The organism is Cupriavidus sp. DF5525, from assembly GCF_040149425.2.
In the GTDB taxonomy this organism is placed as follows: Bacteria; Pseudomonadota; Gammaproteobacteria; order Burkholderiales; family Burkholderiaceae; genus Cupriavidus; species Cupriavidus pickettii_A.
On sequence record NZ_CP168265.1, the window covers coordinates 2,596,797 to 2,654,467 of the forward strand.

General features: G+C 65.6%; 46 protein-coding genes and 1 pseudogene (2 of these 47 cut by a window edge). 31 read left to right on the forward strand and 16 right to left on the reverse strand.

The genetic code is table 11. The features are described from left to right. From ABNX08_RS12135 to ABNX08_RS12145, 3 genes are all read right to left on the reverse strand, one after another. On the reverse strand, positions 1 to 552 hold the 5' portion of the coding sequence (locus ABNX08_RS12135; protein ID WP_022535490.1) for a hypothetical protein. 444 nt of this gene lie to the left of the window's left edge; the window shows 552 of its 996 coding nt (coding positions 1-552); its start codon is at positions 550 to 552; the stop codon falls past the left edge of the window. Positions 553 to 743: 191 nt separating this feature from the next. Then, positions 744 to 869 carry a hypothetical protein gene (locus tag ABNX08_RS12140; RefSeq protein ID WP_022535491.1) on the reverse strand — a complete coding sequence of 42 codons (126 nt, stop codon included), beginning with the start codon at positions 867 to 869 and terminating at the stop codon, positions 744 to 746. Beyond that, complete coding sequence (locus ABNX08_RS12145) at positions 866 to 1,825, reverse strand: LysR family transcriptional regulator (protein ID WP_022535492.1); 960 nt, start codon at positions 1,823 to 1,825, stop codon at positions 866 to 868. The genes ABNX08_RS12140 and ABNX08_RS12145 overlap by 4 nt, the downstream gene beginning before the upstream one ends. Positions 1,826 to 1,947: 122 nt before the next feature. On the opposite strand from ABNX08_RS12145, the gene ABNX08_RS12150 reads away from it, so the two are divergent. The 8 genes and pseudogenes from ABNX08_RS12150 to ABNX08_RS12185 all read left to right on the forward strand — a co-directional run bounded on the left by ABNX08_RS12150 (position 1,948) and on the right by ABNX08_RS12185 (position 9,729). Next, positions 1,948 to 3,177 carry an acyl-CoA dehydrogenase family protein gene (locus tag ABNX08_RS12150; protein ID WP_349606001.1) on the forward strand — a complete coding sequence of 410 codons (1,230 nt, stop codon included), beginning with the start codon at positions 1,948 to 1,950 and terminating at the stop codon, positions 3,175 to 3,177. After that, on the forward strand, positions 3,177 to 4,286 hold the full coding sequence (locus ABNX08_RS12155; RefSeq protein ID WP_022535494.1) for a nitronate monooxygenase family protein: 1,110 nt from the start codon (positions 3,177 to 3,179) through the stop codon (positions 4,284 to 4,286). The genes ABNX08_RS12150 and ABNX08_RS12155 overlap by 1 nt, the downstream gene beginning before the upstream one ends. A gap of 48 nt (positions 4,287 to 4,334) precedes the next feature. Beyond that, complete coding sequence (locus ABNX08_RS12160) at positions 4,335 to 5,333, forward strand: tripartite tricarboxylate transporter substrate binding protein (protein ID WP_041681074.1); 999 nt, start codon at positions 4,335 to 4,337, stop codon at positions 5,331 to 5,333. 26 nt (positions 5,334 to 5,359) lie between these two features. Continuing rightward, positions 5,360 to 6,589 (forward strand): CaiB/BaiF CoA-transferase family protein, encoded by a 1,230-nt coding sequence (locus ABNX08_RS12165; RefSeq protein ID WP_022535496.1) that lies wholly within the window; start codon positions 5,360 to 5,362, stop codon positions 6,587 to 6,589. A gap of 265 nt (positions 6,590 to 6,854) precedes the next feature. Then, a pseudogene (locus ABNX08_RS12170) lies at positions 6,855 to 6,959 on the forward strand (zinc-ribbon domain-containing protein); the annotation flags it as partial. Between the two features lie 672 nt (positions 6,960 to 7,631). Beyond that, positions 7,632 to 7,823 carry a hypothetical protein gene (locus tag ABNX08_RS12175; RefSeq protein WP_041681076.1) on the forward strand — a complete coding sequence of 64 codons (192 nt, stop codon included), beginning with the start codon at positions 7,632 to 7,634 and terminating at the stop codon, positions 7,821 to 7,823. A 14-nt stretch (positions 7,824 to 7,837) separates the two neighbouring features. Continuing rightward, the gene (locus ABNX08_RS12180) at positions 7,838 to 8,509 is read left to right on the forward strand and encodes a hypothetical protein (protein ID WP_022535498.1); all 672 of its coding nucleotides are present in this window, start codon (positions 7,838 to 7,840) and stop codon (positions 8,507 to 8,509) included. A 53-nt stretch (positions 8,510 to 8,562) separates the two neighbouring features. After that, positions 8,563 to 9,729 (forward strand): hypothetical protein, encoded by a 1,167-nt coding sequence (locus ABNX08_RS12185; protein ID WP_022535499.1) that lies wholly within the window; start codon positions 8,563 to 8,565, stop codon positions 9,727 to 9,729. A gap of 164 nt (positions 9,730 to 9,893) precedes the next feature. On the opposite strand, the gene ABNX08_RS12190 is transcribed toward ABNX08_RS12185, so the two are convergent. Beyond that, the gene (locus ABNX08_RS12190) at positions 9,894 to 11,846 is read right to left on the reverse strand and encodes a transcriptional regulator (protein WP_349605999.1); all 1,953 of its coding nucleotides are present in this window, start codon (positions 11,844 to 11,846) and stop codon (positions 9,894 to 9,896) included. A gap of 135 nt (positions 11,847 to 11,981) precedes the next feature. On the opposite strand from ABNX08_RS12190, the gene ABNX08_RS12195 reads away from it, so the two are divergent. Next, entirely contained in the window at positions 11,982 to 13,220 is a 1,239-nt protein-coding gene (locus ABNX08_RS12195) for an MFS transporter (protein ID WP_349605998.1), read from the forward strand. A gap of 10 nt (positions 13,221 to 13,230) precedes the next feature. Then, positions 13,231 to 14,130 carry an alpha/beta hydrolase gene (locus ABNX08_RS12200; RefSeq protein WP_349605997.1) on the forward strand — a complete coding sequence of 300 codons (900 nt, stop codon included), beginning with the start codon at positions 13,231 to 13,233 and terminating at the stop codon, positions 14,128 to 14,130. Between the two features lie 52 nt (positions 14,131 to 14,182). Here ABNX08_RS12200 and ABNX08_RS12205 read toward each other — a convergent pair whose 3' ends face one another. Beyond that, entirely contained in the window at positions 14,183 to 15,100 is a 918-nt protein-coding gene (locus ABNX08_RS12205; RefSeq protein WP_022535503.1) for an AraC family transcriptional regulator, read from the reverse strand. A gap of 173 nt (positions 15,101 to 15,273) precedes the next feature. Between ABNX08_RS12205 and ABNX08_RS12210 the strand changes: the two genes are divergently transcribed. From ABNX08_RS12210 to ABNX08_RS12220, 3 genes are read left to right on the forward strand one after another with little or no spacing between them, the layout of a single operon-like run. Next, positions 15,274 to 16,368 (forward strand): NADH:flavin oxidoreductase/NADH oxidase, encoded by a 1,095-nt coding sequence (locus ABNX08_RS12210; RefSeq protein ID WP_022535504.1) that lies wholly within the window; start codon positions 15,274 to 15,276, stop codon positions 16,366 to 16,368. Between the two features lie 58 nt (positions 16,369 to 16,426). Then, positions 16,427 to 16,900 (forward strand): (2Fe-2S)-binding protein, encoded by a 474-nt coding sequence (locus ABNX08_RS12215; protein WP_022535505.1) that lies wholly within the window; start codon positions 16,427 to 16,429, stop codon positions 16,898 to 16,900. A gap of 10 nt (positions 16,901 to 16,910) precedes the next feature. After that, positions 16,911 to 19,157: a xanthine dehydrogenase family protein molybdopterin-binding subunit gene (locus ABNX08_RS12220; RefSeq protein ID WP_022535506.1), complete on the forward strand. Its 2,247-nt coding sequence runs from the start codon at positions 16,911 to 16,913 to the stop codon at positions 19,155 to 19,157. Between the two features lie 57 nt (positions 19,158 to 19,214). Here the strand turns inward: ABNX08_RS12220 and ABNX08_RS12225 are convergent, their stop codons facing one another. Together ABNX08_RS12225 and ABNX08_RS12230 are read right to left on the reverse strand one after the other, a co-directional pair. Beyond that, a complete protein-coding gene (locus ABNX08_RS12225) occupies positions 19,215 to 19,925 on the reverse strand; it encodes a Crp/Fnr family transcriptional regulator (RefSeq protein ID WP_051369763.1) in 711 nt (236 codons plus the stop codon). A gap of 77 nt (positions 19,926 to 20,002) precedes the next feature. Then, positions 20,003 to 20,698 carry a TetR/AcrR family transcriptional regulator gene (locus ABNX08_RS12230; protein WP_022535508.1) on the reverse strand — a complete coding sequence of 232 codons (696 nt, stop codon included), beginning with the start codon at positions 20,696 to 20,698 and terminating at the stop codon, positions 20,003 to 20,005. A gap of 290 nt (positions 20,699 to 20,988) precedes the next feature. Here ABNX08_RS12230 and ABNX08_RS12235 point away from each other — a divergent pair, with 290 nt between their 5' ends. From ABNX08_RS12235 to ABNX08_RS12250, 4 genes are all read left to right on the forward strand, one after another. Further along, a complete protein-coding gene (locus tag ABNX08_RS12235) occupies positions 20,989 to 22,713 on the forward strand; it encodes an AMP-binding protein (protein ID WP_022535509.1) in 1,725 nt (574 codons plus the stop codon). Between the two features lie 71 nt (positions 22,714 to 22,784). Continuing rightward, positions 22,785 to 23,966, forward strand: a complete 1,182-nt coding sequence (locus tag ABNX08_RS12240) for an isovaleryl-CoA dehydrogenase (protein WP_022535510.1) — start codon at positions 22,785 to 22,787, stop codon at positions 23,964 to 23,966. Positions 23,967 to 24,043: 77 nt separating this feature from the next. After that, positions 24,044 to 25,651: a carboxyl transferase domain-containing protein gene (locus tag ABNX08_RS12245; protein ID WP_022535511.1), complete on the forward strand. Its 1,608-nt coding sequence runs from the start codon at positions 24,044 to 24,046 to the stop codon at positions 25,649 to 25,651. A gap of 18 nt (positions 25,652 to 25,669) precedes the next feature. Next, positions 25,670 to 27,685 carry an acetyl/propionyl/methylcrotonyl-CoA carboxylase subunit alpha gene (locus tag ABNX08_RS12250; protein ID WP_349607181.1) on the forward strand — a complete coding sequence of 672 codons (2,016 nt, stop codon included), beginning with the start codon at positions 25,670 to 25,672 and terminating at the stop codon, positions 27,683 to 27,685. Positions 27,686 to 28,155: 470 nt separating this feature from the next. Here ABNX08_RS12250 and ABNX08_RS12255 read toward each other — a convergent pair whose 3' ends face one another. The 3 genes from ABNX08_RS12255 to ABNX08_RS12265 form a co-directional block, all read right to left on the reverse strand. Then, complete coding sequence (locus ABNX08_RS12255) at positions 28,156 to 29,538, reverse strand: aromatic acid/H+ symport family MFS transporter (RefSeq protein WP_022535515.1); 1,383 nt, start codon at positions 29,536 to 29,538, stop codon at positions 28,156 to 28,158. A 225-nt stretch (positions 29,539 to 29,763) separates the two neighbouring features. Further along, positions 29,764 to 30,438 carry a glutathione S-transferase family protein gene (locus ABNX08_RS12260; protein WP_022535516.1) on the reverse strand — a complete coding sequence of 225 codons (675 nt, stop codon included), beginning with the start codon at positions 30,436 to 30,438 and terminating at the stop codon, positions 29,764 to 29,766. Beyond that, positions 30,435 to 31,385 carry a hydroxymethylglutaryl-CoA lyase gene (locus ABNX08_RS12265; protein WP_022535517.1) on the reverse strand — a complete coding sequence of 317 codons (951 nt, stop codon included), beginning with the start codon at positions 31,383 to 31,385 and terminating at the stop codon, positions 30,435 to 30,437. The genes ABNX08_RS12260 and ABNX08_RS12265 overlap by 4 nt, the downstream gene beginning before the upstream one ends. A gap of 113 nt (positions 31,386 to 31,498) precedes the next feature. Between ABNX08_RS12265 and ABNX08_RS12270 the strand changes: the two genes are divergently transcribed. Next, positions 31,499 to 32,512, forward strand: coding sequence for an AraC family transcriptional regulator (locus tag ABNX08_RS12270; protein WP_022535518.1), 1,014 nt, complete (start codon positions 31,499 to 31,501; stop codon positions 32,510 to 32,512). 209 nt (positions 32,513 to 32,721) lie between these two features. Further along, positions 32,722 to 34,197, forward strand: a complete 1,476-nt coding sequence (gene glnA / locus ABNX08_RS12275) for a type I glutamate--ammonia ligase (protein WP_022535519.1) — start codon at positions 32,722 to 32,724, stop codon at positions 34,195 to 34,197. Between the two features lie 635 nt (positions 34,198 to 34,832). Here the strand turns inward: glnA and ABNX08_RS12280 are convergent. Both ABNX08_RS12280 and ABNX08_RS12285 read right to left on the reverse strand, forming a co-directional pair. Beyond that, positions 34,833 to 35,804 (reverse strand): tripartite tricarboxylate transporter substrate binding protein, encoded by a 972-nt coding sequence (locus tag ABNX08_RS12280; protein WP_022535521.1) that lies wholly within the window; start codon positions 35,802 to 35,804, stop codon positions 34,833 to 34,835. 20 nt (positions 35,805 to 35,824) lie between these two features. Beyond that, positions 35,825 to 36,724 (reverse strand): pyridoxal-phosphate dependent enzyme, encoded by a 900-nt coding sequence (locus ABNX08_RS12285; protein WP_374063600.1) that lies wholly within the window; start codon positions 36,722 to 36,724, stop codon positions 35,825 to 35,827. 384 nt (positions 36,725 to 37,108) lie between these two features. On the opposite strand from ABNX08_RS12285, the gene ABNX08_RS12290 reads away from it, so the two are divergent. Next, entirely contained in the window at positions 37,109 to 38,008 is a 900-nt protein-coding gene (locus tag ABNX08_RS12290) for a LysR substrate-binding domain-containing protein (RefSeq protein ID WP_022535523.1), read from the forward strand. Positions 38,009 to 38,085: 77 nt separating this feature from the next. Continuing rightward, entirely contained in the window at positions 38,086 to 38,601 is a 516-nt protein-coding gene (locus tag ABNX08_RS12295; RefSeq protein WP_022535524.1) for a helix-turn-helix domain-containing protein, read from the forward strand. On the opposite strand, the gene ABNX08_RS12300 is transcribed toward ABNX08_RS12295, so the two are convergent. The 3 genes from ABNX08_RS12300 to ABNX08_RS12310 form a co-directional block, all read right to left on the reverse strand. Next, positions 38,565 to 39,059, reverse strand: coding sequence for an Lrp/AsnC family transcriptional regulator (locus ABNX08_RS12300; protein ID WP_013956719.1), 495 nt, complete (start codon positions 39,057 to 39,059; stop codon positions 38,565 to 38,567). The genes ABNX08_RS12295 and ABNX08_RS12300 overlap by 37 nt on opposite strands. Before the next feature lie 97 nt (positions 39,060 to 39,156). After that, entirely contained in the window at positions 39,157 to 40,095 is a 939-nt protein-coding gene (locus tag ABNX08_RS12305; RefSeq protein WP_349607180.1) for a glyoxylate/hydroxypyruvate reductase A, read from the reverse strand. A gap of 5 nt (positions 40,096 to 40,100) precedes the next feature. Beyond that, positions 40,101 to 40,922 carry a GNAT family N-acetyltransferase gene (locus ABNX08_RS12310; RefSeq protein ID WP_349607179.1) on the reverse strand — a complete coding sequence of 274 codons (822 nt, stop codon included), beginning with the start codon at positions 40,920 to 40,922 and terminating at the stop codon, positions 40,101 to 40,103. Positions 40,923 to 41,363: 441 nt separating this feature from the next. On the opposite strand from ABNX08_RS12310, the gene ABNX08_RS12315 reads away from it, so the two are divergent. From ABNX08_RS12315 to ABNX08_RS12350, 8 genes are all read left to right on the forward strand, one after another. Continuing rightward, the gene (locus tag ABNX08_RS12315) at positions 41,364 to 42,983 is read left to right on the forward strand and encodes an ABC transporter substrate-binding protein (protein ID WP_041681081.1); all 1,620 of its coding nucleotides are present in this window, start codon (positions 41,364 to 41,366) and stop codon (positions 42,981 to 42,983) included. A 14-nt stretch (positions 42,984 to 42,997) separates the two neighbouring features. After that, a complete protein-coding gene (locus ABNX08_RS12320; protein ID WP_022535528.1) occupies positions 42,998 to 43,954 on the forward strand; it encodes an ABC transporter permease in 957 nt (318 codons plus the stop codon). 31 nt (positions 43,955 to 43,985) lie between these two features. Then, positions 43,986 to 44,870, forward strand: coding sequence for an ABC transporter permease (locus tag ABNX08_RS12325; protein WP_041681494.1), 885 nt, complete (start codon positions 43,986 to 43,988; stop codon positions 44,868 to 44,870). Continuing rightward, a complete protein-coding gene (locus tag ABNX08_RS12330) occupies positions 44,871 to 46,514 on the forward strand; it encodes an ABC transporter ATP-binding protein (protein WP_022535530.1) in 1,644 nt (547 codons plus the stop codon). 25 nt (positions 46,515 to 46,539) lie between these two features. Next, entirely contained in the window at positions 46,540 to 48,021 is a 1,482-nt protein-coding gene (locus ABNX08_RS12335; protein ID WP_022535531.1) for an NAD-dependent succinate-semialdehyde dehydrogenase, read from the forward strand. A 429-nt stretch (positions 48,022 to 48,450) separates the two neighbouring features. Continuing rightward, a complete protein-coding gene (locus ABNX08_RS12340; protein ID WP_349608210.1) occupies positions 48,451 to 51,408 on the forward strand; it encodes an FAD-binding and (Fe-S)-binding domain-containing protein in 2,958 nt (985 codons plus the stop codon). Then, complete coding sequence (gene gabT / locus ABNX08_RS12345; RefSeq protein ID WP_349608208.1) at positions 51,405 to 52,697, forward strand: 4-aminobutyrate--2-oxoglutarate transaminase; 1,293 nt, start codon at positions 51,405 to 51,407, stop codon at positions 52,695 to 52,697. Before ABNX08_RS12340 ends, gabT begins: the two co-directional genes overlap by 4 nt. Positions 52,698 to 52,870: 173 nt before the next feature. Continuing rightward, a complete protein-coding gene (locus ABNX08_RS12350) occupies positions 52,871 to 53,671 on the forward strand; it encodes a transporter substrate-binding domain-containing protein (protein WP_022535534.1) in 801 nt (266 codons plus the stop codon). A 62-nt stretch (positions 53,672 to 53,733) separates the two neighbouring features. On the opposite strand, the gene ABNX08_RS12355 is transcribed toward ABNX08_RS12350, so the two are convergent. Then, on the reverse strand, positions 53,734 to 55,353 hold the full coding sequence (locus ABNX08_RS12355) for an ABC transporter substrate-binding protein (RefSeq protein WP_041681083.1): 1,620 nt from the start codon (positions 55,351 to 55,353) through the stop codon (positions 53,734 to 53,736). A 267-nt stretch (positions 55,354 to 55,620) separates the two neighbouring features. Here ABNX08_RS12355 and ABNX08_RS12360 point away from each other — a divergent pair, with 267 nt between their 5' ends. Further along, positions 55,621 to 56,508: a GNAT family N-acetyltransferase gene (locus tag ABNX08_RS12360; RefSeq protein WP_022535536.1), complete on the forward strand. Its 888-nt coding sequence runs from the start codon at positions 55,621 to 55,623 to the stop codon at positions 56,506 to 56,508. 181 nt (positions 56,509 to 56,689) lie between these two features. Next, a protein-coding gene (locus tag ABNX08_RS12365) for an aspartate aminotransferase family protein (protein WP_022535537.1) crosses the window boundary here: on the forward strand, positions 56,690 to 57,671 show its 5' portion. 422 nt of this gene lie beyond the right edge of the window; 982 of the gene's 1,404 nt are visible here — the first part of the coding sequence; its start codon is at positions 56,690 to 56,692; its stop codon lies off the right edge, out of view.

A 57,671-nucleotide genomic window follows, 5' to 3' on the forward strand; every position in this document is an offset into this window, starting at 1 on the left:
GGGTTCCGGGCTGTGCATGGCAAGCGACTCGGTCGACGCCGGCTGTTCTTGCGCGCTCTGCGTCGGCGCAGTCGACGGTGCCGGCTCATGCGTGGCCGGGCCTGACATAGCCGTGGCAGCCTGGGGTGGGGAGGCGGGCCGGGCCGGCGCGTTTCGCATCGAGTCCCGCTCCCGCCAGAACCTGGCGAACATGCCTTCCAGGCAGCGTACCGAGTCGCAGGCATCGCGCCGGGCACGCCAGGCCGTGATGTCCGAGTTTTGAATCCTACCCTTGCGCAGCATTCTCTGCTGCTCGGCGTAGATGCGCTCGTAGCGCTCTGACAGCCTGGTCGAATCGCAGATCAGGTGATGGCGCGCGCGCGGGCGGGGGTCGTCGGTCGCCAGCGTGCATCGCATCCCGACGCCGCGCGGGTCTTCGCAGCGGACCGAGGATCCGCCCGCAGGTGATTTACAGTCGATGTCGGAGGCCCGCGCACCGCTGACGCCGGACAGGCCCACTGCGAAGCCCACGGCAACAATCGTGGCCAGACGCCTTATGACCCTCTTCATCATGATTCCTCATCGAAGCGGCCCAAGGCTTTCAAGCTAGTCGATGTCGCGGCTTACCCCAAGTACCTGTTGTGGAGCGCGTGCGGTACGACACTTACCGCTGCATCGTCGGGCCAGAATGCGCCCTCTCCTTCTCCTGCCGGCGCGAGCTGGCAGATGTGCTGGGCAAGTCGATGTGATGTCCGACACGCTGCTCAAGGGACGATCACTTTCAGTGCAGCGGGTCCCTTGCCAGCCGTGCGCTGATCCAGCGCTTCATGCGGGCGCTGTTCGTTGCGGAAGCGCCGGAACGCATCCATGCGTCGTTGCTGCGCCGTCATCGTCTCCACTGGCCTTCGCGGATTAAAGCCTCGGCAATGCCGGGGATCATCTGCGCCACCTGCCTGGCGGCCGCCGTGAATGGGCGCTGACTGCTCGTGGCCAGCACGACGGTCTGCCGCAAGGCGCGGTCGGCCAGTGGCACGGCGTCGAACTCACCGGCCTCCAGTTCTGGTGCTACCGCGTGGTAAGGCAGCACGGAGAAAGCGGCATGGTCGAACATGATGCGCTTGATGACCACCGACGAGCTGGCCTCCATGCAGACGTTGAGCGCGATGCGGTGCGCGATGGCCATTTCGTCGAGGAGGTTGCGGATAGCGTTGGGGGGCACCGGCAGCACCAGCGGCAGGCCGCCGAGCTGGCGCAGCGGGATCGACGTCGGCCTGGCTCCCACTGCGCGCCAGTGGGCCTGCAATGCCTCGCGCCGGCCCACCAGCATCAGCGCCGTGTCCAGCAGGCGCCGGTAGCTGTTCCTGCCTTCGGCACGATAGCGGTTCAGCACGGCAAGATCGATGCCGCCCTGCGTCAGCTGTGTCTCGATCTCCCCGCTGTAGCCCTCCACGATGCGCAGCCGGACGGCCGGCAGGCGCTCCTGCACTGCTGCGTAGAGCCGGCTCGATAGCAGCGGCGCCACTGCCGGCACCAATCCGAGCGTGACCATTCCGCTTACCTTGCCCGCCTGGCCGCGTGCCGACTCGACCAGCTGCCGGGCGCCGGACAGCAGCGGCTCGGCGTCGGCCAGCACCTGCGCTGCCAGCGTGGTCGGCCGCACGCCGCGCCCCGTGCGATAGAACAGCGGCCCGCCAAACATCTTCTCCAGCTCGGCGACCTGCCGGCTGATGGCGGACTGCGCCAGCCCGAGCTGCGCCGCGGCCCCCGATACGCTGCCCGTGCGCGCCACGGCCACGAACGTGGCCAGCGCCTTGAACGTGAGGTCCTGCCCTGTTTCAGCCTGCATCGATCCGCTCCAGCTATCTTGTATCGAGAAATCTGCTTTCTCCTGTCGGCATTGATCGGAGAGTAGCGCCTCTTTATCGTTAGAGGCAAGCACACCGACCCACCTCGAGGAGACGACGACCCATGCCCCTATCTGCTGAACGCCATCCGCTGGCGCCGCTCGACGCGGCGGAGACCGGCACCCTGGCCCGAGTCCAGGCGCTGGTCCAGGAGACCATCGGCCCCAGGGCCAATGCGGTCAACCGCAATGACGAATTCGCGTGGGACACCTTCCGCGCGCTGGCCGGGAGCGGCGTCATCGCCACGGCGTTCCCCCGGGAGCTTGGCGGCACGGCTGCATCGATGCTGCTGCGTGTCAGGATCATCGAGGAGATCGCCCGTGTGTGCAGCACCGCGGCTTCGCTCGTCACGGGCACGGATCTGTCGTCGCGCCCGATTGTCGCGGGGGGATCGCCCGAACTGTGCGCGCAGACGGTCCCGCTGCTGGCCAGCGGCGAGAAGCAATCCGCCTTCGCGCTGACCGAACCCGGCGCGGGCTCGGACCTCGCGCGGCTGCGCACCGTCGCCAGCCGGCACCCTGGCGGCTATCGGCTGTCCGGCGAGAAGAAGTTCATTACCCGCGCCACGGTGGCCGACATGTTTGTCGTGGTGGCGTCACTCGCCGACGGACCTGGCGGCAGCAAGGGGCTGACGGCATTCCTCGTGCCGCGCGATGCCGAAGGGCTCAGCGTGTCGCCGGTCATCCCCAAGCTCGGCTGGCACGGCGTGCCGATCGCGGAAGTACGCCTGGACGATGTCTTCGTACCGCTGGCGGATCGCCTTGGCGAGGAGGGACAGGGCATGGCGCTGGCGCAGGACACGCTGGTGCGCGCCCGGATCGGCCATGCGGCCATTGCGCTGGGGCGGATGTCCGGGGCGCTGCAGATCGCGGCGCAGTACGCCGGGCACCGGCAGGTGTCCGGCAAGGCAGTCGGCGAGCACCAGGGCATCCAGTGGATGCTGGCCGACATGGCCGCGCGCATCGAGGCCGCACGCTGCCTGGTCTACAGCGCGGCGCAGCGCTACGACCGCAAGGACGCCGAGACTTCGATTCACGCATCGATCGCCAAGATGCACAGCACCGACCTGTGCATGCGCGTCGTGGTGGACTGCGCGCAGCTGCTCGGCGGCAACGGCTACCTGAATGCCTATCCGATCGAACGCTTCCTGCGCGATGCCAAGATGAACCAGATCGGCGAGGGAACCAGCGAGGTCCACAAGAACCTGATCGGCCGGCACGTGATGAAGACGGCGTCGGCGATGCCGCAGCACCCCTGCCTCGACCTTGAGCCGGACCTGTTCGGAGCGCACTGATGACCCAGACCCGCAACAATGCCCTGGCCAACGCGCTGTGCCGCCGCCTGGGCATCCGCTACCCGATCTTCGGGCTGGCACACAGCATCGAAGCTGCCGCGGCTATCTCCAATGCGGGCGGACTCGGCGTCTATGCCGCCGCGCGCGACGGCCCCGACGAACTCGCCCGGAAGCTGCGCGACCTGCGCGCGCTGTGCCCCGACGTCCCCGTCGGCGTGGACCTGCTGCTGCCGACCGCATTGCCGGGCGTCTCCACCCCCGATGACGTGGCGGCAGCCATTCCGGAGGGGCATCGCCGCTTTATCGATGGCCTGTTCGAGCGCTTCGCCGTGCCACCCGCCACGCAGGGCAACTTCTTCTCGCAATACGTGCGCTCGCAGGCGTTGTTCGAGGAGCAGGTCGTCGCCGTGGCGCAGAGCCAGATCGATGTCTTCGCGGCCGGGGTCGGCACGCCAGCCGGCACCATCGCGCAAGTGCGGCGCGCGGGCAAGACCACCATGGCGCTGGTCGGCGCCGTCAAGCATGCGCGCAAGGCCATCGAGGCCGGCGTCGACGTGCTGGTCGCGCAGGGCTATGACGCGGGCGGGCATACCGGGACGACCGGCACCTTCACGCTGGTACCGCAGATCATCGCGGCAGCCGGGGGGCGGCCGGTGCTTGCCGCCGGCGGCATCGGCGAAGGCAGCCAGATCGCCGCCGCACTGGCGATGGGCGCACAGGGCGCGTGGCTCGGCACGGTGTGGCTGGGCAGCACGGAGCACCGGCTGCCGGCCGCGCTGACCGAGCGGCTGCTGGCTGCCGGCAGCGAAGACACGGTCATCACGCGCGCGCACAGCGGCAAGCCGTGCCGCGTGGTGCGCAGCGCGTTCTCCGATGCGTGGGAAGCACCCGAGGCCCCCGAGCCGCTCGACATGCCCTACCAGCAGGCGCTGACCGGGCGGTTGCTGGCGGCCGTGGAAGAGCACGAGATCGCGCCGCTGATGTACGAGGCGGCGGGCCAGAGCGTCGCCTGGGTGCGGGAAGTCGAACCGGTGGCACGGATCATGGACCGGCTGGTACGGCAGACGCGCCAGTCCCTGGATGGCCTGCGCAGCTACCTGCCGGGCTGACCGGCAATACCCGACGGAAACAACGGGTTACCAGAACGAGGAGACAGCATGGATCGCCGAGCATTCGCAAGGACTGCGTTGCAAACCGCCCTGGCGCTGGCCGCGCCCGGCTGGCTGCCGGGGCTCGCCCGGGCCGCAACGGGCCCGGGCAATTTCCCCGACCGGCCGCTGCGCGCGGTGGTGCCTTACCCGGCGGGGGGCGTCGTCGACGTCACGCTGCGCGCGGCGCTCGACCGGATGTCGCTTGACTTGCCGCAGCGCGTGGTCGTGGAGAACCGGCCGGGTGCCGACGGCCGTATCGGCATCGAGTTCGCCAGCCGCGCACCGGCTGACGGGTACACGCTGCTCGGCGTGACCCCGGTGCTGGCGGTGGCCCAGACGCTCTATCCCGATTCCGGCATTCGTATCCAGAACTTCCGGGCCATCGGCGCAGTGGCGGCAGTGCCGTCGGTATTCGTGGTCCACAACGACGTGCCCGTGAAGACGCTGAAGGAATTCGCGGCATGGGGCAAGGCGCGGCCGGGTGCGGTGAACGTTCCGGTTCCGGGCGCTGGCAGCTCGCTGCATCTGGCGCAGGAGCTGTTCTTCGAATCCACCGGCGTGCGGGTGACCAACGTCGGCTACAAGGGCCAGCCGCCTTCGGTCTTGGATCTGGGGCGCGGGCAATTGCAGTTCGCGCTGGTGTCGCAAAACCTGGTGCTGCCGCTGATCCAGTCGAAGCGCGTGCGGCCGCTGGCGGTCAATGCCGCCAGGCGGACGCGTTCGCTGCCGGACATTCCGACCATCGCGGAAGCGGGCTACCCGGACGCCCTGGTGCAGTCGTGGTATGGCCTGGCGGTCCACGCGCGCACCGCGCCGGCCATCGTCGACTACCTCGGCGCTGCGCTGCAGGCGGCCATGGCCACCGCAGACGTGCGCAACAAGCTTGCGGCACTCGACGCGGAAATCCTCGCGCTCGACCCGAAGCAGTTCGACAGCCTTCTGCAGGCCGAAGCCACGCGCTGGGCAGCCCTGATCAAGGCACGGGAAATCAAGGTGGACGCATGAAGCCAGCTACGCATCCGGAAGCACGCATGACCGAAAACGCCGAGGGAGGCGCCAGGGGTAGCGCCAACGGCCCGCTCGCCGGCCTGCGCATCCTCGACATGGCCACGGTGCTGGCGGCGCCGCTGGCCAGCACGCTGTGCGCGGATATGGGCGCGGACGTCGTCAAACTCGAACTGCCCGACGGCAGCGACCCGCTGCGCGGCCTCGCTCCCGTCAAGGACGGCCTGCCGCTTTATTGGAAGGTGGCCAACCGCGGCAAGCGCGGCATCTCGCTCGACGTCCGGCAACCCCAGGGCCGCGAACTGTTTCTCAAGCTGCTGCCCGAATTCGACGTGCTGGTGGAGAACTTCCGCACGGGTACGCTGGACCGATGGGGCCTCGACGCCGACACCCTGCGCGCCGCGAACCCGCGCCTGATCATCCTGCGCCTCACGGGCTTCGGCCAGACCGGACCGTATGCGTCGCGCGCCGGCTTCGCGCGCGTGTTTGAAGCCATGAGCGGCTTCACCAACCTGGCCGGCGAGCCGGACGGCCCCCCGCTGCACATGAACTATCCGGCCGGAGACGTGATGGCCGGATTGTTCGGCGCCTTCGCCATCGCCACGGCGGCGGCCGAGCGTCGCCTGGATTCCGCCGCACCTGGCCGCGACATCGACTTGTCCGCGACCGAAGCGCTGTTCCGCCTGCTGGAGCCGCTCGCGGTGGAATACGAACAGCTCGGGCAGATCCGGCAGCGTGCGGGCAACCGGGCCACCTACACCGCGCCGTCGAACATGTATGCCACCGCGGACGGCCACTGGGTGTCGATGGTGGCTTCCTCCAACCCGATCTTCCGGCGTCTTTGCCTGGCGATCGGCAAGCCCGAACTGGCCGATGACCCGCGCTATGCCACCAACCCCGCGCGCGTCCGGCACCTCGAATCGCTGGATGCCGCGATCGGAAGCTGGTTCGCGGCCCACGACTACGACACGGTCGCTGCAGCACTGGAGGCGCAACAGATACCGTTCAGCAAGATCTTCACCATCCAGGACATCGTCAACGACCCGCACTTCCGTGCGCGCGAGGCGATCGTCCGCCTGCCCGACCCCGACCTGGGCTCCGTCCCGGCGCCGTGCCACGTGCCGCGCTTTTCCGGCTACGCGCCCGGCGCGCCACGAACCGGGCCGTCAGTCGGCGAGCATAACGAGGAGATCTATGCCAGGGTCGGCCTGACCCGACAAGACATGGCAACGCTGCGCGCGGATGGCGTTATCTGACATCGTTGCCGCTACAGCTAAAAAATCCCAGTCCCCTCCAATGTGGGGTTCAGCGCACACAACCGTCGTCCGTTAAAGCCCGGCAAGCCGAGCGTTCGAGGCAGGGCTCAAGTTGAGCCTGCCCCGGCCGGCCTCGCGATTTAGCAAAGAGTTTCGAATCGCGCGGGCCGTGACCATTTCCCTGCTGAGTCCCAACGAAAACACGATATCAGCCAATAGGAAACGAACGCCTGGAGAGATACCAATAGATTGCTAAGGGAATGGAATGACGAGTTGTACGAATTGCGGTGTCAGTACGCCAGCCGGCGCCCGCTTCTGCAAATCATGTGGAACACCAGTAAAAGTCCAGGCGGCGCCGGTAGCCGCATTGGGCTGCAGTGGCTGTGGCGCTGAACTGATCGCCGGGGCAAAGTTCTGCAGGAAGTGCGGAACGCGGCCGACGGATGCAAAAGCAGCGCAAGCGGAGGGTGCTTCGCTGCCTGCGGCTACGCCAGCGCCAGAGCGCCTGGCAACTGCCGAGGTAGTACTCGAGCCTGCGCAAGTGGAAGCGATCCCGATTCGCGACATAACACCAGAGGTCGCCCCGCCGGTAGCACTGCCGGCCGAAACTACCGTGGCCCGGGAAGCCGAGCCTGAGCACGTGCCTCGGCGCATCGCTCCCGAGCCCGCCCCGCGACAACCGTCGAATGCATTGATCGCCGCCGGCATCGCCGCCGCAGTCGCTGTTGGCGGAGGAGCCCTGTTCTGGTGGTATGGCGGCAAGCAGCCCAGCACGCCAGTCGATCAGGCGACGCAGGTGCAGGCTTCCCAGCCGACGTTGCCCACTGAAGCCACGGTGGCCACTCAACCGAGCGAACCTGCTCAGCCCATCCAGCCCCCCGAACCCCCGGCGCAGCCGGAGCCAGGCGTACCCGTGGCGTCTGCCCTACCGCCCGCACCAGCACCCGCGACGCAACCACCCCCGATCGCTGCCGCAGTGCCGGCCCTCCCCGCGCCCACAGCCCCGGTCAAACCCGCCAAGCCCGTAGTCCAGCCCGATCCCATGGAAGCAAAGATCGATGAGCTGTTGCGCAAAGCGAAAGTCCACGTCTCCAAAGGGCAGTTTGACAAAGCCATCGCTACGGCCGAAAGCGTCCTGGCAGTCGACGCCGGCAACCGCGCCGCAAGGTCTGTGATCAGCAACGCCAAAGCCAGGCAAATGGAAGCGCTCCGATCCAACACCTCTCTCGAATAACTACCAGCAATACCATGAAACTCCAGAAGACGATTCTTGTGGCGGCCCTTGGCACGCTACTGGCCAGCGGCTGTGCAACCCAGGGTGGCGAAGGCACCGTCGCCAGTGACACGGTCCTGCGCTGCGCGGCGCTCGGCACGGGTGGTGCCATTGTGGGCGCATTGATCGGCGGCACCAAGGGCGCCATTGGCGGTGCAGCTGCCGGCCTGGCTGCATGCTCGGTGATTGAGGTTGCCACGCGGCAGACCAAGACTGCGGCGGAGGTGGATCGCGAGTACAAGGTGAACAATCGCAATCGCCTGCCCCGCACTGCCGAGGTGAATGCGTACAACACCATTGTTACCCCCAGTGGTGCGGTGAAGGCTGGCGAAGCGATCAAGCTGCAATCGACGATCCGCGCCGTGTCTGGCACAAATGAACCGGTTCAGGAGGTGAAGGAGATCCTGACCGTTTACGCGCCGTCCGGGGAGGAGTTCAAGCGTGGCGAGAAGATCGTCAACGCGGCGTCGGGCAGCGGTGAGTATGACAACAGCTTCACGTTGAGGCTGCCGTCCGGCGCGCCGCAGGGCACCTATCGCCTGAAGAGCCAGGTGGTGCTGAATGGCAAGCCTGGCATTAGCCGGGAAAACCACCTGCAGCTGGCGCGGGTGGGAGACACGTTCACCGTTGCCATGCTGGACCACTGAGTCGATCACCGAAGCAACCGCAGAGCCAATAACAATACGGATAAACCAAGTTCATGACAACAAGCGAAAAAGCTGCAGCGGCGCCCTACGCCCTGCTTCGAGCGGCTGAGGCGATTACAAACTGGCGCGCATTGGCGATGTGCGGCATGGCGGGCGTGGCGACGCTGATTGCGGGCATGCTCACCAAGTACACGATTGCCCACAGCGTCTTCCTGGGGCTGGTGTTGGGATTGGTCACGCTGGGGGTGATGCTGGTGGGGTATTCCGCCGTGGGCATCACGCTGATGCGGCAGGCGCAGGGTCATACTATCGGCTTTGTCGATGCGGTGCTGCAGGCTGTGTTCACCGCGCACAGGTTCCTTGGCGTTGGCATCTTGCTGCTGCTGGGCTACCTGGCCGTGCTGCTCGCTGGACTGTTGATCTTCCTGCTGTGCAAGATCCCCGGGCTGGGGCCACTGCTGTACGCGTTCGCGTTTCCGGTGGTAGCGGTGGTCGTTGGCGTGACCTCCGCGGGACTGTGGTACGTGGGCTACCCGCTGGCCGCGCCGGCTATCTGGGAGGGCAACACGGCGGTGCAGACGGTGGCGCGCCTGATGCAGATCAGCCGCCACCGGCTGCTGCAGGTGATCGTGAACATGTTCCTGCTGCTGGTGCTGGTGGCTGTGCTGTCGATCGTGGTCTTTGGCATTCTGGCCTATGGGGCCATGATGGCGACGTCGCTGTCGAGCGCGGTTGGCGCCAGTCCGATGAGCACGCTGATGTCGATGTTCTCTGGCTTCCTGGGTCCGTTTGGTCGCAGCTACGGCGGCGGCTTTGGCCGTGGTGACATGGCAGCCTTGCAGGAAGGCATGGCCTACGCTTCGTCGTTTGGCTTTGGCGCGGGCTTGCTGTTGACAATTGCCTTGGTGATCCCGTTCCTCACCTTTATCAATGGTACTTGCCTGATCTATCTGCAGACCGTCAACGGTATGGACTTCTCGGACTCGGAAGCGATGCTGAAGGAGCGCATGGCACAAGCCAAGCGGCAGGCGGAACAAGCGCGTGATCGCGCCGTGGAGGGCATGCGTGAGACGAAGGCGTCGCCACAAGCCAGGCCCGCGGTGCAGGCTGCGCAAGTGGCTGCGCCTGCAACGGTGGCGTTGGCCTGCGGTAGCTGCCATGCACCCATGGCGGCCGATGACCTGTTCTGTGGCGACTGTGGGGCAAAACGGCCGGCCTGACGGCAAGGCTGCCTGTCAACTGGCAGGCGAGATGGCGAATGCAATGTCCGCCATCTCCCCACCGGAGCAACGCAACTTAGTGACAGAGAGTCCCCGAATCGATGGGCTCTTGACATCCTCCCTTGCGGCCGGCAACTTGCGCAGGCCCCGAACTTCCGTGCCGCTCACGCCATCCCAATGCGCCTGGCGCCTTCCCGGAATAGCGCTTCGCCTTCTGGATCGAAAGGGAAGGTCATCAGAAATTCGGCAAGGCTGTAGCCTGGGGCGATCTTGCGGATCGCAGCGGCCTGGGAACGCGCCTGGTCCAGCGAGTCAGCGAGCGCGAGCGTGCAGGCAGCAATCGCGTGGATGTGCGGAAAGACGTTGGGCCGCGCGGCTGCCTTGACGGCCCAGCCGGCCGCTTCCTCGAACCGCCCGAGACGGACCAGCGCCATCGCTCGGGTGGCGAGCATGCCAAAAAGCATGGGATCGAAAGGACTCAACTGGCGTGAGAGGTCCGAGGAAGCGATGGCAGCCTGCGGGTCGCCGGAAATCGAGCGGACGAATGACAGGTTGTAGTGACCCAACGCGAAGTTCGGGCTGAGATCGATGGACTGCTCAAGTTCGGCGACGGACTCTTCGGGGCGGCCCCGCAGCCAGAGCGCACGACCCATCGCCCAGTGCACCGCAGGGTCGCGGTCGTCGACCATGAGGCCCTGCGCCGCGGCGCCGTAGGCCTTGTCGATTTCCGGCCCGCGCTTCTCCCAATTCTGGAACGCGTCCTGGAAATGCGTGAAGGAGAGTCCGGCGTAGGCGCGCGAGAAGGTTGGGTCGAGCCGCAGCGCAGTCTGGAAGAAATGGCGGGCCCTCTCGTTGTCTTCCCTGCGATACCGGTACATATGCCACAGGCCGCAGTGGTAGGCCTCCCACGCATCGAGGGAACTCGGCGGCTTGAGAATGGCGCGGTTGCGCTCGAGGATCTCGATCTCGCTGGCGATGGAAGCGACGATCCGGTTGCCGACCTCCTCCAGCACGAGGAAAGCATCGTCCAGCTTATGGTGGAAGGTGTCCGCCCAGACGATCCGGGCGCTGCGCGTCTCGGCGAGTTCGACGGTCACCGTGAGGCGCCCGTTGCGCGTGCTCACCGATCCGCCCACGACGTAGTCGACATCCAGGGTCCGGCCTGCTTCTTCCGCGCCGACGTGCCGCTCATGCAGTGTGAACACCGTCCCTTGTGCGATGACAAACAGGCTGCGCAGTTTGGCGAGCCGCGTGATGACATCGTGCGCCAGCGCATCGGCCACGCCGCCGCGGGCCAGGGCCTCGGTGGAAGCATCGACAAACGGCATGACTGCGATGGAGCCGTGCCGGGGAATCGCTGCGGCGACCTTGGAGACCTGGGCGACCTCGGTGACCTCTGCGCGACCTTCGAACTCGACCACCGTCGCTGTCACGGCCGACCGCCAGGCGTTGCGGATCGGCCTGCTATCGAGGCCTTCGGCCTCGAACAGCCTGGCGGTCGTCGCCACATGCTCCTCCCCTTCGCGAATGCGGCCTTGCCGGGCGAGCGCGGCGAGAATGGTCGCGTGGACTTGCTGGTCGAATGGCGCGAGCTCGCGCCACTTGTCCAGATACTCAAACGTCTCTTCGCCGGCAGCGCGCTTCGCCAGATTCTCCAGCAGTGCGGTATGGCAAGCACGAAAGCGCCGGCGTTGCGCGGTGAGCCACGCGCTGAACTCCGGACAGCGGGCAAGTTCCAGACCGTCCAGGAAATCCCCTTCGAACAGCATCGCAATGCTTCTCTGCCGCTCCGGGCTCAGTGCCGTGACGCCTGCCTCGAGCGCATGAGCGATCTCGAGCGCATCGACGAAACCATCGGCGAGGTCGAGCCAGATCGTGTCTCCGCTGGTCTTAAGGCGCTGCCGTTCGCCCGAGTCAACGAGCCTCCTGATCCGGCTGAGGCACCAGCGCAACTCGCCGCGTGGATCGTTGGGCACCTCCCACAGCAATTCGCACAGATGGCTGCGCAAGACCGGGCGTGGCGCAAGCGCCAGATAGGCGAGGAGCGCGCGCACCTTCCTGGACGCCGGCAGCGAGAGGGCAACGCCATGCTGCCGGACGCGAAGCGGCCCAAGCATCTGAATCTGCACCGGAGGGAGGCCGTTTTCAGGCGGCCGATCTGATTCCACGGCAATTCCCACGCTGCCTACCACGCACGCGGCAAAAGATCGGGACCGGGACGACCTGGAACGGACGGAAAAGGAGAAGCAGTCATGGACACCATCGTGCACGTGCGCAGCCGCAGTCATCTGACCATCGCGCTCGCCGCGGGAGCGGTCTTCGCGCTTGGGCTCGGCCTGCGCCAGGCGCAGCCGCTCTTCATCAGCTTACTCAATTCCCATACCGGCGTCGGGTACGCCACGGTCAGCCTTGCCTTTGGCGTCTCACAGCTCATGTGGGGCGTGGCGCAGCCGGTGGCCGGCGCTGTCGCGGACCGCTGGGGACCGCGTCGGGTGATGATCGCAGGCGCGATCCTTTTTTCCGCCGCGATCGCAGCGACGCCGGTCTCGGACAATGCCTTCATGCTCATGCTGCTGATCGGCGTGGCGGGCGCCGCCGGCGCTGGCGCGATCGGCCCGGCAATGCTCATGTCGGCAGCGAATCGCCTGATCCCCGAGGCGAAGCGCGCGGTTGCGAGCGGCATCGTCAATGCGGGCGGCTCGGTCGGCCAGTTCACCATCCTGCCCCTCACCCAGTTGCTGATCGGGACCGCGGGCTGGCAGCAGGCAATGGTGCTCCTCGGCGTGGTGGGACTGGCCGCGGTCCCGGCAATCATGATCGTCACGCGCGCTGCGCCAGCGCCCTCTGTTCCGGGTGTGGCCGGCGGATGCACGATCGGCGTGGCATTGCGCCGGGCGCTGAACGATCCGGGCTTCCTCTTGCTCAACGCCGGCTTCTTCGCCTGCGGATTCCACGTCGCTTTTATCTCGACGCATCTGCCTGGCGTGGTGGCGCTTTGTGGAATGCCCGCCACAGTCAGCGCGTGGTCGCTGGCCATCATCGGGCTGTTCAACATCCTGGGGAGCCTGTCGATCGGCAAGGCCATCCAGACGGTCTCCATGAAACACGCGCTGGCTGCCCTCTACCTGGCGCGGGCGGTGCTGATCCTCGCGTTCTTCCTGGCCCCGAAGACACCGGTGGCCTTCGCCCTGTTCGCCGCCGGACTCGGCTTCACGTATCTCTCGACCGTCCCGCCGACCATCGGCCTGGTCGCAAACCTGCTGGGCGCCCGCTATCTCGCCACGCTCTTCGGCATCGTCATGCTCTCGCACCAGATCGGTGGATTCCTCGGCGCCTGGCTCGGCGGAAAGGCCTTCGAAGCAACCCGAAGCTATGACTGGATGTGGCTGGCAGACATCGCACTTTGTTTGTTTGCCGCCGCCCTTCACTTGCCGATCCGGGAGGTACGCCCCGTACCTGTCGTTGCCAGCCCAATACGCCAACCCACCTGAGGAGACAGCCATGCGTCCATTTCTCTCGACATCCTCGCTCCTGCCGCAGCAGACTCTGGATACTGCTGCCCGAGCGGAGAATACCGTGAATACCGCGCTGCCAACAGGCATGCCCCAGCATGAGCCCTTCTTTCGCGAGGCGGGGGCCGGACCCGGGGTTGTATGCATCCATTCGAATGCGAGCAACTCCGGGCAATGGCGTGCGCTGATGGAACACCTCGCACCGAAGTTCCACGTCCTTGCGCCGGATTCGTATGATTCCGGCAAGGGTCCACACTGGCCCTCGGAGCGGGTCATTTGCCTGCGAGACGAGGCGGCGCTCATCGAGCCGGTGGTCAGGAGGGCTGGCTCATCGCTGGCATTCGTGGGCCACTCATACGGAGCCGCCGTCGCACTCATCGCGGCCCTGGCGAATCCTGAGCGCGTGCGCGCGCTGGCCCTCTACGAGCCAACGCTGTTTGCCCTGCTCGATGCGGAGATGCCCGCGCCGAACGAGGCGGATGGCATCCGCAATACCGTCGCTGGCGCGGGCGCCGCCCTCGATGCAGGGAACCAGGACGCCGCCGCCGAGCGCTTTATCGACTATTGGATGGGAACCGGGGCCTGGAAGCAGACCCCCGAACAACGCAGGCTGCCAATTGCCGCATCGGTGAAGAATGTCCGCAGATGGGCCCATGCGCTGTTCACAGAGCCCACTCGCTTGCAGGCATTCCGTTCATTTGACGTCCCGGTGCTCTACCTGGTGGGCAAGCGCTCGACCCCGTCAGCGCATGGGGTGGCACGGCTGCTTACCGCAGCACTGCCCCGTGTTGAACTGGTGGAATTTGAGAATCTTGGCCACATGGGCCCCGTTACCCATCCTGGCACGGTCAATCAGGTGATCGGGGAATTTCTCGAACGCCACCCATAGCAAGGCGGGAATGCACCCTCCGTTGGGCAGTCCTCACAAAGAAGCTGCCCTTTCAGCCAACGCGCATCCGTTGGATATCCCGCAAGGGAGGAGCACCGAAAAGCCGGGCATATTCCCGGCTGAACTGTGATGCGCTTTCATACCCGACGCGCAGGCTTGCCGTTCCTGCGTCGAGGTTCTGGCTCAGCATCAACTGGCGTGCTTCCTGGAGGCGCAGCTGTTTCTGGTATTGCAGCGGGCTGGTCCCGGTAATCGCGCGAAAGTGCTGGCGGAATGTGGACGGGCTCATGTGTGCATTGGCTGCGAGTTCTTCCACCTGGAACGACTGTGCAAAATTCAGCTTGAGCCACGCCACTGCCCTGGCAATCTGCTCACTTGGCGAGCCAGTGGCCGCGAACTTTCGAAGTAGCGGTCCATAGGCCCCGGCCAGCAGGCGAATGGCGATTTCCTGCTGAATCAATGCAGCGACGTGAGGCATGAGTTCTGGCTCGTCGAGCAGTCGTACGAGCCGGATCAATGCGTCCAGGACAGGCGGCTCAAGCTCACTAACGGAAATTGCGAGATTAGGACTCTCCTTCCGGGGCGCCATCCCTTCCATTTCCGCGGCCAGTTCCATGACGATGCGCGGCTCAAGCGCCAGCATCAGGCCAAGGAACGGCTTGGCCGGCGTAGCGACCGTGACGTTCGACACGACAGGCACGTCGATTGTCGTCAGCAAGGATTGTCCGGCAGCGTAGTTGAACACCTCGTTGCCAAGCATGACCTGCTTGCCACCCTGGGCGACCACCCCTAACCCGAACCCGTAGATGCATGGCATCGGCGCTGCGCTGGCGCTCCTGCGGTGGACTGTCAGGCCCCGAATCCCGGTGAAATAGTCGCCGTCATTTTGGGCAATTCGGCCGATTGCCTCGGCGAGGGTGTCAATGGCCGCAGCCATGCCAGGATGTCCAGTCTTGTCACGCGCATTCATGCTGCTGCTCCGCCCTCCTTTGCTGCAGGAAGTCTAGCACCGGCCCGAAGCCAGGCGGGCGTGACGGGCATGAAATCGTCGGATCGGGCAAAAAGTGGGGCGGAATTGGCAAACAGTTTTCAGACACCCTGCCTCAAACTGGGCCCCGTCGCTACTCTCCACGGGCTTGCCGGATGTCGTCCCTCTTCTCCCCCTACGCATTGAAGGGAGTCACCCTTCGAAATCGCATCGTCGTCTCTCCCATGTGCCAGTACATGGCCGAGGTCGGGCATCTGAGCGACTGGCATCAGAGCCACTACGCTTCGCTGGCGCGCGGCGGCGCCGGACTCGTGATCGTTGAAGCGACCGCCGTGTCACCGGAGGGACGGATTACGCCCGGTGACGTGGGTCTCTGGAGTGATTCGCACATTGCAGGCCTTGCCGAGGTGGCGAAGGCCATCATGGACGCCGGCGCCGTAGCCGGCATCCAGATCGGTCACGCCGGCCGCAAGGCCGGCTGCACGCCCCCTTGGGAAGGCGGTGCCCCACTGGACAGGAACGATCCGCGTGCCTGGCAGCCGGTGGCGCCGAGCGCGCTGCCGTTCATGCCCGCGAACCTGCATATGCCGCGCGAGATGAGCCTGGAGGACATCCGGCGCACGCAACAGCATTTCATGGATGCCGCCGCTCGTGCCCTGCAGGCGGGATTCCAGTGGCTCGAGCTTCATTTTGCCCATGGCTTCCTCGCGCAGAATTTCCTGTCCGCTCTCACCAATGCGCGGGACGACCAGTACGGCGGCTCCCTCGAAAATCGCGCTCGCTTCCTGATCGAGACGGTGGCCGCCGTAAGAGAGGTATGGCCGAAAAGCCTGCCGCTGACGGCACGCCTGGGTGTCGTGGAATTCAACGGTCGGAAAGACGAGACACTCGCGGAGTCCGTTCAGGTCCTGAAATGGCTGAAGGATGCCGGCCTGGATCTCGTCGACGTCGGACTCGCGCTGTCCACTGCGGACGAACAAGTGCCATGGGGACCCAACTTCCTGGTTCCCTACGCGCGACAGATTCGCGCGCAAACCGGACTGCCGGTTGCAACCAGCTGGCAGATCACGAGTGCGTCAGAGGCGGACGCCCTGATTCGCGAGGGGCAGCTCGACCTCGCGCTGTTCGGCCGTACCTTGCTGGCGAATCCGCACTGGCCGTTCCAGGCGGCGCGGGACCTCAAGGTCGAGCAGGCGGCGTCAGTGCTGCCAACGCCGTACGCCTTCTGGTTGCAGAGCTGGGCGGGCTGAGGCCAGGCGATTCACGGCACTCGTACCCTGACCACCACCTACGGAGAACCCATCCCCGATGAGCACGCTCAACGTTAACGGCCGTAAGCACACGATCGATGTCGATCCCGGCACGCCCATCCTCTGGGCGCTGCGCGACTCGCTTGGCATGACCGGCACCAAGTTCGGCTGCGGTGCCGCACTGTGCGGCGCCTGTACCGTGCATCTGGACGGCCAGGCCATCCGCTCGTGCATCACGCCGGTCTCTGCCGCCGAAGGGAAGACCATCGTCACCATCGAAGCTGCCACCGGTGGCAGCGACCGGGTCGGCAGCGCAGTCCATGCGGCCTGGGTCAAGCACGACGTGGCGCAATGCGGTTACTGCCAGAGCGGCCAGATCATGAGCGCCACGGCCTTCCTCAAATCCCTGCCTCGCGGCAAGCAACCCAGCGCTGCCGAGATCGACGCCGCCATGGCGGGCAATATCTGCCGCTGTGGCACCTACCCCCGCATTCGCGCCGCGGTGGCCGATGCCGCCAAAACCCTCGCCTGAAGGATCCACCATGTTGCCCAGTTTCGATCACGGCGAAATGCCGCGCAACCTGCAGCGGCTGCTGGCGCGGAGCCAGCGCGATGAACCCGCCATGCTGCCGCGCCGCAGCTTCCTGAAGCTGGCCGGCTCCGCCGGCCTGGCGCTCGGTGCATTTCCGCATCTGGCCATCACGCAGGCCGCCAGTGCCGGCGGTGCCGCGAGCGCCCTGAAGCCGACGCAGCAGCCATTGGCCTTTGTACAGATCGCTCCCGGCGGCGAGGTCACCGTGACCGTCAACCGGCTGGAGTTCGGCCAGGGCGTGCAGACTGCCTTGCCGATGATCCTGGCCGAGGAGCTCGACGCGGACTGGAGCCTGGTGCGCAGCCGGCACGGCTCGAACGACGCTGCCTACGTCGACCCGCTGTTCGGCATTCATCTCACCGGCGGTTCGCATTCGGTCAAGAACAGCTTCACGCAGTACCGTGAGCTTGGCGCCCGGGCCCGCGCGATGCTGCTGTCGGCGGCGGCGACGCGATGGAAAGTGGACGTGACCACGCTGCGCTCCCGCGCAGGGGTGGTGTTGGGTCCGGGTGGCAGCACGCTGACCTACGGCGAACTGGCCGAGGCCGCCATGGCCCTGCCGGTGCCGGAGAAGGTCACGCTGAAGGACCCGAAGGACTTTCGCATCATCGGCACGCCCACCACGCGCATCGATGCGCGTGCCAAGAGCAGCGGGCGCCAGGACTTCGGCATCGACACACGCCTGCCCGGCCAGCTCACTGCCGTGGTGGCACATCCACCTGTGTTTGGCGCGCGACTGACTACGGTGGACGACAGCGCCGCACGCGCCATCAAGGGTGTCAAGGCAGTGCTGCGCGTGCCGGTTGACCGCGGTGGCGAAGGCGTGGCCGTGGTCGCCGACGGTTTCTGGGCGGCCAGGCAAGGACGCGACGCGCTGAAGCTGCAATGGAACACGGCCGCAGTCGAAAAGGCTGACAGCGAACGGTTGCTGGCCCAGTACCGCGAACTGGCGGCGCGGCCCGGCCGGCGTCAGTTCGACGCGGACATGGCGCCGCTGGCCACCGCGCCGCGCAAGCTGGAAGCGGAATTCGTGTTTCCCTATCTGGCGCATGCGCCAATGGAGCCACTGAACTGCACCGTGCAGTTGTCCGACGGGCGCGCCGACCTGTGGGTAGGGAGCCAGTGCCCCGGCCTGGACGGTGCCGCTGCCGCGCGCGCACTTGGACTCAAGCCCGAGCAGGTGAAGATCCATGTGCAGATGGCGGGCGGCGGCTTTGGCCGGCGCTTCGCGAGCACGAGCGACTACGTGGTCGAGGCCTGCGCGATCGCCAGGGCCGCGCGCGCCGCCGGCATGAAGGCACCGATACGCACGCTGTGGAGCCGCGAGGACGACATCAAGGGTGGGTATTACCGCCCCATGCACCTGCATCGCGCGCGCATCGGCTTCGACGAGCAAGGCAAGGTGCTGGCCTGGGATCATGTCATCGTTGGCCAGTCGATTACCTCGGGCACGGTGTTCGGGGAGTTCCAGGTGAAGAACGGCATCGACGCCACGGCCACGGAGGGCATGCGCGATCCCTACCCGCTACCGATGCGCCTGACCGTGCATCACCCCACGCCCAACGTGCCGGTGCTGTGGTGGCGCAGTGTCGGGTCCACCCACACTGCCTACGTCATGGAGACACTGCTCGACGAGATTGCGCGCGTCACCAGGCAAGACCCGGTGGCTTATCGCATGCGCCTGTTCGGCGACAAGCATCCGCGCCATCGCGCTGCGTTGCAACTGGCGGTGGACAAGAGCGGGTACGGCAAGAAGAAGCTGCCCGCCGGCCGCGCCTGGGGGGTTGCGGTACATGAGTCGTTCGATTCCGTGGTGGCGTATGTCGTGGAGGCCTCGGTGAAGGAAGGCCGCCCGCAACTGCATCGCGTCACCGCCGGCGTGCATTGCAACCTGGTAGTGAATCCCCGCACCGTGGAAGCACAGGTGCAGGGCGCGGCAGTCATGGGGCTGTCCATGTGCCTGGCGGGCTCGGCCATTACGCTGAAGGACGGTGTCATCGAGCAAAGCAACTTTGGCGACTTCACGGTGGCGCGCATGACCGACACCCCCGCGTTCGACGTCCACATCGTGCCCAGCGCCGATCCACCCACGGGCATGGGCGAGCCCGGCCTGCCGCCGTTGGCGCCGGCGTTTGCCAACGCCATTGCGCGTCTCACCGGCAAGCCGCTGCGCCAGCTTCCCTTCAAACTGACCTGATTGTGAATGCCCGCCGACGGCAGGCAGGCATTGCCTGCTGCTGTCGGCGCGTGGCCGTCAGACCTGGGGCATCGATGCGGGATCTTGCTGCCTCGGGTCGATGCCTCGTCCAAACGCATGCAAGGCTGCGACATCCAGTACATGGATCGTGCCGTATTGCATTCGAACCAGGCCAGTTGCCTCAAGTTCATGCAGGGCGCGATTCACGACCTGACGGGACAGGCCACACAGGCGTGCGATCTCCTCCTGTGAAATCCGCAGGACGTCAGACGTAGCCGTGCATAGTGCCGGGTTGAACAGTTCCGCGACGCAAATGGCTACCTGGGCCGTGGTTGTCTGCATGCGGTAACTCTCCACGACCGCTACAAACTGGCCGAGTCGCGCGTTCAACTGGCGCACCAGAAACTGGTTGAAGCTCAGGCTAGTTTCGAACAGCCAGTCAAAGGTCTCTGCTGGCACCAACGCGATCCAGCTGTCGCGCAGCGTGACCACTTCGTAGGGGCGAAGCTCGTGCTTGAGCAGTGCCCCTTCTCCCAGCCATCCGCCAGTAGAAACGCCGATAAACGTGGTTCCCCGCCCATCCGGCGATACGGTATTGACCTTCACCATGCCGTCCAGCACGCCGACCCAATGCAGGGCCGCTGCGCCTTGCTGGCAGACCAGCGACCCCGCGGCGTAGCTCGACACGCGGGTGTCTCGTTCAACGCGCCCCCGCTGCTCTGCAGAGAGGTGTTGCGCCCACGGCGCTTCCAGCAGGCGATCGCGCATGACGGCGTATGAATCCGGCAAGAGTCCCTCGCAAGAACTAGATTAGTGGACCGGCGCTTCCAAGGCGCCCCCGCGCGTCAAGCGTTGCCCGCCCTTCTCAAGGCCGCCCCGACTTCTCCATAGAATGCCCGCAACTTCTCCACCTTGACATCCACAGGCAGCAAGGCGGGCCACAACAGCGCCACCATATCCCTGGCCGTCTTCTCGATATCCACCTGCCGCTGCCGGGCGATTGCGTCCCACAGGATGTGCTCCATCGGCCCGAGGATTGCCGAGCGCAACAGGCTCAACGGCAAGTCATCCCGGATCTCGCCGTTGTCCCGCGCCCGCGCCAGCAAGTCCATCAACGGCGCCGTATAGCGGCGCTGCAGCGGTACAAACACCTCTCCGAGCCCCGGCCCTTTGGCACGCCCCTCCGACAACACCAGCGCACACAAGCCCGTTCCCTGGATCAGGAACAGCCTCAAGTGCGTCCTGACATAGAACTCCAGCTGCACCTTTGTGCTCTGCCCGTGCGGCATGCCTTGTTCCACGGTGCCGATGATCTCGTCATACCAGTCCTCGATCACGCGTGCGCATAGCTCGCGCTTGCCATGGAAGTAGGTGAACACCGTGCCCTCGGAGATGCCCAGGCGCTGGGCGATCTCGGTGGTCGTGGTTCGCTCATAGCCGAGCTCGGCGAATACCTCGCGGCTGACGCGCAGGATGTCCCGGATGCGTTGCTCCGCCTTGGCGCCTGCCGGCACACGGCGGGGCGATGTGACGTCTTCCATCTTGATTGAGTCCTTGCTTGCCCGAAGGCGAGATTATAGGGCCGGCTCAACCCTTACTTGAGCTTTACTCAATTTTAGGTTGCCATTTCGATCTGCACCATGTATTTTTCAATCATCGCACCAACGGGCGTCAGGCGGACCTCGAAAGAATACCTCGAAATCCTAGCAACCAGCCAACAATATCCGGGAAAACCCGGAGACGCCACCCCAGAATCCATCGATACGATGTTTGTTGAGTAACACTCACAAATGTCAACGAGACGAACCACAACCGGGCTTTGGAGACAAGTATGACGATGCAGGCCGAGTCCTCTTCCACCACCCTGCCGATTGGCGGGCTTTCGCATGTGAAGGGGGACACCACCATTCCGCTGTCGGAGCAAACCGTGCCGGAGTTGCTGGCGCAAACGGTGGCGCGCCACCCCGAGCGGGAAGCCGTTGCCTTTCGCGAGCAAGGGGTGCGCTGGAACTGGCGCGAATTCTCCGACGCCGTGGACGCACTGGCGGCAGGCCTGCACACGTTGGGGCTGGCGAGAGGCGACCGGGTCGGCATCTGGTCCCCCAACCGGGTCGAGTGGCTGGTCACCCAATTCGCCACCGCGCGGCTGGGGCTGGTGCTGGTGAACATCAATCCCGCCTACCGCCTGTCCGAGCTGGAATACGCGCTGAACAAGGTGGGCGTCAAGGCGATCGTCGCGGCGGAAGCCTTCAAGACCTCACGGTACCTGGAGATGCTCCAGGTACTCGCCCCGGAACTGGCCACCTGCGCGCCGGGCGAACTGCAGGCGGCGCGGCTGCCGGCCCTGCGCTGCGTCATCCGGATGGGCGACGACCATACGCCCGGGATGCTCCGCTATGCCGATGTGATTGCGCGCGGCACAGGCGTGGCGCGGTCGACGCTGGATGCCATCACGGCACAGCTGGATCGCCATGACCCGATCAACGTGCAGTTCACCAGCGGCACCACTGGCGCGCCCAAGGGTGCCACGCTGACCCATCGCAATATCGTCAACAACGCGCGCTTCATTGCCATGGCGATGCGTTTCTCCGAGCAGGACAAGCTCTGCATTCCGGTGCCCTTCTATCACTGCTTCGGCATGGTCCTGGCGGTGCTGGCCTGCGTGTCCTCCGGCGCGGCAATGGTGTTCCCCGGCCAGGCCTTCGAGCCGGAAGCCACCATGCAGGCAGTCAGCGAAGAGCGCTGCACGGCGCTGCATGGCGTGCCGACCATGTTCATCGCCCAGCTCGATCACCCGAATTTCTCGCGGTACGACTTCTCTTCCCTGCGCACCGGCATCATGGCAGGGTCACCCTGCCCGATTGAGACCATGAAGCGCGTCGTGTCGCAGATGCACATGTCCGAGGTGACCATCGCCTATGGCATGACGGAGACGAGTCCGGTTTCCTTCCAGAGCAGCACCACCGATCCGCTGGACAAGCGCACCACCACGGTCGGCCGCATCCAGCCGCACCTCGAGGTCAGGATCGTGGATGCGGCAGGTGCCACGGTCCCGGTAGGCGAAACCGGCGAGCTGTGTACCCGCGGCTATTCGGTGATGCTGGGCTACTGGGATGACGAGGCGCGTACCGCCGAAGCCATCCGCGACGGCTGGATGCACACCGGCGACCTCGCCACCATCGACGCCGAAGGCTACTGCAACATCGTCGGCCGCGTGAAGGACATGCTGATTCGCGGCGGCGAGAACATCTACCCGCGCGAGATCGAGGAGTTCCTGTTCCGTCATCCGAAGGTCCAGGCGGTCCAGGTGTTCGGCGTTCCCGACCAGAAGTACGGCGAGGAGGTCTGCGCGTGGATCGTGCTCAAACCCGGCGCGAGCGCCACGGAGGATGAAATTCGCGATTTCTGCCGCGACCAGATCGCGCATTACAAGATCCCGCGCTACATCCGCTTTGTCGACGAGATGCCCATGACCATCACTGGCAAGGTACAGAAATTCGTGATGCGCGAGCACATGACGCAGGAACTGAAGCTCAGCGAATCCAGGACGGCCTGACGCGCTGGCGCCAGTGCACGGCGCCAGCCATTCCCCCCGATCCCACAGACAACACCAGAGACGACACCGCTATGAACACCCTCCCCGGCCTCAAGTTCGACCTCGGCGAAGACATCGAAATGCTGCGCGATTCCGTGCGCGCCTGGGCCCAGGCCGAACTGGCCCCGCGCGCCGCCGAGATCGACCGCACCGACCAGTTCCCGATGGACGCCTGGAAGAAGATGGGCGACCTGGGCGTGCTCGGCATCACCGTGGCCGAGGAATACGGCGGCGCCAACATGGGCTACCTGGCGCACATGATCGCCATGGAAGAAATCAGCCGCGCCTCGGCCTCGGTCGGCCTGTCCTACGGCGCGCACTCCAACCTGTGCGTGAACCAGATCCACCGCAACGGCACGCCGGCGCAGAAGGCCAGGTACCTGCCCAGGCTGGTGTCGGGCGAGTGGATCGGCGCGCTGGCGATGAGCGAGCCCAACGCCGGCTCCGACGTGGTCAGCATGAAGCTGCGCGCGGAGCTCAAGGGCGACCGCTACGTGCTCAACGGCACCAAGATGTGGATCACCAACGGCCCGGACTGCGATGTGCTGGTGGTTTACGCCAAGACCGAGCCCGACCTGGGCGCGCGCGGCATGACCGCGTTTATCGTCGAGAAGGGCATGAAGGGCTTCTCGGTGGCGCAGAAGCTGGACAAGCTGGGCATGCGCGGCTCGCACACCGGCGAGTTGGTGTTCCAGGACGTGGAAGTGCCGGTCGAGAACATCCTGGGCGCCGAAAATGCCGGCGCCAAAGTGCTGATGAGTGGGCTGGACTACGAGCGCGCGGTGTTGTCGGGCGGCCCGGTCGGCATCATGCAGGCCTGCATGGACGTGGTCACGCCGTATATCCACGACCGCAAGCAGTTCGGCCAGAGCATCGGCGAGTTCCAGCTGATCCAGGGCAAGGTGGCGGACATGTACACCACGCTGCAGGCCGCGCGCAGCTACCTGTACACGGTCGGCAAGAACCTGGACGGGCTCGGCAGCGACCACGTGCGCCAGGTGCGCAAGGACTGCGCCGCGGTGATCCTGTACACGGCCGAGAAGGCCACCTGGATGGCGGGCGAGACCGTACAGATCCTGGGCGGCAACGGCTATATCAATGAATACCCCGCCGGCCGGCTGTGGCGCGATGCCAAGCTGTACGAGATCGGCGCCGGCACCTCGGAGATCCGCCGCATGCTGATCGGCCGCGAACTGTTCGCCGAGACCATGTAAGCGCGCCATAGCCGTACGCCTGCCTTCGCCATCTGCCGACCGACAGCACCATCTCGCGGCACACCAAGTAGCACGATATGCCAATCATCGAAACCAAACTGAACGCCCGCTCCGAATCCTTCAAGGGCAACGCCGAGGCCATGCAGGCCCTGGTAGCCGACCTGGAGGCCAGGATCGCCAAGCTCGCCGAGGGCGGCGGCAAAGACGCGCGCGACAAGCACCTGTCGCGCGGCAAGCTGCTGCCGCGCGACCGCGTGCAGCAACTGCTCGATCCGGGCACGCCGTTCCTGGAGCTGTCGCAGCTCGCGGCCTATGACATGTACGACGATGCCGCGCCCGGCGCGGGCATCATCACCGGCATCGGCCGCGTGGCCGGGCAGGAATGCGTGATCGTCTGCAACGACGCCACCGTCAAGGGCGGCACTTACTACCCGATGACGGTCAAGAAGCACGTGCGCGCGCAGGAGATCGCCGAGCAAAACAACCTGCCCTGCATCTACCTGGTCGATTCCGGCGGCGCCAACCTGCCCAACCAGGACGACGTGTTTCCCGACCGCGACCACTTCGGCCGCATCTTCTACAACCAGGCCAACCTGTCCAGGCAGGGTATTCCGCAGATCGCGGTGGTGATGGGTTCGTGCACCGCCGGCGGCGCCTACGTGCCGGCGATGAGCGACGAGTCCATCATCGTCAAGAACCAGGGCACCATCTTCCTGGGCGGCCCGCCGCTGGTGAAGGCCGCCACCGGCGAGGAAGTCAGCGCCGAGGACCTGGGCGGCGCCGACGTGCATACGCGCCTGTCGGGCGTGGCCGACTACTTCGCGCAGAACGACCACCATGCGCTGTCGCTGGCGCGCAATATCGTGCAGCACCTGAACCGCCGCAAGCCGGACCAGATCCGCCTGCACGAGCCGGTGGAGCCGCTGTACCCGGTGCAAGAGCTGTACGGCGTGATCCCCACCGACACGCGCAAGCCCTATGACGTGCGCGAGGTGATCGCGCGCCTGGTCGACGGCTCCGAGTTCGACGAGTTCAAGGCACGCTACGGCACCACGCTGGTGTGCGGCTTCGCGCGCATCTGGGGCTACCCGGTCGGCATCATCGCCAACAACGGCATCCTGTTCTCGGAGTCGGCGCTCAAGGGCGCGCACTTTATCGAGCTGTGCTGCCAGCGCAAGATCCCGCTGGTGTTCCTGCAGAACATCACCGGTTTCATGGTGGGCCGCAAGTACGAGAACGAAGGCATCGCCCGCAATGGCGCCAAGATGGTGACCGCGGTTGCCACCGCGCAGGTACCCAAGTTCACCGTGATCATCGGCGGCTCGTTCGGTGCCGGCAACTACGGCATGTGCGGGCGCGCCTATTCGCCGCGCTTCCTGTGGATGTGGCCGAACGCGCGCATCTCGGTGATGGGCGGCGAGCAGGCCGCGAGCGTGCTGGCGACGGTGCGCCGCGACGGCATCGAGGCCAAGGGCGGCAAGTGGAGCGCGGAGGAGGAAGACGCCTTCAAGCAGCCGATCCGCGACCAGTACGAGCACCAGGGCCACCCCTATTACGCCAGCGCGCGCCTGTGGGACGACGGCGTGATCGATCCCGCGCAGACCCGCACCGTGCTGGGCCTGGGCCTGTCCGCGAGCCTGAACGCGCCGATCGAGGACATGAAGTTCGGCGTGTTCCGCATGTAACCACGACAAGGAAGATCGATGTTCAACAAGATCCTGATCGCCAACCGCGGTGAAATCGCCTGCCGCGTGGCCGCCACCTGCCGCCGGCTCGGCATCCGCACCGTCGCGGTGTACTCGGACGCCGACGCCGACGCGCGCCACGTCGCCTTCTGCGACGAGGCCGTGCATATCGGCGGCGCGGCCGCGCGCGACAGCTACCTGCGCGCCGACCACATCATCGAGATGGCGAAGGAGACCGGCGCCCAGGCCATCCACCCGGGCTACGGCTTCCTGTCCGAGAACGAGGCCTTTGCCGAGGCCTGCGCCGCGGCCGGGCTGGTCTTTATCGGCCCGCCCGCGTCGGCCATCAATGCGATGGGCAGCAAGAGCGCGGCCAAGCAGCTGATGGAAAAAGCCGCCGTGCCGCTGGTGCCGGGCTACCACGGCGAGAACCAGGATCCGGCCCTGCTGCGCCGCGAGTCCGACCGCATCGGCTACCCGGTGCTGCTCAAGGCCAGCGCGGGCGGCGGCGGCAAGGGCATGCGCGTGGTCGAGTCTGGCGATGGTTTCGAGGCCGCGCTGGCCTCGGTCAAGCGCGAGGCGTCGGCCAGCTTCGGTGACGACAAGGTGCTGGTGGAGAAATACCTGACCCGCCCGCGCCATATCGAGATCCAGGTGTTCGCCGATACCCACGGTAACTGCGTCTACCTGTTCGAGCGCGACTGCTCGGTGCAGCGCCGCCACCAGAAGGTGCTGGAAGAAGCGCCGGCACCGGGCATGACCGAAGCGCGCCGCCGCGCCATGGGCGAGGCCGCGGTCGCCGCGGCCAAGGCCGTAGGCTATGTCGGCGCCGGCACGGTGGAGTTCATCGCCAACCAGGACGGCTCCTTCTACTTCATGGAGATGAACACGCGCCTGCAGGTCGAGCATCCGGTCACCGAGATGATCACCGGGCAGGACCTGGTCGAGTGGCAGCTGCGCGTCGCCGCCGGCGAGCCGCTGCCGCTGACGCAGGAGCAATTGCGCATCGACGGCCACGCGCTGGAAGCGCGTATCTACGCCGAGAATCCCGACAAGCAGTTCCTGCCCTCCACCGGCACGCTGCGCTTCCTGCGCACGCCGCCGGCGGTGCAGTTCATGCGCGGTGGCGACGCGCACGGCCCGGCCGGCATCCGCATCGATGCCGGCGTGCGCGAGGGCGACACCATCAGCCCGTTCTACGACCCGATGATCGCCAAGCTGATCGTCTGGGGCAAGGATCGCGACGAAGCGCTGGCACGCATGCGCCAGGCGCTGGCGTCGTATCACGTGGTGGGCCTGTCGACCAACGTCGCCTTCCTGCAGAGGCTGGTGTCGTCCGAGGCGTTCCGCACCGCCGATCTCGACACCGGCCTGATCGAGCGCAACGAGAAGGTCCTGTTCCCGGCGCCGGCGCCGGTCGGCATGGAGATCATCGCGCTGGCCGTGGCCGCGCTGCTGGATCGCGAGAACAAGGAACGACGCATCGACGCCGCCGACCAGCATTCGCCGTGGACCCACGGCGGCGCGTGGCGGCTGAACGGTGGCGCGACGCGCCAGTTGCGCTTTGCCTATGGCGAGCAGGTGCTCGACGTCACGCTGAACACCAATGAGCGCGGCAGCACGCTGTACTACGCAGGCATGGCCGGGCAGTTCTCCGCGCAATGCCAGGCAGACGATATCCGCGTCGACCTTGGCACGCGCCGCGCGCATGGGCAAGTGCATCTCGACGGCGAGACGTTCCACGTCTTCAGTGCCGGTCGTCACGTCACGCTGACCTGGCTCGATCCCCTGGCCCATGCGGGCGAATCGGAAAGCGAAGGCGGCAAGCTGACCGCGCCGATGCCGGGCAAGGTCATCGCGGTGATGGTCGAGGCCGGCAGCACCGTCACGCGCGGCGCCCCGCTGCTGGTAATGGAGGCGATGAAGATGGAGCACACCATCAGCGCGCCGGCCGACGGCGTGGTCAGCGAAGTGCTGTACGGCATCGGCGAGCAGGTGACAGAAGGGGCGCAACTGCTGGCGTTTGAGGCTTGATATGGGCAGGTTGCCGACAAGGCTCTGGCCTGTAGGCGCGGTAGCGCAACGTTGGTGCGGCAATGTGTTGAACGCGAGTCACCACCCTTGGTGAACGCTCCCCTCTCCCGCTTGCGGGAGAGGGGAGCAAACCGGCAGCACGCAGGCTTTGGCAGCAAAACGAGGTGGCATCGCAAGCGATGCCACCTCGTTTTTTTTGCAGGAAGCACGGAGCCCGCAAACCGGGGAACTAGTCCTCGTTTCAGGCAATACGCACGTGGGTTCCGGCTAGCGCCTCTCTGGCTCTCCCGGTGACAATGATCCCAGGTCGGCCGCCCCGGCGCCGCGGAGGCAGCTCCTGGCAGAAGGAACTGACAGAGCCTCCTGCAGGCGGTCCAAGCTCAAATTGGCGAATTCAGGTGAAGAAATAAAAAAAGGCCCCCTGCATCAGGGAGCCCCGAGGCGCGTTGCCGCACCCTCTGCATGCGACCTCAGTGGCGCAGTGTCGCCGGACGCGTGCCAGTTGCAACCGGCTCAGGAAGCTCGGCGCTGACGTCCTCGTCATGCGCCGAGGCCGAGCGGCGATGGTCCACCATTGCGATGGCGGCCAATGCAATCACCGCCGGCACGGCGATCGCGAAGAAGTTCTGCTGCAATGGCAGGTTCATCCCGACCAGGGTGCCGATCACGATCGGCGCCAGGATCGCGCCGCTGCGGCCGACGCCTGAAGCCCAGCCGATGCCGGTCGAGCGCACAGCCATGGGGTAGAACTGGCCAACGTATGCGTAGGCGAGGATCTGCGTGCCGATCGTCGTGGCGCCGGCCATGCCGACAAGGAAGTACAACATTGCGGTCGGAACCTTGTAGCCGAGCATGGAGATCGACACGGCCGCCAGCGCGAAGAACACCACCAGCACGTGCTTGATGTGAAAGCGGTCAGCCAGCCAGCCTCCGCCCACCGCACCAGCGATCGCGCCGAAATTCAACACCAGCACGAAAGTCAGCGCGGAGCCAAGGCTGTAGCCTGCATTGGCCATCAATTTTGTCAGCCAGGAACTGAGCGCGTACACCATGAACAAACACATGAAGAATGCGATCCAGAACATGACCGTGCTGAAACCGCGTCCCTCATGGAACAGGTGGCGAATCGGCGCATCGTCGGCCTTGTGCTCGGACGGCAGTGCGAAGCGGTCATTCGCATGCGGCTGGTAGCTCGGCTCCAGCTTCGCGACGGTTTGCTTCAGTTCGTCAATGCGGCCCGACTTGATCAGGAACGGCATCGATTCGGGCAGCGACTTCATGATCAGCGGGATCAGGATTGCCGGGAGTCCCGCCGCGACGAACACGGATTGCCAGCCGTAGGTCTCGATCAGGCCTTTGCCGAGGACTGCGGCCAACATGCCGCCCACCGCATACCCGCTGAACATCAATGTGACCATGGTGCTGCGGATCCGCTTCGGCGAGTACTCGGTCATCTGCGCCACCACGTTGGGCATCACACCGCCGATGCCGAGGCCGGCAAGGAACCTGGTCACGCTGAACGTTACCGGGTCGCTGGTGAAGCCGGCCGCCGCGGTGAAGACGCTGAACAGCCCGACGCAGATGGCAATGGCCCGGCGACGGCCGATCCTGTCCGCGATCGTTCCCAGGAAAATGGCGCCGACCATCATCCCGAACAGCGCTGAGCTGACCATGAATCCCGCACTGGTCGAGTTGACGCCCATGTCCTTCATGATCGACGGCAGCGCGATCCCGGCGACTGCCAGGTCGTAGCCATCGAAGACGATGATGAGCGCGCACCAGAATAGTACGAGCCTGTGAAAACCATTGAAGCGGGCCTCGTCGGCCAGCTTGTGAACGTCGACTTGACGCATTGCTTGTCTCCCCGGTGCTGCCTGCACCCATGTTGGCGGCCCGCATAACTCTGCAGGCCATTCCCCCGCGAACGTCGAGATTCAGGGGGGTTGTCTAATGACCGTAGCAGCATAGGCAATCCGTACGCATCGATCTGTCGTTGCAATGACAATCCGCACCGGGGATTTCCCTAGCGCGTTCGCGCCCTGCCCCCATCAAGTAGAGGATGCGTCGCGCGCCGCCACTTACGTGCCTGGCGCGGTGTCCGGCGCGGGGACAATCGAGATGCCCTGCGCCAGCGCTGCCGCCTCCTGGGCTTTCAGGGCACGGATGAAGCCGGGTCGCAGCTGCAAACGCTGCCAGTAATCCGCTATCGCCGGCGTGAAGCGCGGCTGAAGTCCCAAGTGCTGTGCGAGCAGCAAGGCGTAACTCACGGAAACATCGGCCGCGGTGAAACGACCCGAGCACAGGTATGCGTGCTTCTCGATGACCGGCTCCAATGTGCGCAATCGCGCCAGGAACCATTTCGCGTAATCCGCGGCGACGGTCGGCTGGCGCCGCTCTTCTGGCTCGAATCTCGAATAGCGAAGGACCAGCGTCTGCGGAAACGTAAGAGTAGCCTCACCGAAATGAAGGTAATTCAGGTAGGCGCCGAAATCGTCCTCCCCTGCCTCGACCTGCAGCGAGGTGGGCGCACCGGTTGCGCAGAGGTACTGGCAGATCGCAGCCGATTCTGACATCCGGGTCGTCCCGTCGATCAGGAATGGAACCGTACCCAGCGGATTGATCTCCAGGTAATCCCGCGACAGGACGCGCGGCGGGAAAGGAAGCATCACCAGCTCATATTGCCGGCCCAGCTCCTCCAGCATCCAGAGGGGACGGAAGGAGCGCGCACTCATGCAGTGATAGAGAATGGTCATGACTGGCAGGTCAACGATGTGACGTGACCGCGCTTCGCCATCAGTGCCCGTGCCGCTTTGGAAGCTGGCAGGCGGCCCAGATGATCCGAGATAAAGGCGCTTGCCGATAGCAGCTTGTCCATATCGACACCGGTCTCGATCCCCACGGAGCCGAGCAAGTAGACAACGTCCTCGGTGGCAACGTTGCCCGAAGCACCCGCGGCGTAGGGGCATCCCCCGAGCCCGGCAACAGAGCTGTCAAATACCGCCATCCCCAGCTCGAGTGCGGCGCAGATATTTGCAATGGCCATGCCAAAGGTGTCATGAAAATGACCGGCAAGCATTGCCATCGGCAAGCCTTGGCCGACGGCATCGAGCATTCGCCGCACCGACGTGGGCGTACCCGTTCCGATGGTGTCGCCCAGCGACACTTCATAGCAACCCATGTCAGCGAGCCCCCTGGCCACCTGCGCAACCTGGGCCGGTGCCACCGCGCCTTCATAAGGGCATCCGACCACGCAGGATACGTAGCCGCGCACCTTGATATCGTGGGCAAGCGCGGCAGACACGAGCGGCTCGAAGCGCCTCAAGCTTTCACTGATGGAGCAATTGATATTCCTCTGCGAAAATGCCTCTGAGGCAGCCCCAAATACTGCCACTTCGTCGGCGCCCGCCTCGATGGCAGCCTCCAGGCCCTTGAGATTCGGTGTCAGTACAGGATAGGAGGTGCCAGGTCTGCGCCGAATGCCCTTGAGGACCACTGCGTTGTCTGCCATCTGCGGCACCCACTTTGGCGAGACGAAGGCCGTGGCCTCCACCGCCGGCAGTCCCGCATCCGCCAGGCGTTCGATAAGCTCGATTTTTACTGCGGCGGGAACTATCTGCTTTTCACTCTGGAGGCCGTCCCGCGGTCCGACTTCGACAATCCTTACCTGTTTTGGCCATGACTTGCTGATTCCATCATCCATCTCGACTCTCCTCCGACTTCAAGATTCCCACGACGCGAGCATAGGGCAACAGCGGATGCAAAGCGTGCCAACTCCCTTGCAGATCGTGCCAGTTGGACCAAAACTCACCAGACATGAAATCGGTAGCAGAAACACCCATCGCGTTTGTTCGTTCGATCGTCCTGGCGTACGAGCGCTACGGCGTGGACCCGCGGCGAGCGCTGCGCGCAGCGCACATTTCACCGTCGATACTGCGCAGCGAGGATGCGCGCGTGACTGCCGATCAGTTCGAGGCGCTGTCGGCGACTGCCATGCAGGAGCTTGATGACGAGGGGCTTGGCTGGTTCTCGCGGCGCCTCCCCTGGGGAACCAATGGCATGCTTTGCCGTGCCTCGTTGCCGTCGCAGAATTTGCGGGTAGCGCTGCTGCGCTGGTGCCGGCACTATGGCTTGCTGGTGGATGACATCAAGCTGGAACTGAGCGTTGAGGCTCGGCTGGCGCACCTCATCATCCGCGAGAACCGTGACCTGCTCCGCCAACGTGAGTTTTGCCTGGTAAGTACCCTGCGGAACATCCACGGCTTCGCGTGTTGGCTGGTCGATTCCCGCATCCCGCTGTCGCGCGCCACCTTCCCGTTCAAGAAGCCGCGGCACGCCAGGGCCTATAACTTGATGTTTCGCGGGTCAATCGATTTCGAGGCGCCCCACGCCAGCCTGGTTTTCGACGCGGAGTATCTGCAATTGCCCGTACGACGGGACGATCACGATCTACGGCAGATGCTGCTTCGTCCTCTGCCGCTCATCGTGCTCCAGTACAGGCGCGACCGGCTCCTTTCGCAGCGAATTCGCAAGCTGTTCCGTACGCGTGGCTTCGAGGTTTCGACATCCGCCGCTGTGGCGGCGATGCTGAACGTTTCAACGAGAACCCTTTACCGGCACCTGGCAGAAGAAGGCGTCTCGCTTCAGGGCCTGAAGGATGAGGTCAGACGTGATCTGGCGATCCAGCAACTTACACGCACCGCCAGGCCGTTGAAGCAGATAGCGATCGCTGCGGGGTTCGGCAGCGAAGCCAGTTTCATCCGGGCATTCCGGCAGTGGACGGGGAAAAGTCCAGGGGAGCTCAGGCGAACAACATCCGTGGATAGGTGAGGCGCGCCGCCAGCAAGAAAGATTCCCAAAAAGATCGCCATGCATCACTTGTTTCCAGCCGTGGTGCGGTGAACTGCCTGGGGAGAACGCGGATTTCACCGCATCGGAGCCGTCTCGGGCAGACTGCAACGGGTTGCTATAGGCACTTTGCATTCGGAATTTGACAGGCTAATGTTGGACTATGCCGCGGGCAGACGAGGGAGGCAGTCATGGGCATGGTCTCGATAGAACCCGGCAGCTATCAATTTGCGCTGCCGCAAAACCCCGGTGAAGTCATCGATCTGATCAGGAAGCACGCGATCCAGGTCGTTGACCTCAGGTTCACCGACTTGCCCGGAGTGTGGCAGCACTTCTCGATCACGCTGCCGGAAATCAACGACGATCTGTTCTCGACCGGCATCGGGTTCGACGGGTCGTCCATTCGTGGATTCCAGGAGATTCACGAGTCCGACATGCTGGTCAGGCCTGACCCGGCCACGGCATTCATCGACTCGTTCTGCACGGCACCAACGCTGGTGTTGATCTGCGACGTGCTGGATCCTGTCCTGCACCAGCCGTACTCGCGCGATCCGCGCTACATCGCACGGAAAGCGGAGCTGTACCTGCAGCAAACCGGTCTTGCCACCGATTGCTACTTCGGCCCCGAACTGGAATTCTTCATTTTCGACTCCATTCGCTTCGGGCAGGACCAGCACTCAGGCTACTACTATGTCGAATCCGCCGAAGGCGACTGGGCCTCGGGCCGTGACGAAGGTGCCTATGGCGGAGGCAATCTTGGCTACAAGCAGCGCTATAAGGGAGGATACTTTCCCGTGCCGCCAAGCGATACGCTGCAGGACATCCGCTCCGAAATCGTACTCGCGCTGATGCAGGCCGGCATCCAGGTCGAGGTGCATCACCATGAGGTCGCTACGGCGGGCCAGAATGAAATCGACATGCGCTTCGCACGCCTGGCGCGCATGGCAGACAACGTGATGATGTACAAGTACATCTGCAAGAACGTTGCGCGCCGACACGGCAAGGTCGCGACATTCATGCCCAAGCCCCTGTTTGCCGACAACGCGAGCGGCATGCATTGCCACCAGAGCCTCTGGCGCGGCGGCGAGAACCTCTTCTATGACGCGAACGGTTGGGCGCAGACGTCCCAGATGTGCCGCTGGTACATCGGCGGCCTGCTCAGGCATGCGCCCGCCCTGATGGCGTTCTGTGCACCGAGTACAAATTCCTACAAGCGACTGGTGCCTGGCTACGAGGCACCTGTCAACCTGGCCATGTCGCAGCGCAACCGATCCGCCGCAGCCAGGATTCCAATGGTTTCGGATTCACCAAGCGCCAGACGCGTTGAATTTCGCTGCCCTGACCCGTCCGCCAATGCCTACCTCGCCTTCTCGGCAATGCTGCTCGCCGGCCTTGACGGCATTGAAAACCAGACGGACCCCGGCGACCCGCTCGACAAGAACATCTATGACCTGCCACCAGAGGAAGCCGCCGGCATCCGGCAGGTTCCAGGGTCCCTCGAAGAGTCGCTTGCCGCGCTGGAAGCCGACTCAGCGTTCCTGCGAAAGGGAGATGTCTTTACTGAAGACCTGATCAGGACCTGGATTGACTACAAGCGCACGCACGAGATCGATACCTTGAAGTTGCGGCCACATCCGTGGGAGTTCCAACTCTACTTTGACATCTGATCACCGTGCGCCCCATGCCAACTCAGGCACGGGTGTCGAGAATGGCGATGGCACTGCTTGCACTGCCACAGCAATTCACTGACAAGACGCCCGATAAGCTGGACGGCTTCTGGCGCGAATGCGCCCCAAAGCCTTGAGAAAATGGTACCCCTGGATTGTCACCTGAGGACGGCTGTGGTCTGGTCCGAGGCGTTCAAGCGTAATCAACTGATGCGTGAGCAGCATCTCCACATCCGTTCGGTCCAACTCACGCGCATCAGCGCTGTCGTTTACGAGTACGAGAGTAGCGAACTCATGATGACTCAGCACAGGCGTCTCCTCAGCAAATGGGGGTAGTTTTGCAGCGGGACTTCTTAATACGGGGAGTTGGCGGCAGAGACCTTGTCCTGGTGAGGCAAGATCTGGCCTGCGGGCACTTGCTCTTCGCGCCCGGAAAGTCCATGTTAGTTGATCACTCGGCTCTGTTCAATACGAGACGCGCTGTTGCAGGTCGCGGCACGCATTACGGCATGCTTCAACGGTCGCCACTTTTCACTCCCGCATCGCGGCCGGGCCGACGGTTATGTCCGACCGTTCGGTCGGGATACGGGAGCGGACCGAGTCCACGCAGGATTGACACGCTAATCCCTGCTCCGTTATTCCGGCTGAATGCCGGCCTCCCGCACCACCTTGGCCCACCGGGCGATCTCGCTGCGCATGAACGCAGCGAGCTGTTCGCGTGAGGAACCCTTCAGCTCGACGCCCTGGCTACTGAGCCGGTCGCGTGTCGGTCCATACGCCAGCGCCTGGTTGACCTCCATGTTCAGTCGCGCCGCGATGTCCGGCGGCGTCCCGGCCGGCACCACGATGGCCCACCACTGGCTCAGCTGCATGCCGGGCAGCCTGGCTTCCATGGCCGTTGGCACCGCTGGAAGCGCCGTCAGCCTCGACGTGCTCGTGACCATCAACGCGGCAACCTTGCCAGCGCCCAGCAAGCTGCTGCCACTGGCCAGCGTGGCGAAGTGCGCGCCGACCAGTTGCGCCGCAACATCGCTCAACGCGGGCGCCGAACCCCGATAGGGGACCGGATCCACCTTCACACTGGCCTGCGCCTCCAGCATCTTTGCGGAAAGGTGGCTGATGGAACCGTTGCCGCTAGTCGCTATGAGCAGAGGCGCATCACCGCCCTTGCGTGCGTCGGCGAGAAAACGCTGGATGTCGCCGGTCTTGTAGCGAGCACTGTCGGCGAACAGGATCAGCGGCGACTCACCGATGAGCGAAACCGGCGCGAAGTCTCGCACCAGGTCGTACGGCATCTGCGTAAAAACGGCGGGAGCGATCGCGTGCGGCAGTTCCACGACCGCAAGGGTATAGCCGTCCGGGGGAGCTTTGGCGGCAATCTCCAGGCCGATCCGCCCAGAGGCGCCGGAGCGGTTCTCGACCACCACGGTCTGTCCCATGGTCTGGCTCATGCGCTGCGCGATGGCACGTGCGAGGGCGTCGGTGCTGCCGCCTGGCGCCCATGGCACGATCAGCCGCAGCGGCTTGTCCGGATACGCCGCCAGCGCAGCACTACTGCAAGCCGCGGCGAGAAAGAGCAGCGAAGCGATGATGCTGCGAATCGTCATGCCAACACTCCTTGGGAAGTTCATAGGGAATCGAATGGGAACGGGTCGCGGTCGCCCTTGGCCGTCAGCAGCAACAGCACTTGCTGGGACGGCGCAATACGCCCTGCGCAGCGCAACTGCCTGGCGGCGCTGTAGCATGCGCCGGCGCACAGCTCGACCCAAAAGCCGGCCTTCGCCAGGCGGGACATACCCTCCGCTGCGGCGCGATCGTCGACCACCACCGCGCCCCCGCCGGAAAGGCGGGCCGCCATTGCTTGTTGCAGCGTGACGGTGGTGCCCGCCGTGGAAAACTGCGCGGTCCGACCCTCGAATTCGGACTGGAGCGCCACGCCGTCCAGCACCCGCGACAAACGCGCAAACGGCTCGACCGCCCACAGTTGCGGCATGCGCGCGAGCATGCCGCCATGCACCAGGTCGCGCAGCGCGCTGTAGACGCCCCAGAGCAGGTCGCCCCGCGCCGTCGGCACCAGCACATGGTCCGGCCGGACGCCTTGGGCCACCCACTCAAGCGCCACGGCACGGTATCCCTCGACACCGAATACCGGACTGCCGACAGGCGGCACACAGTAGTTGGTCACGGCAAAAGCGCCGTCGCGCTCCACGCGCCGCCGTACGTGTTCCCAGCGCGCGTGCCCGCTGTCGAAGGCCACGCGCATCGCGCCGTACTCGTGAAGGGCGCGCGCGAACGGCGCAGGCAGGTCGCGATAGGTGGCGATCTCGCAGGGAAGGCCCGCGGCGGCGCAGTACGCCGCCGCCGAAACCGCCGCGTTGCCGCTGGACGCCAGCACGACAAGCCCGGCGCCAACGTGCAGGGCACGGCTGACGGCTTGCGCCGACATCCTGTCCTTGTGTGAACCGGTCGGGTTCATGCCCTCGTGCTTGATCCACAACTGCTCGACATCGAGGGTTCGCGCGAGCACGGGCACATCGAGGCAAGGTGTATTGCCCTCGCCCAGCGAAATGCCATCCGAATAGGGCAGCCATGCCCCCCACATATAACCCTGGCTTTTCGGCTGAAGCGGCAATGGCGCGCCAGCGTAGACCGCCTCGACGCTGCTCGGACGTCCCGCCCCGGCACAGCGCGGACAGCCCCTCGGCATGTCGGCTATGGGATACTGGGTGTGACATGCAATACAGCGCAAGGCGGCGAGGCGCTCATTGCGGCGCACGCGGCCCGTGGCGCGTATTTCGGATGGTGGTTGAAAGGATGTTTGCATGCGGTGGATGTTAGCGCCACTGCTCGCCCTGCACCGTCATGCGTCAGGTGCAATAATTAAGTAAAACTTATACCGTCAGATTTGCCCATGAGCATCAGCGCACGTCAGATCGAAATATTCCGCATGGTGATGCTGCTCGGTTCGGCGAAGCGCGCCGCCACCGCGCTGCACATCAGTCAGCCGGCGGTCACGCAATTGCTGCTCCAGCTGGAGGGCGGGTCAGGACTGAAGCTGTTCGACCGGCTCAAGGGCCGACTGGTCCCGACACCTGAAGCGCACGCCTTGATGACGGAGGTCGAGCGCGTCTATGTCGGCCTTGACATGGTGCAGCGCAAGATCGACATGCTTCGCTCGCACGAGGATTCAGTGCTGCGCGTAGGCACCCTGCACGCGATGTCAGCCAGCATCATGCCCGCGGTGGTGTCGGAGTTCCTGCATCTCTATCCGCGCATCCGCTGCCAGCTGGTGGTGGACAGTTCGCTCGCGCTGCGCGCCAGCTTGCTGCAGGGCGAACTGGACCTCGCGTTTATGGGCGACGAGGCTGACACTAGTGGGCTGGTGGCCTCGGCGTTCTATGAGGCGCCCGCGGTGTGCGCCGTGCCGGCCACGCATCCCTTCGCCCACCTCGCCCGCATCGAGCCGCGCGATCTGCAGGATGCGCCACTGATAGCGTTGTCGGCATCCGATCCCGCGCAGCGGCGGCTTGAGCAGTTATTCGCCGCGGCCGGAAAATCAGCCCGTTTTGTCGCCGAGACGCCGTACAGTGCGACGCAATGCGCGCTGGTGCTGGCGGGCGCTGGCCTGGCGATCACCAACCCGCTGGTTGCGCGCGAGTATGCGGCGCTGGGGCTGCGCGCAGTACCGTTTGCCCCAGCCTTTCATTTTCGTGCCCTGCTCGCCTTCCACCCGGGACAGGGACAATCGCGAGCCGCGCAGGAATTCGTCGCCCTGTGCCGCCGCCCGGTTGCGGACGTGCTGGCCACCTAGCGCATACCCGTAAGATCAGCCCGGCTGCACCCCTACCGCAGATTCTGCGTTCCGGACAAAGCAGTTCGCAATTCGATGTGGACTGGCGCGGCAAGATCAGCGTGATGCATGGCAACGTTGCACTTATGCTCGATAGCATGTCCACGACCGTTGCATCCTCTGAGCCGCCCCTCGCCGGCCCCACTGCGGACGAGCACGCCCATCCCCGCCTGGGCGCCGCGCTCGCCTACATTCACCAGCACCTGGGCGAACCGCTGCCGCTGCCGCTGCTGGCCGACCTCGTCCAGCTGAGCGTCGGGCGCTTCGTGACCGTGTTCCGGCTGACGGTGGGCATGACGCCGCATCGCTACATCAGCCTGAAGCGAATCCGGCGCGCGCAATGGTTGCTCAGGCAGGGCCACTCTCCGGCGCTGACGGCGCACGAGTGCGGGTTCTATGACCAGAGCCACTTCACTCGCTGCCTGAAGAGCGTTTGCGGCATGACTCCACGGCAGTTCCAGACGGCCAGCGCACCGCTCCCCGGGAATGCCGGCCGCAGCCTGCCAATGCCCAGGGCTCAGGTTGCTGATGGAAACAGCCGTTCGATGGGATAGTGCGTCTTAATGAAAGGCGACTTGATCACGATGAAGCTGAAGTACTTCTCGATGCCGATATTGCGCTCCAGCAGGCTTTCCATTAGTTCCTGGTAGTGGTTGACCCCACGGGTGATGAACTTGAGCAGGTAGTCATAGCCGCCGCTGACAAGGTGGCATTCGACGATCTCGTCCACCGCGCACACCGCCTTCTCGAAGCGCGCAAAGTCCTCGCGATGGTGGTCCTCCAGCGTGATCTCGGTGAACACCGTAAGAATATCGCCCAGCTTGTCCATCCGGATCTGGGCGCTGTATCCGCCGATATAGCCGGCCTGCTCCAGCCGCTTGACGCGAATCAGGCATGGGCTGGCGGAAAGACCCACCGCATCGGCGAGGTCGACGTTGGTCATGCGGCCGTTCTTTTGCAGCTGGGCAAGGATGCGGAGGTCGAGTCGGTCAAGTTTGATGGGGGCGGACATGGGCTTTCAAGACTGGAATGACTGAATCACATTGTCCCCGCATGGTTCGGCGAGGGCAATCGGGGCACGCCCGGAAAGTGAGGCACCGCATCGCCTTTCAGTACCCTTTCGCACGGTCCACCAGCCCGATCAGCGGCTCGCCGCGCTGCAGGCGGCGCAGATTGTCGAGCACGACCCGCGCCGCCGTGCCCGGCTGCGTCATGCTGGCGATATGGGGCGTGAGCCAGACCCTGGGGTGGCGCCACAACGGGTGGCCGGCAGGCAGCGGCTCTGGGTGCGTGACGTCGAGAATGGCATCGCCGATCTGCCCCGAATCCAGCGCGGCCAGCAGGTCGGCATCGTCGAGATGCTGCCCGCGCCCGACATGCACCAGCCCCGCCCCATTTGGCAGGGCGTCAAACACGCGAGCGCTCAATACTCCACGTGTTTCATCTGTCAGCGGCAGCAGGCAAACCAGGACATCGGTGCGGGCCAGGAACGCGTCCAGGGTCTGCGGGCCGGCATAGCACTGCACCCCTTCCAGGCTGCGCGGCGACCTCGCCCAGCCGGCACAATCGAACCCGAACAGCCGCAGCCGCTCCAGCACGGCCTGCCCCAGCGAGCCCAGACCAAGCACGCCGACGCGGCACTCGTGTGCCGCGCGCACCTGCAGGGGCCTCCACGCTTCCTGCGCCTGCTGCCGCCGGTAAGCCGGCATGTCGCGATGCAGCGCAAGGACCGAGAACACGACGTACTCCACCATCCCGTCGACGATGCCGGGCTCGATCATCCGCACCAGCGGTACGTGCGCAGGGAGCGCGTCCAGGTCGAACTGGTCGATGCCGGCTCCGGTCGAAAACAGTACCTGCAGGTTCGGGAACCGCTCTGCGATGCGGTCCGGCGCCTCCCAGGCCGCCAGGTAGCGGACCTTCCCGGGATCGCCGATATCGGGCCAGATGCGGAAATCGATGCCAGGCGCCTCGCGCGCAAAGACCTTGGCCCAGTCCCGGCCGCGCACGGGATCCGCCTTGTACAGAAATGTCGTGTCTTGATGCATTGCTTTTATCCGAGGGCCTTGTCGGCCAGCGCAAAGGGAAGAAATGGTGCCGTTGGGGAAGCCGGGGTGCCGCGGGCCAGCACCGTCGCGTCGGCGACGTGCGCCAGACCAAGGCAGCCGAGCCAGTCCTCGAGTTCGCCATCGGCGTGGACGTCCATGCGCAGCACGCGCCCGGTCACCAGGCCGGCCAGGTGCGCGATCATGGCCTTGGCCGACATCGCGCAGGGTGCGACCACGGGGCCGACCATCGCGCCGCGGCCAAAGCGCCGCAGGATCGCGAAGCCGCGGGGCCCGTCGGGGGAATCGAGCACCACCGTGCCGATCGACTGGCGCAGCCAGGTCTGGATCAGGGACGGACGTGCAACACCGCGGGCACCCTGCTCCATGCCGACCAGCAGTTGCAGGTCATTGCGCCCCCCAGGCCGCAGGCGGCAGCCTTCAGGCAGCGCCATCAACGGCGCCGGCAACGCTTTGCCCTCGTATTGATGCACCTCGCCGATGCGCTCGAACCCCATGCGCACATAGAAGCGATGCAGCTTCCCGGGGGCGTGAAGCAGCACGGTGCGGCCGTCCAGGCCGGCACACAGCGCCTCCAGCAACACGCTGCCAATCCCCCGCTCGCGGAAGGCCGGGGCTACGATGAGCAGCCCGACCGACGCGCCGCGCTCGTCCCACAGCCAGCGCATGCCGACACCGACCACCGCGCCGCCGACTTCGGCAACGCGGCCCTCGCCCATCTGGAACAGCATCTTCCAGTCGCTGGGGCGATGCGGCCAGCGTACATCTTCGGAAAGCGAAAGCGCGACGGGCAGGTCGGACTGTGCCATCACGCGGATCGCGGGCGGTCCATCGCTTGCATGGAGGGGGAGCTGCGCGGAATTCATTGCAGTAAGGGCCAGCGCCGGACGAAAAGAGAGAGCCCTGATGATGCGATGAACAGGCAAGGCCCGGATAGGAAAAATTTGCTGTATCCGACGATGCACCGACGCTGTGCCTGCCTAGGGTAATCCCGAGGATTGTTGCGGTGCACATGCACGCACGCAGTGCGCATGGCAGGCAATGCCAAACCGCCCACGCGAAACCGCAGGTTTTACTGCCACGGCTTGCAATACCCCACAAAGCCATCGGTCGCACATGCTTCAATGTCAGGGAGATGACACGCTGCGCGCTCGTGCTGCCTCAGCAGGAGCTTGCCCCCGCGCCGCATGGTCCTGAGTTTCCACTTTCGCCATCCCCCGAACTCCGGCCCCCACCAGGAGCTATTTGCCATGTCAGACAAGAAGCCGATCGAGGGCCTCATCGGCCCTGCCGAATCAACCCGGATCATGAGCGCCCTGCACCATGGCGCCAGCAGGCGCGACGTCCTGAAGATCCTGGCTGCCGGCGGCATGCAACTGGGGCTTGCCGGCAGCCTTGCCGGCGCGGCCGTGTCGGCGCATGCGCAGACGCCGAGCCGCGGCGGCCGCATCCGTGTGGGCAGCGACAACGCGTCGCCCAGCGATACGCTCGATCCGGCCAAGCAATCGAACAAGACCGACTACTGTCGCGGGACGATGCTCTACAACGGCCTGACGAGCCTGGATGCGAAACTGGTGCCGCAACCGGCGCTGGCTGAGTCCTTTGCCTCGCAGGATGCCGTGACGTGGGTCTTCAAGCTGCGCAAGGACGTCACCTTCCACAACGGCAAGCCGCTGACGCCGCAAGACGTGGTGTTTTCCCTGATGCGCCACAAGGACCCGACCATCGCCTCGAAGGCGAAAACGCTGGCGGACCCGATCAAGAGCGTAAGCGCCACGGGTCCGAACGAAGTGACCGTGGTCCTCGACGGACCCAACGCGGACTTCCCCGTCATCGTCGGCACGTTCCACTTCCATATCGTGCGCAACGGCACCACCGACTTCAACACCGGCATCGGCACGGGTCCTTACAAGCTCAAGGAATTCAAGCCCGGCGTGCGTTCGGTGATGGTACGGAACGAAAACTACTGGAAGCCCGGCAAGCCCTACCTTGACGAGATCGAGTTCGTCGGCATTGCCGACGAGGGTGCGCGCGTCAATGCGCTGCTCTCGGGCGATCTCGACATGGTGGCCTCGATCAACCCGCGTTCGGTCGCACGCGTGAAAGGCACGCCCACGACCGATGTGTTCGTGACGCAATCCGGCCAGTACACCGACCTGATCATGCGCCGGGATACCGGCCCGGGCGCCAACCCCGACTTTGTCCAGGGCATGAAGCTGCTGCTCGACCGCGAACTGATGAAGAAGAGCATTGCGCTGGGCTATGCCGTGCCGGGCAATGACCAGCCGATCGATCCCACCAACCGCTTCTACTTTGCCGGGCTGCCGCAGACCAGGCTCGATCCGGAGAAAGCCAAGTTCCATCTCAAGAAGGCCAACATTGGCACTGCCGCGATCCCGGTGGTAGCCTCCCCCGCCGCGCAGTACTCGGTCGACATGGCCCTGATCCTGCAGCAATCGGCGCGGCAGGCGGGCGTCAATATCGACGTCAAGCGCATGCCCGCCGACGGCTACTGGTCCAATCACTGGCTCAACAGCCCGGTCGGCTTCGGCACGGTCCTGCCGCGCGCCAGTGCCGACACGCTGCTGACCCAGTTCTTCAAGTCCGACGCGGCCTGGAACGAGTCGCGCTACAAGGACCCGAAGTTCGATGCGCTGCTGCTCGCCGCGCGGGCCGAGACCGACCTGGCCAAGCGCAAGCAGATGTACGCCGACATGCAGACCATGATCCGGCGGGACGCAGGGATCGGCATACCGCTCTTTATCGCCACCATCGACGGCTACAACAAGCGGGTCAAGGGCCTTTCCCCGATCCCGCTGGGCGGCCTGATGGGCTATTCGTTCGCCGAGCACGTCTGGCTGGCGGCCTGATCCGAGGAGACACCATGAACCTGTTCATCTTGCGCCTGCTGGCGCGGCGCATCGGGCTGGCGCTGATCTCATTGCTGGCGGTTTCGGCCATCGTCTTCGCCATCACCGCGGTATTGCCCGGCGATGCCGCGCAGGAACAACTCGGCCAGGACGCCACACCCGAAGCCCTGGCCGCGCTGCGTACCCAGATGGGCCTCGATGTCCCCGCGCCGGTGCGCTACGCGCAATGGCTGGGCGGCATGGTGACCGGCAATGCCGGCGAGTCCCTGGTCACCCGCATGCCGGTGTCCGAGGCCATCGGCAGCCGCCTGCCCCAATCGCTGCTGCTGGCCGGCCTGACCGCGCTGATCTCGGTGCCGGTGGCGCTCGGCCTCGGCATCCTGGCGGCGGTCTACCGCGGGACCTGGTTTGACCGCAGCGTCAGCCTGGGCGCGGTGGCAGTGGTTTCCGTGCCGGAGTTCCTGGTCGCCACGCTGGCCGTATTGCTGTTCGCGGTCCACCTGCGCTGGCTGCCGGCGCTCGCCTATATCGGCACCGACGATTCCTGGGACAAGATCGTGCGTTCGCTGGCCATGCCGGTGCTGAGCCTGTGCTGCGTGATCGTCGCGCAGATGCTGCGCATGACCCGCGCGGCGGTGATCGACCAGCTCAACGCGCCCTACATCGAGATGGTGCGGCTCAAGGGCGCATCCTCGACCCGCATGGTGCTGTTCCACGCGCTGCCCAACGCCATCGGCCCGATTGCCAATGCCGTGGCGCTGAGCCTGTCTTACCTGCTTGGCGGCGTCATCATCATCGAGACCATCTTCAACTACCCGGGGATCGCCAAGCTGATGGTGGACAGCGTCGCCCAGCGCGACATGCCCGTGGTCCAGGTGTGCGCCATGATTTTCTGTTGTGCGTACCTGATCCTCGTCACGCTTGCCGATGTGTGCGGCATCGTCGCCAATCCGCGTCTGCGCCACCGCTGAAGCCTTGAACGCCATGCAGGAGCTGCAACTCATGTCCCCTACCTCCAACACGCACGCCACCCCCGCCGTGAGTGCCCCCGACCAAGGCGGTCGCCGCCCGCGCCTGCCCAAACTGGGCATCACCGGCTGGATCGGCAGCCTGATCCTCATCGGCTGGCTGGTCGCCGCCATTGTTGGCCCGATCCTGATCAGCCATGACGGCACGCCCACGGGCGAGATCCAGGTCTTCGGCCCGATCAGCGCCGCGCACTGGCTCGGCACCGACTACCTGGGACGCGACATGCTGACGCGCGTGATCCTGGGCGCGCGCTACACCGTCTGCGTGGCCCTGGTCTCGACCCTGTGCGCCAGCGGCATCGGCATCACGCTGGCATTGCTGGCCACCGTCAGCGGCCGCTGGATCGATGCCGGCCTGAGCCGCGGCCTCGATACGCTCACGGCGATCCCGAGCAAGATGTTCGCGCTGATCATGGTCGCGGCCTTCGGTTCGTCAGTCTGGATGCTCGCCCTCACGGCGGCGATCATCTACATCCCGGGCGCCTATCGCATCGCGCGCTCGCTGGCGGTCAACATCAATGCGATGGACTACGTGACCGTCGCGCGCACCCGCGGCGAAGGCACTGCCTACATCATGCGGCAGGAAATCCTGCCGAACATCCTCGGCCCCATGCTGGCTGACCTGGGGCTGCGCTTCGTCTACGTCGTGCTCCTGCTCGCGAGCCTCAGCTTCCTGGGCCTGGGCATCCAGCCGCCCGATGCCGACTGGGGTTCGCTGGTGCGCGAGAACATCGGGGCACTGTCCGAAGGCAGCATGGCCGTGGTGGCGCCGGCGCTGGCCATCGCCAGCCTGACCCTCGCCGTCAACCTTGTTATCGACAACCTGCCGGGTCGCTCGGCACGTAACGGAGTCAAATAAATGGGCACGTCCGTAAAGGTCAGCAATCTGCGCATCACCGCAGGCCAGGCGACGTTGGTAGATGGTGTGGACTTCGAGATCGAGCCCGGCAAGGTGCTGGCACTGATCGGTGAGTCCGGCTCGGGCAAGACCACGACCGCGCTGGCGCTGATGGGCTTCGCGCGCCACGGCTGCGAGATCTCCGGCAGCATCCGGGTCGGCACCACCGACGTGCTGCACCTGTCGCCGGGCGAACAGCGCCGGCTGCGCGGGCGCGAGATCACCTATATCGCGCAGAGCGCGGCGGCCTCGTTCAACCCGTCGCGCACCATCATGGACCAAGTGGTCGAACCGGCGCTGATCCACCGGCTCATGGATCGCAAGGCTGCCGAGAAGAAGGCGGTCGCGCTGTTCCGCGAACTGGCGCTGCCCGACCCTGATTCCATCGGCGAGCGCTACCCCCACCAGGTTTCCGGTGGCCAGCTACAGCGCCTGATGGCCGCAATGGCCCTGATCACCGATCCCGACCTGGTGATCCTGGACGAGCCGACCACGGCACTGGACGTCACCACGCAGGTCGAAGTGCTGCGCGTGTTCCGACGCGCGGTGCAGGAACGCCGCACCACCGCGGTCTATGTCAGCCACGACCTGGCCGTGGTGGCCCAGGTGGCGGACCACATCCTGGTGCTGCGCGAAGGCAAGATGCGCGAGCTGGGCGAGACCGACCAGATCCTGTACCAGCCCGCCGACGACTACACGCGCTGCCTGCTGGCCGCGGCGCGGCCGACCGAGCGTCCCGGCGCGCCGGTGGACCCGGACAAGAGCCCCCTGCTGCTCGAGGTCCGCGATCTTTCCGCCGGCTACGGTGCCGTCGATGCGCACGGGCAGCCGGCCTCGAAGATCCTGGAGGGCGTGGGCCTGAAGCTGTACCGGGGCCAGGCGATCGGCGTCATCGGCGAGTCGGGTTCGGGCAAGACCACGCTGGCGCGCGCGATTGCCGGCCTGGTGGCGCCGTGCTGTGGCAGCATCGCGTTCAACGGCCGTCCGCTGAAGCCGACAGTGGCCGAACGCAGCCGCGATGAGCTGCGGCGCATCCAGATCGTGTTCCAGATGGCCGACACCGCGCTCAATCCCGCGCGCACCATCGAGGAGATCCTGGCGCGGCCGCTGCAGTTCTTCCACGGCTTGCGCGGCGAAGCCCAGCGGGCGCGGATTCGCCAGTTGCTCGATCTGGTGCGGCTGCCGATCGGCGTGGCCCAGCGCACGCCCGGTGGCCTGTCCGGAGGGCAGAAGCAGCGCGTGAACCTGGCCCGGGCACTCGCGGCCGATCCTGAGCTGATCCTGTGCGACGAGATCACCTCGGCGCTGGACACCGTGGTCGGCGCGGCCATCCTCGACCTGATGGCCGAGCTGCGCAAGGAGCTGGGTGTCTCGTATCTCTTCATCAGCCACGACCTGCACACCGTGCGCTCGATCTGCGACGAGATCGTGGTGATGCAGCATGGCCGCAAGCTGACCCAGGTCGCGCACCAGGACTACGACCGCGGTCCGCACCACCCCTACTACGCGCTGCTGGCGCGCTCGGTGCCCGAGTTGCGCCGCGGCTGGATCGATGAAGTCGATCTCCATAGCGAAGGCGCAGTGGCCACCGCTGCCACCGCCTGACCCCATTCTTAAGGAGAGTTTGTTCATGCCTTTGTCCCTACAGAACCAGACCTTGCTTCCCGGCCGCAACTATATCGGCGGCGAATGGTGCGGCGCGGCCGACGATCGCACACTGTCCGTGGCGGACCCCGCGACGGATGAAGTCTTTGCGGCGGTACCGGATAGCAGTGCGGCGGACGCACGCCGCGCCGTCGATGTCGCGCACGCAGCGTTCCCAAGCTGGCGCAAAACGCCGGCCAAGCAGCGCGCGCAGATCATCAAGCGCTGGAACGACCTGATCGTCAGCCATGTGGAAGACCTTGGCCGCCTGATCTCGCGCGAGCAGGGCAAGCCATTGGCGGAAGGCAAAGGCGAGGTGCTGTACGCCGCGAGCTATGTCGAATGGTTTGCCGAAGAAGCCACCCGCGCCGATGGCGACGTGATCGCCGCGCCGGTCCCCGGTCGGCGCATGCTGGCACTGCGCGAGCCGGTTGGCGTCATCGCGGCGATCACGCCGTGGAACTTCCCGGCTGCGATGATCGCGCGCAAGATCGCGCCGGCGCTGGCGGCCGGTTGCACGGTAGTGTGCAAACCTGCCGAGGATACGCCGCTCACCTCGCTGGCGCTGGTCAGGCTCGCGGAACAGGCGGGCGTGCCGCCGGGCGTGCTGAATATCGTCACCGCCTCGCGCGAGCGCGCGGCCGAAGTCGTCGACGTATGGCTGGACGATGCCCGGGTGCGCAAAATCACCTTTACCGGCTCGACCCCGGTAGGCAAGCACCTGGCGCGCCGCTCCGCCGATACACTGAAGAAGCTGTCGCTGGAACTGGGCGGCAATGCCCCGTTTATCGTGTTCGACGATGCCGACCTCGACGCCGCCGTCGACGGCCTGATGGTTTCCAAGTTCCGCAACGGCGGGCAGACCTGCGTGTGCCCGAACCGCATCTATGTCCAGGACAAGGTGCATGACGCCTTCGTCGACAAGCTTGCCGCCCGCGTTGGCGCGCTGGTAGTCGCCCCTGCCACCAATCCCGCCGCGCAGATCGGTCCGATGATCAACGCGCGGGCGGTCGACAAGATCGAGCGTCATGTGAAGAACGCGGTCAGCCGCGGTGCGCGCGTGGTCGTTGGCGGCGAGCGCATCCGCAACGAGCAGTGCCCGGGGCCGAACTACTATGCGCCCACCGTGCTGGCCGACGTGGATGCGTCCATGGACTGCTCCTGCGAGGAGACCTTCGGGCCGGTTGCGCCGGTCACGCGCTTCGGTACCGAGGCGGACGTGGTCGCGGCAGCAAATGCGACCCCGTTTGGGCTGGCGGCGTATTTCTACTCGAATGACGTGCGGCGGATCTGGCGCCTTGCCGATGCGCTCGAGTCGGGCATTGTCGGTATCAACGAGGGAGCGCTGGCCGCGGAAGCGGCGCCTTTTGGCGGCGTGAAGGACTCGGGCTACGGGCGCGAAGGGTCTCGCTATGGGCTCGAAGAGTACATGCATATCAAGTACGTCTGCCAGGGGCTGCTGGACTGAGCTGTCGCGAAGCCACCGGGTCTTGAACTACCTTTTGGGTGCTCCCTCTCCCGCTTGCGGGAGAGGGTTGGGGAGAGGGCCGGCATGTCGACGAAGTCAAGCGCTGTGGTATGCCACCGCCTGCCCTCTCCCCCGCCCCTCTCCCGCAAGCGGGAGAGGGGCGCAAACCGGCAGCCCATAAAAGTCTCTCAGCAATCCCGGGGGCCGGCGCAAGCCGGCCGCTTTGCATTTAGAGCCCCCCAGCAAGCTCCTCATCCATCCCATCGAAGGAACTGCTGTTCCTCCCGCCACAACAGAATTCACTGCTGATCCAGGCCCAGAATTCGGTAGGAGCGCGACGACCCTCGTCCCTATACTGGTCCCGGTGATTGCCAGAAAGCGTTGGCGATAGAACCCCAGCAGGCTTCGACCGTACCGCCCACGAATTCCATGAAAGCGATGCCCCAACGCCAGCCCAGTGCCCCCGCCGACCTCAATGCGCTGCTGCGATTGCGCACGCGCCTGGAAGCCGAAACCACGGCGGAAGTGCGCTTCGACGCAGTCACGCGCGCCATCTACGCATCGGAAGCCTCGAATTATCGACAGGTCCCCCTTGGCGTCGTCATTCCGAAGTCTGTCAAAGACCTGGAGACCACCGTGCGCCTGTGCGGCGAGCTCGGCGTGGCCATGGTGCCGCGCGGCGCGGGTACCTCGATGAGCGGCCAGTCGGTCAACGTTGCTGTCTGCATCGACCATTCCAAGTACCTGCACGCGGTTGAGCTGGTCGATCCGGCCCAACGCATCGGCCGCGTGCAACCCGGCGTCATCTGCGACCACCTGAAGCAGGCCGCCGCTGCGCACGGCCTCACCTTTGGCCCGGATCCGGCCACCCACAGCCGCTGCACGCTGGGCGGCATGATCGGCAACAACTCATGCGGCGCCCATTCGGTGATGGCTGGCAAGACCGTCGAGAACATCGAGCGACTGGAGATCGTGACCGCCACCGGCGCGCGCTTCTGGGTCGGCGCCACCGACGAGGCCGCGTATGCCGAACATCTGGCGGCAGGCGGGGAACAGGCGCGCATCGTCAAGTCCCTGCGCGAACTGGCCGAGCGCTATGCGGACGATATCCGCGCCGGCTTCCCGCGGCTCAAGCGCCGTGTCTCGGGCTACAACCTCGACCAGTTGCTGCCGGAAAACGGCTTCCACATCGCCCGCGCCCTGGTGGGGTCCGAGGGGACCTGCGCTACCGTGCTGCGTGCCGACACGTCGCTGGTGGAGGGACTGCCCGAGCGCGTACTGCTGGTGCTCGGCTTCGATACCATCTTCGATGCCGCCGACTGCGTGCCCGAGCTGCTGCCGCTCGGACCGATCGCAATGGAAGGCCTGGACACCGGCATCATCGGCGGACTGAAGCAACTCGGACTGAAGCTCGACGACATCGCCGAGCTGCCGGCCGGCAATGCCTGGCTGATGGTGGAGTTCGGTGCTGCCCTGCGCGACCAGGCCCGCGAACTGGCGGCCCGCGCCGCCAGCGCGGCACGCTCGTTCCCTACGCAGCCGAATGTAAGGCTGGTCGACGATCCCTCGCTGATGGGACGCCTCTGGGCCATCCGCGAGACCGGGGCTTCGGCAACGTCATTGTCGACCGTTCCCGGACAACCCGATCCCACCGTGGGCTGGGAAGATGCCGCGGTCGAGCCGGCCCGGCTTGGCGCCTACCTGAGGGAATTCTCCGCCCTGGTCGAACACTATGGCTACAAGACCAATATGTACGGCCACTTTGGCGATGGCTGCATTCATTCGCGCATCACCTTCGACCTGCGTTCCCCCACAGGCGTTGGCGACTGGCGTCGGTTCCTGGCGGAAGCCGCCGCGCTGGTCGTCAAGTACCAGGGCTCATTGTCCGGCGAGCATGGCGACGGCCAGGCAAAGGGAGAGTTCCTGCCCCTGATGTTCACGCCCCGGCTGATGCAGGCATTCCGCGAGTTCAAGGCCATCTGGGACCCGAACGGCCTGATGAACCCCGGCAAGCTGATCGATGCAATGCCGGTGGACGCCAACCTGCGCATGGGTCCGTCATACCGGCAGGATCAGGCAACCAGCGTCTTCACCTACCCGATGGGCGATGGCCCGGGCACCGGCTTTGGCCGCGAAACCGAGCGCTGCATCGGCATGGGCAAGTGCCGGTCGCTCGATGGCGGCACCATGTGCCCCAGCTTCAAGGCCACCCGTGAAGAGCGCTACGCCACGCGCGGCCGCGCACGCCTGTTCTTCGAGATGCTCAACGGCGAGGTCATCAGCGAGACCCGTGACGGCGAGGCGGTCAAGGACTCGATGGACCTGTGCCTGTCGTGCAAGGGCTGCAAGCACGACTGTCCGACGCATGTCGATATCCCCAAGTACCGCAGCGAGTTCCTGTATCGCTACTACAAGCGGCGCCTGCGCGCGCCAATGGATGCCGCAATCGGGCGCCTGGGGCAATGGCTGCCCACGGCCACGCGCGCGGCTGGTCTGCTCAATGCCCTGATGCGCAATCCGCTGACCCGGCGCGTTGGCCACGCTTTCGGCCTGGCGCGCTCGGCCGTGTTCCCCGAGATCGCCGCCACCGCATTCCGCCGCACCGGCACAGCGACACGCCTGCGGCAGGCCGGCACGCGGCCGTACGGCCAGCGCGACGTCGTCATATGGACCGATACCTTCAATAACGGCTTCACCCCGCATGTGCTCGAGGCCGCCGTCGCGGTGGTCGAGCGGCAAGGATGGAACGCGCGGCTGAGCACGCGCCACGTCTGCTGCGGCCGACCGTTCTATGACGTCGGCATGCTGGACCAGGCGCGCCGCAACCTGCTCGAGATCCTGGACGTACTGTCCGCGCCGATTGCCGCCGGCGTTCCGGTGCTGGTGCTGGAACCAAGCTGCCTGTCGGTGTTCCGGGATGAAATGCCGGCCCTGCTGCCTGACGACCCGCGCGCCAAAGCGCTGGCAGCACTGACGGTCACGATGGCCGAGTTCGCCACCCGCGCCGGCATGGCGCTGGACAACGATGCCGAGGTCCACCTGCACGCCCACTGCCATCACCGCGCCTGCGGCGGCACGGCGGCGGAGCGCCAGCTTGGCGCAAGCGTCCTCGACACCGGTTGTTGCGGGATGGCCGGCGCCTTTGGCTATCACCGCAAGACAGCCGAGCTGTCGCGGCGGATTGGCGAGAGCACGCTGCAGCCAAAGCTTGCCACACTCCCGGCCGATGCGCTGGTTGCCGCGGACGGCTTCAGCTGCCGCACCCAGATCCGCAAGCTGACCGGACGCGAACCGCGCCACCTCGCAGAGATCCTTGCCGACTCCAACCCTTCGCAACCACACCGCGACACCGACTTCGCGGAACCTGAAAGAGGCGTAACGCAATGACCCAGTCCAACCAGGCCCATATCGCGGCCCGCACCCAACATGTTCCGCATGGCGTCGTCACCGCCCATCCGATCTTTGCCGACAAGGCCGAAGGCTCGTTCCTGTGGGATGTGGAAGGACGTCGCTATATCGATTTCGTCGGCGGCATCGGCGTGCAGAATATCGGCCATAACCACCCCAAGGTCGTCGAGGCGGTGCGCAGGCAACTGGGTCGGGTGACGCACGCAGCGTTCCAGGTGGTCGGCTATGACGTCTATGTCGAGCTGGCCGCGCGGCTGAACAAGCTGGTCGGCGGCGCCGAACACTACAAGACGCTGTTCGCGACAACCGGCGCGGAAGCGGTGGAGAACGCGGTCAAGATCGCGCGCGCCTACCGCAATGTGCCGGGGATCATCGCGTTCCGCGGCGGCTTCCACGGGCGCACGCTGCTCGGCTCGACGCTGACCGGCATGAGCACGCCGTACAAGCAGAACTTCGGACCGCTGGCCGGCGACGTCTATCACACGCCCTATCCCGATGAATTCCGCGGTTTCTCCGGCGCGGATGCGATCCGCGCACTGGAAGACCTCTTTGCCACGCAGATCGCCCCGGATCGCATCGCGGCCATCATCCTGGAACCGGTGCAAGGCGACGGCGGCTTCCTGCCGGCCGGCAACGAGTTCCTGCAGGCCCTGCGCGCGCTGACCCGCAAGCATGGCATCGTGCTGATCCTGGATGAGATCCAGGCCGGATTCGGCCGGACCGGCAAGATGTTCGGCTTCCAGCATGCGGGCATCCAGCCGGACCTGGTCACGGTCGCGAAGAGCCTGGCCGGCGGCATGCCGCTGTCCGGCGTGGTCGGGCGTGCCGAGATCATGGACGCGCCGGCACCCGGCGGGCTGGGCGGCACGTATGCGGGCAATCCGCTCGCCTGCGCCGCAGCGCTGGCGGTGATCGACCTGTTCGAGGAAGAACAGTTGCTCGCCAGTGCGCTCGCACTGGCTGAAACGCTGCGCGCGGGGCTCGACCAGCTCGCGCGCGAGTTTCCCGCCATCGGGACCGTGCGCGGCGTTGGCGCGATGCTGGCGCTGGAGTTCGTCAAGGACAGCGATCCGTTCCAGCCCGACGCGACATTCGCTCAAGCAGTGATCGACCGCTGCCGCGAGCGCGGCCTGCTGGTGATCAAGTGCGGCGTGCATCGGAACAACGTGCGCCTGCTGGCGCCGCTCAACACCTCCTCGGAAACGGCGCAGGAAGCCCTGGAGATCTTGCGCGCCGCGATTGCGCAAACCAGCAACGAGGCCCGGTAATACGCCGCCCTCGCCGGGTCCGGCGGACAACAGCGGGCCCGGGCGAAGTATGATTGGGACGCCTCCGCCTGGAGGCCGCCCCTGTCCCGCATACCAGCCGAGGCTGCAGGGAGCGTGACCGCGGCGACGCCATCGGGAGCCGCCGTATCGAGTCCTCGCATGGGAGCTAACACGTGAAATTCCTGATTGCGCCAGTCTTGGCGCTGCTGTCGTCCGTGGCTGCGGCACAAACGGTGTCCGCCGTACCAACGAACCCGCCCACCTCACCGTCTGCCCTGAACCGGGTCGCCCAGAGCGGCACCCTGCGCGTATGTACGCCGGGTGACTACAAGCCTTTCAGCTTCCAGCGCCCGGACGGGAGTTTCGAAGGACTGGATGTGGACCTGATGGGCTCGCTCGCGACGGCGCTCGGCGCCAGGCCGCAATTCGTCAAGACTACCTGGGCGAACCTGATGCCCGACTTTGTCGCGGGCAAATGCGATATTGCGGCCGGCGGCATCTCGGTCACGCTGGAGCGCCAGAAGCTCGCCTTCTTCAGCGCGCCCTATATGGTCAACGGCAAGACGCCGATCGCGCGCTGCGAGAATGCGGCGAAGTACCAGAGCGTCGAGGCCATCAACCGGCCGGAGGTGCGCGTCATCGCCAATCCCGGCGGCAGCAACGAGCGCTTTGCCAAGACGCGGCTGCAACGTGCCCAGCTCACCGTCCACCGCGACAACCTCACCATCTTCGACGAACTGATCGCCGGCCGGGCCGATGTCTTTGTCACCGAGGCGGCGGAGGCCGTGGCGCAAAGCCGGATTCATCCGGAGCTTTGCGCCATCAACCCGGAGCAGCCGCTGCAATACGCGGAGATGGCCTTCCTGCTGCCCAACGGGGACACGGTATTCAAGGGCTTTGTCGACCAATGGCTGCACCTGGCCAGGGCAGGCGGTGACTACCAGGTGCATGCGGCCAAGTGGCTCGGCAAATAAGCCTGGCCCAACCGCGCAGGGGCGCAGGCGGAAACCTTGCGCAACAAGGCCCGCCCGCCCCGTCAGGCATCAAGCCAGACATGCTCCGCAAACGAATAGCCCATCAGCCCACCCAGCGGGATCGGTGACAAGCCCTTTAGCTTCGATGAATGTCCGTCGATGCTGGCCAGGAACAGCGGGATGCCGATGCCGGCGTCCTCGTGGATCATGGTCTGCATGTCGGCATACATCTGGCTGCGTTTGGCGGTGTCGGTTTCGGCCCGCGCCGCCAGCAGCAGCTGGTCGAACTTGGGGTTCTTCCAGCGCGATTCGTTCCACGGCGCATCGGACTTGAAGAACTGCGTGAGGATGGTGTCGGCGCTGGGGCGCGGGTTGACATTGCCGAAGCCCACGGGGCTGTTGAGCCAGTGGTTCGACCAGTAGCCGTCGGCAGGCATGCGCTTGATGTCGAGGTCCAGGCCCACGCGCTGCGCAGTCTGCTGCAGCACCGTCGCCATCTCGACCGAATACAGGGCGGCGGGCGAGGTCACCATCGGCACCTTGCCCGTCACGCCGGACTTGCGCAAATGGTACTTAGCCTTGTCAAGGTCGAAGGCGCGCTGCGGCAGGCCCTTGAAAAAGAAGCGGTTGGTGGGGTCGATCGGCTGATCGTTGCCGAGCACCGCGTAGTCGAGCGCGATGGCCTTCTTCATCTGCGCGCGGTCCTGCAGGTACTTCATCCCCATCACAAAGTCGGGGTTCATGCCTGGACCCGCGTCCTTGCGCATGATCAGGTCCGTGTACTGCCCCGATTGCGTGACGAGGGTGCCGAAGCCCGGCGTACCCTTGACGCGGGCCACGGAGCGCGGGTTGACAGAGCCCACCAGGTCCATGCCGCCGGAGAGCAGCGCGTTGATGCGCGCGCTCTCATCGCCGATACCGACGAACTCGATCTCGTCGAGGTAGGGCCTTCCCTGCCTCCAGTACGCATCGTTGCGCACTACCACCGTGCGCACGCCCGGCCTGAACTCCTTGATCTTGTAAGGCCCGGTACCGATGCCCGCGTTGAAGTCGGTGGTGCCGTCCTTGACGATGAGGAAGTGGAAGGTGCCCAGGATCACTGGCAGGTCGGCATTGGGGCTGGTGAGCACCACCGTGACCTCGTTCGGGCCGGTGGCTTTCACGCTCTCGATCTGCTCGGCCAGCACCTTGGCCTTGGAAGCGGTGGCGGGGTCCTTGTGGCGCATGATCGAGTACACCACGTCGGCCGGGGACAATGCCTTGCCGTCGTGGAAGGCCACGCCCTTGCGCAGCGTGAAGACCCAGGTCTTGGCATCGGTCGTGTTGAACGACTCGGCCAGCGCCGGCCGCGGCGTCAGGCTGCCATCGAGCGAGGTCAGGCCGTTGTAGACCATGTTGCAGCGCACGTAGTCGTTCTGGTTCGACTGTTTGGACGGGTCCAGCGTATCTGAGGCGGCCGCCGTGGCGGCTGCCACGCGGATGCGGCCGCCCCGCTTCGGCGTCTGCGCATGGGCCTTGACGGCCACGCCGGCCAGGCTGCCGGCCAGCGTGGCCTGCATGCCTCCCGCCAGCAGCATCGCGAGGACGTCACGCCGCGTCGCGCCGCGCTTGAGCAAATCCATCACACGAAGGCTTTCGCCGGGGCCGACAAGGTTCTCGAACTCTTTACGGCTTTCGCTCATCGTAGTGCTCCTGGTTGGTCTGGAAAGGCCGGCAGGCGCGGACTTGTCATGACGCACCGCTAATGACTGCAGGTCATTCATGCTAGTCAAGAAGGCTCAGCATTTGTCCCTGTTACAGCCTGCGCTACCGCATTGAATTGCAAAACCGGCACCTCCGGCAGACGAATCTTGCAAGTTACGGATAAACCCCAACTCGTTCTGGCTCGACCGCCCGATGTCGTTCAAGATAAATGTCGGTGCCAACCTTTCTTCCCGAGGACAACGCCCATGTTTGCCCCGCTACCACATGCCCAGGACACCATTGCCGACGACGGCGTGGTGCTGCGCCCGATGACTGCCGACGACCTGACGCGGGCCCACGCCCTGTCGCAGGAACAGCGCTGGCCCCATCGCCTGACCGACTGGGAGCAGATGTTCGCGCACGCCGAGGGCATCGTAGCCGAACTCGATGGCCAACTCGTCGCCACTGCCCTGCGCTGGCGCTGGGGCAAGCACCACGCCACCATCGGCATGGTGATCGTCACGCCGGCGTGCCAGGGCCGGCGCATCGGCTACCGGCTGATGCGCGCGCTGCTTGAAGGCCTGGACGACTGCACCGTGCTGCTGCACGCCACGGCCGATGGCCGCGGCCTGTACGAGCGCCTGGGCTTTGCGTGCACCGGCGCGGTCTGCCAGCACCAGGGCACGGCCCAGCCTGCCCCTTTGATCGCCCTGCCTGACGGCTGGCGTCTGCGCCCCGCGGGTCACAACGAGGCCGCCGCACTGCACCGGCTCGACGCGCAGGCGCGCGGTATGCCGCGCGAGGCGTTGGTCGACGACCTGCAGGCCAGCGCCGAGGCCTGCGTGGTGCTGGACTTCGAGGGCGAGCCGCGCGGCTTCGCCATGCTGCGCCGCTTCGGGCGCGGCCATGCCATCGGCCCCGTGGTAGCGCCCGGGGACAATGGCGCCAGGGCGCTGGTCGCGTACCTGGCCGGCCTGAATGCGGGCAACTTCACGCGCATCGACATCGACTGCGCCAGCGGGCTGGGCGAATGGCTGGAGAGCATTGGCCTGCCGCGTGTGGACGCGCCCGCGACCATGGTGCGCGGTGCGGCGCCGGCCACGTCACCGGGGGCGGCGGCGCTGTTCGCGCTCGTGACCCAGGCCATGGGCTGAAGACGCGCCAGGCTGCGGAAAGCGCACTGCCAAACAATCTGCTGCCACGGCCCGCATAACAGCAGCGTGCTTCGTTCAGTCCCCTCAATGCAGCATCCCGCCATGTTCAGCCTGCCGTAATCTTGAGGCATAGGCCAGCCTGTTGTGCTGCGCACACGAATGGACGCGAACGGACCCTGCCATGACCCAACTCACCGACCTGCCCCAGCTCGCCGCGCTTGAAGCCGCCGATCGCGCACACCTTATCCACCCTGTGTCGCCGTGGCGCGTGCACGAGCAGCGCGGCCCCACGGTGCTGTCGTCGGGCCGCGGCGCGTGGCTGACCGACGCCAACGGCCACGAAGTGCTCGATGCCTTCGCCGGGCTGTGGTGCGTCAACGTGGGCTACGGCCAGGAAAGCGTGGTGCAGGCCGCCGCCGAGCAAATGCGCCGCCTGCCCTACGCTACCGGCTACTTCCATTTCAGCAGCGAGCCGGCGATCCGCCTCGCCGACAAGCTGGTGCAGATCACGCCCCGCTCGCTGAACCACGTATATCTCACTCTCGGCGGCTCCGAGGCGGTCGATACGGCGGTGCGTTTCATCACGCAGTACTTCAACGCCACCGCGCGCCCGTCGAAGAAGCACTTCATCTCGCTGGAGCGCGGCTACCACGGCTCCTCGTCGACGGGCGCCGGCCTCACCGCCCTGCCTGCGTTCCACCGCGGCTTTGACCTGCCGCTGCCGACGCAGCACTACATCCCCTCGCCCAATCCCTACCGCGCCGCCGATCCCACCGATGCGCAAGGCATCATCGCCGCCTCGGTGGCGGCACTGCGCGCGAAAGTCGCCGAGCTGGGCGCGGACAATGTGGCCGCGTTCTTCTGCGAACCAATCCAGGGCTCCGGCGGCGTGATCGTGCCGCCCAAGGGCTGGCTCAGGGCCATGCGCGACGCGGCGCGCGAGCTGGACATCCTGTTCGTCGTCGACGAGGTCATCACGGGCTTCGGCCGCACCGGCCCCATGTTTGCCTGTGATGCCGAAGACGTCGCGCCGGACATCATGACGCTGGCCAAGGGCCTCACCGCCGGCTACGTCCCGATGGGCGCGACGCTGATCTCCGACCAGGTCTATGCCGGCATTGCCGATGGCGCACCCGGCGCAGCGCCCATCGGCCACGGCGCCA

What these genes read in the sequence shown, in the direction of transcription:
- ABNX08_RS12140 (WP_022535491.1), bottom strand. Translation starts at nt 869, where the DNA reads ATGACGGCGCAGCAACGACGCATGGATGCGTTCCGGCGCTTCCGCAAC.
- ABNX08_RS12145 (WP_022535492.1), bottom strand. Translation starts at nt 1,825, where the DNA reads ATGCAGGCTGAAACAGGGCAGGACCTCACGTTCAAGGCGCTGGCCACG.
- ABNX08_RS12150 (WP_349606001.1), top strand. Translation starts at nt 1,948, where the DNA reads ATGCCCCTATCTGCTGAACGCCATCCGCTGGCGCCGCTCGACGCGGCG.
- ABNX08_RS12155 (WP_022535494.1), top strand. Translation starts at nt 3,177, where the DNA reads ATGACCCAGACCCGCAACAATGCCCTGGCCAACGCGCTGTGCCGCCGC.
- ABNX08_RS12160 (WP_041681074.1), top strand. Translation starts at nt 4,335, where the DNA reads ATGGATCGCCGAGCATTCGCAAGGACTGCGTTGCAAACCGCCCTGGCG.
- ABNX08_RS12165 (WP_022535496.1), top strand. Translation starts at nt 5,360, where the DNA reads ATGACCGAAAACGCCGAGGGAGGCGCCAGGGGTAGCGCCAACGGCCCG.
- ABNX08_RS12175 (WP_041681076.1), top strand. Translation starts at nt 7,632, where the DNA reads ATGGAAGCAAAGATCGATGAGCTGTTGCGCAAAGCGAAAGTCCACGTC.
- ABNX08_RS12180 (WP_022535498.1), top strand. Translation starts at nt 7,838, where the DNA reads ATGAAACTCCAGAAGACGATTCTTGTGGCGGCCCTTGGCACGCTACTG.
- ABNX08_RS12185 (WP_022535499.1), top strand. Translation starts at nt 8,563, where the DNA reads ATGACAACAAGCGAAAAAGCTGCAGCGGCGCCCTACGCCCTGCTTCGA.
- ABNX08_RS12190 (WP_349605999.1), bottom strand. Translation starts at nt 11,846, where the DNA reads ATGCTTGGGCCGCTTCGCGTCCGGCAGCATGGCGTTGCCCTCTCGCTG.
- ABNX08_RS12195 (WP_349605998.1), top strand. Translation starts at nt 11,982, where the DNA reads ATGGACACCATCGTGCACGTGCGCAGCCGCAGTCATCTGACCATCGCG.
- ABNX08_RS12200 (WP_349605997.1), top strand. Translation starts at nt 13,231, where the DNA reads ATGCGTCCATTTCTCTCGACATCCTCGCTCCTGCCGCAGCAGACTCTG.
- ABNX08_RS12205 (WP_022535503.1), bottom strand. Translation starts at nt 15,100, where the DNA reads ATGAATGCGCGTGACAAGACTGGACATCCTGGCATGGCTGCGGCCATT.
- ABNX08_RS12210 (WP_022535504.1), top strand. Translation starts at nt 15,274, where the DNA reads ATGTCGTCCCTCTTCTCCCCCTACGCATTGAAGGGAGTCACCCTTCGA.
- ABNX08_RS12215 (WP_022535505.1), top strand. Translation starts at nt 16,427, where the DNA reads ATGAGCACGCTCAACGTTAACGGCCGTAAGCACACGATCGATGTCGAT.
- ABNX08_RS12220 (WP_022535506.1), top strand. Translation starts at nt 16,911, where the DNA reads ATGTTGCCCAGTTTCGATCACGGCGAAATGCCGCGCAACCTGCAGCGG.
- ABNX08_RS12225 (WP_051369763.1), bottom strand. Translation starts at nt 19,925, where the DNA reads ATGCGCGATCGCCTGCTGGAAGCGCCGTGGGCGCAACACCTCTCTGCA.
- ABNX08_RS12230 (WP_022535508.1), bottom strand. Translation starts at nt 20,698, where the DNA reads ATGGAAGACGTCACATCGCCCCGCCGTGTGCCGGCAGGCGCCAAGGCG.
- ABNX08_RS12235 (WP_022535509.1), top strand. Translation starts at nt 20,989, where the DNA reads ATGACGATGCAGGCCGAGTCCTCTTCCACCACCCTGCCGATTGGCGGG.
- ABNX08_RS12240 (WP_022535510.1), top strand. Translation starts at nt 22,785, where the DNA reads ATGAACACCCTCCCCGGCCTCAAGTTCGACCTCGGCGAAGACATCGAA.
- ABNX08_RS12245 (WP_022535511.1), top strand. Translation starts at nt 24,044, where the DNA reads ATGCCAATCATCGAAACCAAACTGAACGCCCGCTCCGAATCCTTCAAG.
- ABNX08_RS12250 (WP_349607181.1), top strand. Translation starts at nt 25,670, where the DNA reads ATGTTCAACAAGATCCTGATCGCCAACCGCGGTGAAATCGCCTGCCGC.
- ABNX08_RS12255 (WP_022535515.1), bottom strand. Translation starts at nt 29,538, where the DNA reads ATGCGTCAAGTCGACGTTCACAAGCTGGCCGACGAGGCCCGCTTCAAT.
- ABNX08_RS12260 (WP_022535516.1), bottom strand. Translation starts at nt 30,438, where the DNA reads ATGACCATTCTCTATCACTGCATGAGTGCGCGCTCCTTCCGTCCCCTC.
- ABNX08_RS12265 (WP_022535517.1), bottom strand. Translation starts at nt 31,385, where the DNA reads ATGGATGATGGAATCAGCAAGTCATGGCCAAAACAGGTAAGGATTGTC.
- ABNX08_RS12270 (WP_022535518.1), top strand. Translation starts at nt 31,499, where the DNA reads ATGAAATCGGTAGCAGAAACACCCATCGCGTTTGTTCGTTCGATCGTC.
- glnA (WP_022535519.1), top strand. Translation starts at nt 32,722, where the DNA reads ATGGGCATGGTCTCGATAGAACCCGGCAGCTATCAATTTGCGCTGCCG.
- ABNX08_RS12280 (WP_022535521.1), bottom strand. Translation starts at nt 35,804, where the DNA reads ATGACGATTCGCAGCATCATCGCTTCGCTGCTCTTTCTCGCCGCGGCT.
- ABNX08_RS12290 (WP_022535523.1), top strand. Translation starts at nt 37,109, where the DNA reads ATGAGCATCAGCGCACGTCAGATCGAAATATTCCGCATGGTGATGCTG.
- ABNX08_RS12300 (WP_013956719.1), bottom strand. Translation starts at nt 39,059, where the DNA reads ATGTCCGCCCCCATCAAACTTGACCGACTCGACCTCCGCATCCTTGCC.
- ABNX08_RS12305 (WP_349607180.1), bottom strand. Translation starts at nt 40,095, where the DNA reads ATGCATCAAGACACGACATTTCTGTACAAGGCGGATCCCGTGCGCGGC.
- ABNX08_RS12310 (WP_349607179.1), bottom strand. Translation starts at nt 40,922, where the DNA reads ATGGCACAGTCCGACCTGCCCGTCGCGCTTTCGCTTTCCGAAGATGTA.
- ABNX08_RS12315 (WP_041681081.1), top strand. Translation starts at nt 41,364, where the DNA reads ATGTCAGACAAGAAGCCGATCGAGGGCCTCATCGGCCCTGCCGAATCA.
- ABNX08_RS12320 (WP_022535528.1), top strand. Translation starts at nt 42,998, where the DNA reads ATGAACCTGTTCATCTTGCGCCTGCTGGCGCGGCGCATCGGGCTGGCG.
- ABNX08_RS12325 (WP_041681494.1), top strand. Translation starts at nt 43,986, where the DNA reads ATGTCCCCTACCTCCAACACGCACGCCACCCCCGCCGTGAGTGCCCCC.
- ABNX08_RS12330 (WP_022535530.1), top strand. Translation starts at nt 44,871, where the DNA reads ATGGGCACGTCCGTAAAGGTCAGCAATCTGCGCATCACCGCAGGCCAG.
- ABNX08_RS12335 (WP_022535531.1), top strand. Translation starts at nt 46,540, where the DNA reads ATGCCTTTGTCCCTACAGAACCAGACCTTGCTTCCCGGCCGCAACTAT.
- ABNX08_RS12340 (WP_349608210.1), top strand. Translation starts at nt 48,451, where the DNA reads ATGAAAGCGATGCCCCAACGCCAGCCCAGTGCCCCCGCCGACCTCAAT.
- gabT (WP_349608208.1), top strand. Translation starts at nt 51,405, where the DNA reads ATGACCCAGTCCAACCAGGCCCATATCGCGGCCCGCACCCAACATGTT.
- ABNX08_RS12355 (WP_041681083.1), bottom strand. Translation starts at nt 55,353, where the DNA reads ATGAGCGAAAGCCGTAAAGAGTTCGAGAACCTTGTCGGCCCCGGCGAA.
- ABNX08_RS12360 (WP_022535536.1), top strand. Translation starts at nt 55,621, where the DNA reads ATGTTTGCCCCGCTACCACATGCCCAGGACACCATTGCCGACGACGGC.